At 39.2% G+C, this 57,510-nt stretch carries 68 protein-coding genes and 1 tRNA gene (2 of these 69 only partly in view); 5 read left to right on the plus strand and 64 right to left on the minus strand.

Going from position 1 to position 57,510, the window contains the following annotated elements:
• The 8 genes from rpoD to ybeY all read right to left on the minus strand — a co-directional run.
• Positions 1-84, minus strand: partial view of an RNA polymerase sigma factor RpoD gene (rpoD, locus tag ACG3M1_RS12545; protein ID WP_002609085.1) — the 5' portion only. It extends 1,113 nt beyond the left edge of the window; the window shows 84 of its 1,197 coding nt (coding positions 1-84); its start codon is at positions 82-84; its stop codon lies off the left edge, out of view.
• A gap of 4 nt (positions 85-88) precedes the next feature.
• Positions 89-1,861, minus strand: a complete 1,773-nt coding sequence (gene dnaG / locus ACG3M1_RS12550) for a DNA primase (RefSeq protein ID WP_224727200.1) — start codon at positions 1,859-1,861, stop codon at positions 89-91.
• Positions 1,862-1,875: 14 nt separating this feature from the next.
• Complete coding sequence (locus ACG3M1_RS12555; RefSeq protein WP_002609087.1) at positions 1,876-3,258, minus strand: glycine--tRNA ligase; 1,383 nt, start codon at positions 3,256-3,258, stop codon at positions 1,876-1,878.
• 442 nt (positions 3,259-3,700) lie between these two features.
• A complete protein-coding gene (recO, locus tag ACG3M1_RS12560) occupies positions 3,701-4,441 on the minus strand; it encodes a DNA repair protein RecO (RefSeq protein WP_008817202.1) in 741 nt (246 codons plus the stop codon).
• Complete coding sequence (era, locus tag ACG3M1_RS12565) at positions 4,441-5,340, minus strand: GTPase Era (protein ID WP_002609089.1); 900 nt, start codon at positions 5,338-5,340, stop codon at positions 4,441-4,443. Before era ends, recO begins: the two co-directional genes overlap by 1 nt.
• On the minus strand, positions 5,337-5,747 hold the full coding sequence (gene cdd / locus ACG3M1_RS12570) for a cytidine deaminase (protein ID WP_002609090.1): 411 nt from the start codon (positions 5,745-5,747) through the stop codon (positions 5,337-5,339). Before cdd ends, era begins: the two co-directional genes overlap by 4 nt.
• Entirely contained in the window at positions 5,744-6,106 is a 363-nt protein-coding gene (locus ACG3M1_RS12575) for a diacylglycerol kinase (protein ID WP_008817201.1), read from the minus strand. Before ACG3M1_RS12575 ends, cdd begins: the two co-directional genes overlap by 4 nt.
• Positions 6,075-6,542: an rRNA maturation RNase YbeY gene (gene ybeY, locus ACG3M1_RS12580; RefSeq protein ID WP_008817200.1), complete on the minus strand. Its 468-nt coding sequence runs from the start codon at positions 6,540-6,542 to the stop codon at positions 6,075-6,077. The genes ACG3M1_RS12575 and ybeY overlap by 32 nt, the downstream gene beginning before the upstream one ends.
• A gap of 288 nt (positions 6,543-6,830) precedes the next feature.
• Between ybeY and ACG3M1_RS12585 the strand changes: the two genes are divergently transcribed.
• On the plus strand, positions 6,831-8,519 hold the full coding sequence (locus tag ACG3M1_RS12585) for a Na/Pi cotransporter family protein (protein ID WP_009269118.1): 1,689 nt from the start codon (positions 6,831-6,833) through the stop codon (positions 8,517-8,519).
• 243 nt (positions 8,520-8,762) lie between these two features.
• On the opposite strand, the gene phoU is transcribed toward ACG3M1_RS12585, so the two are convergent.
• The 5 genes from phoU to ACG3M1_RS12610 form a co-directional block, all read right to left on the minus strand.
• Positions 8,763-9,401 (minus strand): phosphate signaling complex protein PhoU, encoded by a 639-nt coding sequence (phoU, locus tag ACG3M1_RS12590; RefSeq protein WP_002609094.1) that lies wholly within the window; start codon positions 9,399-9,401, stop codon positions 8,763-8,765.
• Between the two features lie 12 nt (positions 9,402-9,413).
• Positions 9,414-10,175, minus strand: a complete 762-nt coding sequence (gene pstB / locus ACG3M1_RS12595; protein WP_002609095.1) for a phosphate ABC transporter ATP-binding protein PstB — start codon at positions 10,173-10,175, stop codon at positions 9,414-9,416.
• A gap of 15 nt (positions 10,176-10,190) precedes the next feature.
• Complete coding sequence (gene pstA, locus ACG3M1_RS12600; RefSeq protein WP_008817198.1) at positions 10,191-11,438, minus strand: phosphate ABC transporter permease PstA; 1,248 nt, start codon at positions 11,436-11,438, stop codon at positions 10,191-10,193.
• The gene (pstC, locus tag ACG3M1_RS12605) at positions 11,435-12,376 is read right to left on the minus strand and encodes a phosphate ABC transporter permease subunit PstC (RefSeq protein ID WP_002609097.1); all 942 of its coding nucleotides are present in this window, start codon (positions 12,374-12,376) and stop codon (positions 11,435-11,437) included. Before pstC ends, pstA begins: the two co-directional genes overlap by 4 nt.
• 78 nt (positions 12,377-12,454) lie before the next feature.
• A complete protein-coding gene (locus ACG3M1_RS12610) occupies positions 12,455-13,405 on the minus strand; it encodes a substrate-binding domain-containing protein (protein ID WP_002609098.1) in 951 nt (316 codons plus the stop codon).
• A 171-nt stretch (positions 13,406-13,576) separates the two neighbouring features.
• On the opposite strand from ACG3M1_RS12610, the gene ACG3M1_RS12615 reads away from it, so the two are divergent.
• Both ACG3M1_RS12615 and ACG3M1_RS12620 read left to right on the plus strand, forming a co-directional pair.
• Positions 13,577-14,164 (plus strand): hypothetical protein, encoded by a 588-nt coding sequence (locus ACG3M1_RS12615; protein WP_008817197.1) that lies wholly within the window; start codon positions 13,577-13,579, stop codon positions 14,162-14,164.
• A 387-nt stretch (positions 14,165-14,551) separates the two neighbouring features.
• Positions 14,552-14,842, plus strand: a complete 291-nt coding sequence (locus ACG3M1_RS12620) for a hypothetical protein (protein ID WP_002609100.1) — start codon at positions 14,552-14,554, stop codon at positions 14,840-14,842.
• A gap of 59 nt (positions 14,843-14,901) precedes the next feature.
• Here ACG3M1_RS12620 and ACG3M1_RS12625 read toward each other — a convergent pair whose 3' ends face one another.
• From ACG3M1_RS12625 to ACG3M1_RS12845, 45 genes are all read right to left on the minus strand, one after another.
• Complete coding sequence (locus tag ACG3M1_RS12625) at positions 14,902-15,390, minus strand: hypothetical protein (protein WP_002609101.1); 489 nt, start codon at positions 15,388-15,390, stop codon at positions 14,902-14,904.
• Between the two features lie 602 nt (positions 15,391-15,992).
• Complete coding sequence (locus ACG3M1_RS12630; RefSeq protein WP_395814223.1) at positions 15,993-17,657, minus strand: recombinase family protein; 1,665 nt, start codon at positions 17,655-17,657, stop codon at positions 15,993-15,995.
• Positions 17,658-17,915: 258 nt separating this feature from the next.
• On the minus strand, positions 17,916-18,245 hold the full coding sequence (locus ACG3M1_RS12635) for a hypothetical protein (protein ID WP_022300194.1): 330 nt from the start codon (positions 18,243-18,245) through the stop codon (positions 17,916-17,918).
• A gap of 97 nt (positions 18,246-18,342) precedes the next feature.
• Positions 18,343-18,648, minus strand: a complete 306-nt coding sequence (locus ACG3M1_RS12640; protein WP_022300195.1) for a hypothetical protein — start codon at positions 18,646-18,648, stop codon at positions 18,343-18,345.
• Between the two features lie 56 nt (positions 18,649-18,704).
• Positions 18,705-20,378: a relaxase/mobilization nuclease domain-containing protein gene (locus ACG3M1_RS12645; protein WP_022300196.1), complete on the minus strand. Its 1,674-nt coding sequence runs from the start codon at positions 20,376-20,378 to the stop codon at positions 18,705-18,707.
• Positions 20,379-20,385: 7 nt separating this feature from the next.
• The gene (locus tag ACG3M1_RS12650; RefSeq protein WP_257358858.1) at positions 20,386-20,769 is read right to left on the minus strand and encodes a hypothetical protein; all 384 of its coding nucleotides are present in this window, start codon (positions 20,767-20,769) and stop codon (positions 20,386-20,388) included.
• Between the two features lie 41 nt (positions 20,770-20,810).
• Complete coding sequence (locus ACG3M1_RS12655; protein WP_022300198.1) at positions 20,811-21,356, minus strand: hypothetical protein; 546 nt, start codon at positions 21,354-21,356, stop codon at positions 20,811-20,813.
• Entirely contained in the window at positions 21,346-21,543 is a 198-nt protein-coding gene (locus ACG3M1_RS12660) for a hypothetical protein (protein WP_257358859.1), read from the minus strand. Before ACG3M1_RS12660 ends, ACG3M1_RS12655 begins: the two co-directional genes overlap by 11 nt.
• 79 nt (positions 21,544-21,622) lie before the next feature.
• Positions 21,623-21,964, minus strand: coding sequence for a hypothetical protein (locus tag ACG3M1_RS12665; RefSeq protein WP_257358860.1), 342 nt, complete (start codon positions 21,962-21,964; stop codon positions 21,623-21,625).
• Between the two features lie 9 nt (positions 21,965-21,973).
• The gene (locus ACG3M1_RS12670; protein WP_022300200.1) at positions 21,974-23,767 is read right to left on the minus strand and encodes an LPD1 domain-containing protein; all 1,794 of its coding nucleotides are present in this window, start codon (positions 23,765-23,767) and stop codon (positions 21,974-21,976) included.
• Positions 23,768-23,818: 51 nt separating this feature from the next.
• On the minus strand, positions 23,819-24,202 hold the full coding sequence (locus ACG3M1_RS12675) for a hypothetical protein (RefSeq protein WP_257358861.1): 384 nt from the start codon (positions 24,200-24,202) through the stop codon (positions 23,819-23,821).
• A 33-nt stretch (positions 24,203-24,235) separates the two neighbouring features.
• Positions 24,236-24,658 (minus strand): hypothetical protein, encoded by a 423-nt coding sequence (locus ACG3M1_RS12680; protein WP_022300201.1) that lies wholly within the window; start codon positions 24,656-24,658, stop codon positions 24,236-24,238.
• Entirely contained in the window at positions 24,648-26,555 is a 1,908-nt protein-coding gene (locus ACG3M1_RS12685) for a CHAP domain-containing protein (RefSeq protein ID WP_022300202.1), read from the minus strand. The genes ACG3M1_RS12680 and ACG3M1_RS12685 overlap by 11 nt, the downstream gene beginning before the upstream one ends.
• A gap of 14 nt (positions 26,556-26,569) precedes the next feature.
• A complete protein-coding gene (locus ACG3M1_RS12690; RefSeq protein ID WP_022300203.1) occupies positions 26,570-29,053 on the minus strand; it encodes a VirB4-like conjugal transfer ATPase, CD1110 family in 2,484 nt (827 codons plus the stop codon).
• Entirely contained in the window at positions 29,034-29,474 is a 441-nt protein-coding gene (locus ACG3M1_RS12695) for a PrgI family protein (protein ID WP_257358862.1), read from the minus strand. The genes ACG3M1_RS12690 and ACG3M1_RS12695 overlap by 20 nt, the downstream gene beginning before the upstream one ends.
• Position 29,475: 1 nt before the next feature.
• Positions 29,476-30,297, minus strand: a complete 822-nt coding sequence (locus tag ACG3M1_RS12700; protein ID WP_257358863.1) for a hypothetical protein — start codon at positions 30,295-30,297, stop codon at positions 29,476-29,478.
• A 9-nt stretch (positions 30,298-30,306) separates the two neighbouring features.
• On the minus strand, positions 30,307-30,645 hold the full coding sequence (locus ACG3M1_RS12705; RefSeq protein ID WP_022300623.1) for a TrbC/VirB2 family protein: 339 nt from the start codon (positions 30,643-30,645) through the stop codon (positions 30,307-30,309).
• A gap of 14 nt (positions 30,646-30,659) precedes the next feature.
• Positions 30,660-32,687: a VirD4-like conjugal transfer protein, CD1115 family gene (locus ACG3M1_RS12710; RefSeq protein ID WP_257358864.1), complete on the minus strand. Its 2,028-nt coding sequence runs from the start codon at positions 32,685-32,687 to the stop codon at positions 30,660-30,662.
• Positions 32,677-33,894, minus strand: a complete 1,218-nt coding sequence (locus ACG3M1_RS12715; protein ID WP_257375800.1) for a hypothetical protein — start codon at positions 33,892-33,894, stop codon at positions 32,677-32,679. Before ACG3M1_RS12715 ends, ACG3M1_RS12710 begins: the two co-directional genes overlap by 11 nt.
• Complete coding sequence (locus tag ACG3M1_RS12720) at positions 33,891-37,085, minus strand: CHC2 zinc finger domain-containing protein (RefSeq protein WP_395814226.1); 3,195 nt, start codon at positions 37,083-37,085, stop codon at positions 33,891-33,893. The genes ACG3M1_RS12715 and ACG3M1_RS12720 overlap by 4 nt, the downstream gene beginning before the upstream one ends.
• Positions 37,086-37,110: 25 nt before the next feature.
• Entirely contained in the window at positions 37,111-37,515 is a 405-nt protein-coding gene (locus ACG3M1_RS12725) for a single-stranded DNA-binding protein (protein WP_022300627.1), read from the minus strand.
• 13 nt (positions 37,516-37,528) lie between these two features.
• The gene (locus tag ACG3M1_RS12730) at positions 37,529-37,723 is read right to left on the minus strand and encodes a hypothetical protein (RefSeq protein WP_022300628.1); all 195 of its coding nucleotides are present in this window, start codon (positions 37,721-37,723) and stop codon (positions 37,529-37,531) included.
• A gap of 187 nt (positions 37,724-37,910) precedes the next feature.
• Positions 37,911-38,069, minus strand: coding sequence for a hypothetical protein (locus ACG3M1_RS12735; protein ID WP_022300629.1), 159 nt, complete (start codon positions 38,067-38,069; stop codon positions 37,911-37,913).
• Between the two features lie 54 nt (positions 38,070-38,123).
• A complete protein-coding gene (locus tag ACG3M1_RS12740) occupies positions 38,124-38,456 on the minus strand; it encodes a hypothetical protein (RefSeq protein WP_022300630.1) in 333 nt (110 codons plus the stop codon).
• A 6-nt stretch (positions 38,457-38,462) separates the two neighbouring features.
• Positions 38,463-38,864, minus strand: coding sequence for a hypothetical protein (locus ACG3M1_RS12745; protein ID WP_257358865.1), 402 nt, complete (start codon positions 38,862-38,864; stop codon positions 38,463-38,465).
• Position 38,865: 1 nt separating this feature from the next.
• Complete coding sequence (locus ACG3M1_RS12750; protein ID WP_022300632.1) at positions 38,866-39,012, minus strand: hypothetical protein; 147 nt, start codon at positions 39,010-39,012, stop codon at positions 38,866-38,868.
• Between the two features lie 106 nt (positions 39,013-39,118).
• Positions 39,119-40,387, minus strand: coding sequence for a hypothetical protein (locus ACG3M1_RS12755; protein ID WP_257358866.1), 1,269 nt, complete (start codon positions 40,385-40,387; stop codon positions 39,119-39,121).
• A gap of 229 nt (positions 40,388-40,616) precedes the next feature.
• On the minus strand, positions 40,617-41,663 hold the full coding sequence (locus ACG3M1_RS12760) for an ATPase, T2SS/T4P/T4SS family (protein ID WP_022300634.1): 1,047 nt from the start codon (positions 41,661-41,663) through the stop codon (positions 40,617-40,619).
• Between the two features lie 14 nt (positions 41,664-41,677).
• On the minus strand, positions 41,678-42,094 hold the full coding sequence (locus tag ACG3M1_RS12765) for a hypothetical protein (protein ID WP_022300635.1): 417 nt from the start codon (positions 42,092-42,094) through the stop codon (positions 41,678-41,680).
• Between the two features lie 17 nt (positions 42,095-42,111).
• On the minus strand, positions 42,112-44,295 hold the full coding sequence (locus tag ACG3M1_RS12770) for an InlB B-repeat-containing protein (protein ID WP_257375797.1): 2,184 nt from the start codon (positions 44,293-44,295) through the stop codon (positions 42,112-42,114).
• Positions 44,296-44,339: 44 nt separating this feature from the next.
• Positions 44,340-45,155, minus strand: coding sequence for a hypothetical protein (locus tag ACG3M1_RS12775; RefSeq protein ID WP_022300637.1), 816 nt, complete (start codon positions 45,153-45,155; stop codon positions 44,340-44,342).
• 331 nt (positions 45,156-45,486) lie between these two features.
• A complete protein-coding gene (gene vapD / locus ACG3M1_RS12780) occupies positions 45,487-45,867 on the minus strand; it encodes a VapD family protein (RefSeq protein ID WP_022300638.1) in 381 nt (126 codons plus the stop codon).
• A 2-nt stretch (positions 45,868-45,869) separates the two neighbouring features.
• Positions 45,870-46,172 carry a hypothetical protein gene (locus ACG3M1_RS12785; protein WP_022300639.1) on the minus strand — a complete coding sequence of 101 codons (303 nt, stop codon included), beginning with the start codon at positions 46,170-46,172 and terminating at the stop codon, positions 45,870-45,872.
• An 89-nt stretch (positions 46,173-46,261) separates the two neighbouring features.
• Positions 46,262-46,663, minus strand: coding sequence for a hypothetical protein (locus ACG3M1_RS12790; protein WP_022300640.1), 402 nt, complete (start codon positions 46,661-46,663; stop codon positions 46,262-46,264).
• 1 nt (position 46,664) lies between these two features.
• Positions 46,665-47,129, minus strand: coding sequence for a hypothetical protein (locus ACG3M1_RS12795; RefSeq protein WP_395814229.1), 465 nt, complete (start codon positions 47,127-47,129; stop codon positions 46,665-46,667).
• A 58-nt stretch (positions 47,130-47,187) separates the two neighbouring features.
• Positions 47,188-47,670, minus strand: a complete 483-nt coding sequence (locus ACG3M1_RS12800; RefSeq protein ID WP_022300642.1) for a hypothetical protein — start codon at positions 47,668-47,670, stop codon at positions 47,188-47,190.
• Between the two features lie 238 nt (positions 47,671-47,908).
• Positions 47,909-48,118 (minus strand): hypothetical protein, encoded by a 210-nt coding sequence (locus tag ACG3M1_RS12805; protein WP_022300644.1) that lies wholly within the window; start codon positions 48,116-48,118, stop codon positions 47,909-47,911.
• Positions 48,119-48,296: 178 nt separating this feature from the next.
• Positions 48,297-48,764, minus strand: a complete 468-nt coding sequence (locus ACG3M1_RS12810) for a class I SAM-dependent methyltransferase (RefSeq protein ID WP_022300646.1) — start codon at positions 48,762-48,764, stop codon at positions 48,297-48,299.
• 5 nt (positions 48,765-48,769) lie between these two features.
• On the minus strand, positions 48,770-49,156 hold the full coding sequence (locus tag ACG3M1_RS12815; RefSeq protein WP_257375794.1) for a hypothetical protein: 387 nt from the start codon (positions 49,154-49,156) through the stop codon (positions 48,770-48,772).
• Positions 49,157-49,821: 665 nt separating this feature from the next.
• The gene (locus tag ACG3M1_RS12820; RefSeq protein WP_022300648.1) at positions 49,822-50,838 is read right to left on the minus strand and encodes a ParB/RepB/Spo0J family partition protein; all 1,017 of its coding nucleotides are present in this window, start codon (positions 50,836-50,838) and stop codon (positions 49,822-49,824) included.
• Between the two features lies 1 nt (position 50,839).
• Entirely contained in the window at positions 50,840-51,565 is a 726-nt protein-coding gene (locus tag ACG3M1_RS12825) for a ParA family protein (protein ID WP_022300649.1), read from the minus strand.
• A 72-nt stretch (positions 51,566-51,637) separates the two neighbouring features.
• A complete protein-coding gene (locus ACG3M1_RS12830) occupies positions 51,638-51,802 on the minus strand; it encodes a hypothetical protein (RefSeq protein ID WP_022300650.1) in 165 nt (54 codons plus the stop codon).
• Entirely contained in the window at positions 51,783-51,965 is a 183-nt protein-coding gene (locus tag ACG3M1_RS12835; protein WP_257358867.1) for a hypothetical protein, read from the minus strand. The genes ACG3M1_RS12830 and ACG3M1_RS12835 overlap by 20 nt, the downstream gene beginning before the upstream one ends.
• 57 nt (positions 51,966-52,022) lie before the next feature.
• Positions 52,023-52,274 (minus strand): hypothetical protein, encoded by a 252-nt coding sequence (locus ACG3M1_RS12840; RefSeq protein ID WP_395814232.1) that lies wholly within the window; start codon positions 52,272-52,274, stop codon positions 52,023-52,025.
• Between the two features lie 104 nt (positions 52,275-52,378).
• A complete protein-coding gene (locus tag ACG3M1_RS12845; RefSeq protein WP_022300653.1) occupies positions 52,379-52,636 on the minus strand; it encodes a hypothetical protein in 258 nt (85 codons plus the stop codon).
• A 311-nt stretch (positions 52,637-52,947) separates the two neighbouring features.
• Here ACG3M1_RS12845 and ACG3M1_RS12850 point away from each other — a divergent pair, with 311 nt between their 5' ends.
• Positions 52,948-53,175: a hypothetical protein gene (locus ACG3M1_RS12850; RefSeq protein WP_022300655.1), complete on the plus strand. Its 228-nt coding sequence runs from the start codon at positions 52,948-52,950 to the stop codon at positions 53,173-53,175.
• A 334-nt stretch (positions 53,176-53,509) separates the two neighbouring features.
• On the opposite strand, the gene ACG3M1_RS12855 is transcribed toward ACG3M1_RS12850, so the two are convergent.
• From ACG3M1_RS12855 to ACG3M1_RS12875, 5 genes are all read right to left on the minus strand, one after another.
• Positions 53,510-55,060, minus strand: coding sequence for a hypothetical protein (locus ACG3M1_RS12855; protein ID WP_257375793.1), 1,551 nt, complete (start codon positions 55,058-55,060; stop codon positions 53,510-53,512).
• A 2-nt stretch (positions 55,061-55,062) separates the two neighbouring features.
• Complete coding sequence (locus tag ACG3M1_RS12860) at positions 55,063-55,281, minus strand: hypothetical protein (RefSeq protein ID WP_022300657.1); 219 nt, start codon at positions 55,279-55,281, stop codon at positions 55,063-55,065.
• 85 nt (positions 55,282-55,366) lie between these two features.
• A complete protein-coding gene (locus tag ACG3M1_RS12865; RefSeq protein ID WP_395814235.1) occupies positions 55,367-55,645 on the minus strand; it encodes a hypothetical protein in 279 nt (92 codons plus the stop codon).
• 18 nt (positions 55,646-55,663) lie between these two features.
• Positions 55,664-56,116, minus strand: a complete 453-nt coding sequence (locus tag ACG3M1_RS12870) for a hypothetical protein (RefSeq protein WP_022300659.1) — start codon at positions 56,114-56,116, stop codon at positions 55,664-55,666.
• 136 nt (positions 56,117-56,252) lie between these two features.
• A tRNA-Glu gene (locus tag ACG3M1_RS12875) sits at positions 56,253-56,327 on the minus strand.
• A 249-nt stretch (positions 56,328-56,576) separates the two neighbouring features.
• Between ACG3M1_RS12875 and ACG3M1_RS12880 the strand changes: the two genes are divergently transcribed.
• Positions 56,577-56,957 (plus strand): helix-turn-helix domain-containing protein, encoded by a 381-nt coding sequence (locus ACG3M1_RS12880; RefSeq protein ID WP_009270389.1) that lies wholly within the window; start codon positions 56,577-56,579, stop codon positions 56,955-56,957.
• 51 nt (positions 56,958-57,008) lie between these two features.
• On the opposite strand, the gene ACG3M1_RS12885 is transcribed toward ACG3M1_RS12880, so the two are convergent.
• Positions 57,009-57,510 carry the end of a sensor histidine kinase gene (locus ACG3M1_RS12885; protein ID WP_009270388.1) on the minus strand. Its footprint extends 719 nt past the window's final position, so 502 of the gene's 1,221 nt are visible here — the last part of the coding sequence; its start codon lies off the right edge, out of view; the stop codon is at positions 57,009-57,011.

The raw sequence follows: 57,510 nt of genomic DNA on the forward strand, positions 1-57,510 counted from the left end.
TTTGTATTCGTCCAGGAATTCCTGCTTGATATCTTCCAGTGTCTTGTATTCCTGCAAAACAGCTTTTTTCTTGGTGTTCTTCATATCCTTACTTCCTTCCCGCGCTGCGCCATTCCTCACGCTCTTTGATCAGCTGATTTTTCTCCACGGCGAGCTTAGCCTTTTCCATGGGATCATTCACAGATCGTATTTTTTTATTCAACAGCTGTATCTTATCATCCAGAAAGCAGGATTTTTCCTTGGCGATTGCTTCCTGCAGTACAGCCATATCCACATCCTCTCGGGCAAGCTCCCAGTTTGCGATTTCCAGAAGAAGTGCCTTCACGTCCTCCTCCCGAATCACATCCAGCAGCTCAGCGACAGCGAGGGTGGTGTGTGTTCGATAATAATCAATGATGTACATCGCAAGCTTGTTGCCGGTATCATCCTTTAAAAATCCCAGCTCCTCCTTGAACAGATTGCTTGCAGCAATTCCATTCAGCATCTGAGAGAGGATTTCATGCTCGGCATGACTTCTTCCACTTTTCGGAAAGGTCAAAAAGCTCTGCCGCGGGGGCTGCGGCTGATGAATCGCCCTGCGTTCCTCTTTGGGCTGCTCCACCTGCATATCAAATTCAGTCAGCTCCCGCAAACGAATGAAATAGCTCTGTTTCTCAAAATCATCCTGCAGTGCCTGAATTTCCAATGACATTTCCTGCGCGAATTCCTTTTTCTGAGAGTAGTTGTCCAGATTATACCGCCCAAGCAGGTATTCAAAGAGGAAATCAATCCAGGATATCGTCTTATCAAGCAGTGCGCGAAGCTCATCCTTCCCGTATACATCAATGACTTCATCCGGATCCAGACCGTACTTATTGTCTACGATTTCAAAGGGCAGCTGTGCCTCTCTGGCCATTTTGCCGAATTTGTAGGTGGCGTTGCGACCGGCCTTATCTCCGTCATAGCAGACGACGATCGGTACATGCAGGAGCTGCAAAAGGCGCAGCTGTTCCTTGGTCATTGCCGTTCCCAGCGTAGCCACTGCATTGTGCAGCTCCACCTTTTCCAGAGCAAGCACATCCATGGCGCCTTCCACCAGATAGGCTTTTTTTGCTTTTCTGGCCTCCTGCTTGGCTCTATGATAGTTGAAAATCAGATTTCCTTTTTTGTAGATATCCGTTTCCGTAGTGTTGATATACTTTGCTTCTTCATTTTCCGCAACCCGCCGGGCTGTAAAGCCGACCGGTTCTCCGAATTCATCATGAATCGGAATCATGATACGATGCGAAAACACATCCTTCATTCCGAGGGAGGTAACACGTACAAGACCTGCGGACACAAGATCATCATCCGCATGCTTTTTGGCATGCAGGAAGCGATACAGGGCGTCATCCATCGGATTGTAGCCGATTTCAAAGCGCTTGATAATTTCTTCCGTAATATTGCGTCTCATCAGATATTCCTTGACGTTTTTCGCATCCAGCGTATCCAGCTGATAATGGGTGAATTCAATAGCCTCCCGGCATGCCTTATGCAGTGCCTGCAGGTGCGGATCCTTTATCCGGGGGGTGACATCAAGAGTATGCTCCAAAGTCACACCGGCATACTCGGCAACCTTGTAAACCGCCTCGATAAAGGATATTTTTTCATAATTCTGTACAAACATGAATACATTGCCGCCTGCTCCGCACACAAAGCATTTGTAAATCTGTTTATCGGCAGCTATGGACATTGACGGATCATGATCGTCATGAAACGGGCAGACGCATTTATAGCTCTTTCCCTTTCTTGTCAGCGGCACATAGCGCCCAATCACATCTACGATATCAGCTTTTGCACGAATCTGGCTGATTTCCTGTTCACTCAAGCGTGCCAAGAACATCACTCCCCGCTATTTTACAGCTTAATTCGCTCTTCGATATACGCGCTTAAATCCTTCAGACTCACGCGCTCCTGTTCCATGCTGTCACGGTGGCGTACGGTGACGCAGTTGTCGTTCTCTGTTTCAAAATCCACAGTGATACAAAACGGTGTTCCTACGGCATCCTGACGACGGTATCGTTTACCAATGCTTCCCGCCTCATCATAATCGCAGTTTCCCACTGGTGCAATCAGCTGGAATACCTCCATCGCCTTGTCGCTCAGCTTTTTGGAAAGCGGCATGACACAGGCCTTGATCGGCGCCAGGAACGGATGCAGGTGCATGACGATACGAGTATCGTTCTCCAGCTCCTCCTCATCATAGGCGTCGCACATAAACGCCAGCATCAGTCGTTCAACACCGACTGCCGGCTCTACGCAATAGGCCAGATATTTTTCATTCGTTGCAGGATCCAGATATTCCAGCGATTTCTTACTTGCTTCCTGATGCTGCTTCAAATCATAATCGGTTCGGTCCGCAATTCCCCACAGCTCACCCCAACCAATCTGGGAATGGAAATTATACTCGATATCGCAGGTACCCTTTGAATAGAAAGCCAGCTCCTCTGCTGTATGATCACGAAAGCGCAGATGATCGCTGTTAATACCCAGATTCGTCAAAAAGCTCATACAGTAATCCTTATAATACTGGTACCATTCCATATCCGTTCCCGGCTGACAGAAGAACTCCAGCTCCATCTGTTCAAATTCTCTGGTACGGAAAATAAAGTTTCCCGGTGTAATTTCATTACGGAAGCTCTTACCGATCTGTCCGATACCAAATGGCAGCTTCTTGCGCATGGAGCGCTGTACGTTTTTAAAATTGACAAACATCCCCTGTGCCGTTTCCGGGCGCAGATAGATAGCACTCTTCGCATCCTCTACGACACCCTGAAAGGTTTTAAACATCAGATTAAACTGACGGATATCCGTAAAATTATGCGCTCCGCATTTTGGACATTTCAGCTGATGCTCTTCAATATAATCCATCATTGCTTCATTGCTCCAGCCCTCAACGCTAACCTCACCGTTTGTAGCGTCCTCAATCAGCTGATCGGCACGAAATCTGGATTTACACTCCTTGCAGTCCATCAATGGATCGGAGAATCCGCCGACATGACCGCTGGCAACCCATACTGCCGGATTCATCAGGATCGCAGACTGTATACCTGTATTATATGGAGATTCCTGAATGAATTTACGCCACCAGGCTTTTTTTATATTTTCCTTCAGTTCGACTCCCAAAGGACCGAAATCCCACGTATTGGACAAACCGCCGTAGATTTCAGATCCCTGAAACACAAAACCACTGTTTTTCGCATGGGCTACTACAGTATCAAATAATTTCTCGTTGTTCATGTTTATGCCCCTTTCAAAAAAAATTCACCCGCCGGTGATGCTCATGAAACTATGAAAATAGTTACAAGAATACACTATAATATAACACTTTTTTAAAGGAAATGTCAACGTGTTTTCCCCAATTAGAATAACAAAGTAAAAAAATAAAAAGAAGAATCCCTTTCCAATTGAAATTCTTCCCTATACAGTAAAGGTAGCGTCATAAAAGCACCGGCGTTTATCTTCTTTTCGTTTGATGCAGGCCGCTTTGCCCGTTGTCCATCTACAGACAGTATGTGCGTAAAAATACCGGTACAATAATCAAAAAAAGCAGCCCTATAGAGAATTTCCTTATAGGATTGCTTTTCATTTACATTCAGCAGGCATTTCGCATCCCATACAACTGACAGTGGTTTTTCACAGCCTATACGCTGGTACAGCAGCTGCAGGCAACGCATGCAGCTTACATGTGCCCCTCCATAGCGAACAGGGTTCGAAGAAAACGCACACTTTTCAGCGCAATGCCGCCATAATCTTCAAAAAAGCCATACAGCTCTTCAAAGTTTTCACTGCTAAACGGTTCCAGTCTCTCAATCAGCTCATAATGCTCCAGCTCTGCCTTGCAGAGAAGACGAAAGGTTTTCAAATCCCTGCGCGGTATGACATGATCGCCATATCGCAGACAGCTTTTGCAAATAAAGCCGCCATCTCTTCGCGACACTGCCTGAATATGCTGCGTGCTCTGACAGCGGACACAGCCATCCACAAACGGTTCAATTCCATGCATGCGATTCATAACAGCCTGAAACAGACAAAGTATCTGCAGCGGATGCTTTGCGTCCTGTAAAATATCCAGACTTTGCTTCAGCAGGATGTATACATTTTCCTCAAAGCCACTGCGGTATATGCATTCACAGAAGTAGGAGGCAATGCTCTGCTTTACAAGATCCTCCCGAATTTTGCGATAACTGTTTATAATTTCTGCCCGGCGTAGAGACTGTATCGAAGCAGTCTGCTGATAATTCAGCTGCAGACGTGCCAGTGTAAACAGCTGTACGGCAGGAGCATTCTTACTTGTGACCTTACGAACTCCACGGGCGCTCAGACTGAGCAGGGAGCCATCCTCACACAATACCTTCAACAGGGCATCATGTTCCCGATACTCCTTCACATCCACCAGGATTCCGCACACTTCCTCCTGCATTATTTCCCTTCTTCCAGCTCCAGATAACCCAGCTGATGCAGCTTGCTGCTGCGATTGCGCCAGTTCTTCTCGACACGCACATACAGCTCCAGCTCCACCTTTTTACCGAATTTTTCCTTCAGCTCCTTCTGGGCCGCAAGACGGATGCCGCGAATCATCGCTCCCTGCTTTCCAATCAGTATACTCTTTTGCGAGGAGCGCTCCACGACGATGAGAGCCGACAGCTCCATGCGGGTATCGCTTTCTTCCTTTTTTTCCACGATGACCGCAACAGAATGCGGGACCTCTTCATTTGTTTTATACAATACCTTTTCCCGGATGATTTCCGCAATCTGGAAATTTTCTCCATGGTCACTGATCATATCATCCGGAAAATACTTCACGCCCTCCTGCAGATACGACTTTGTCACCTCCAAAAGATGCTCCACATTTTCACGTTTCAGCGCGGATACCGGAAAGATTTCCGCAAACTGCATACGGCTCTGCCACTTACTCAGGGTCGTAAGCACCGCCTCCTTATCCAGCAGATCGATTTTATTAAGAATCAGAAATACCGGAATCTGTGCGCTTTTCATCTTTTCCAGAATGAATTCGTCTCCACTGCCAAAGGGCTGTGTGGCATCCACCATCCAGTAGTTCACATCCGCCTCAGCAATCGCCGTATATGCATTGCGGTTCAGGGTACGCCCCAGCTCATGCTTCGGCTTATGAATCCCCGGTGTGTCCACAAAGACAAACTGCGCATCCTCCCGCGTCAATATCCCTGATATATTATTCCGTGTTGTCTGCGGCTTTGGCGTTGTAATGGCTACCTTTTCCTGCAGGATAGCATTTAGCAGGGTGCTTTTACCTGCATTCGGACGGCCGATAATGGAAATAAATCCTGACTTATAGCTCATAAAACATCCTCACTCGTGAAGGACATCGGTAAAAGCTCGGCGATGCTCGTTATTTTCTGCTCCTGCTTGTTGCTTAACACGATGGGAGTATCCTGCTGCAGCAGCTCCACCAGTACCTGCCGACAGGCACCACAGGGCGCCGCAAGCTTTGTTCCGTCACTCACAATGGCAATCGCTACGATATCCTCCCTGCGATAGCCCATAGAATAAGCGGCAAATATCGCACTTCGCTCGGCACAATTCGTCAGACCGAAGGAAGCATTCTCTATATTAGCCCCCGGAATCAGCGTTCCATCCTTAGTTTTCACACAAGCTCCCACATGATAGCGGGAGTATGGTGCATATGCATGCTGCATGGCAGCAAACGCCGCATCCAGCAGCTCCTGATATTGTTCATTCACATTCATAAAAACAGCTTTCCTCCTATGATTACGATTCCAACAGCTGCCGCCGCCAGCGACATCACCAGCACAGCTGCAGCTGCGTAATCCTTTGCTTTTTTCGCTCCCTCACTGTATTGCGGCGACACCATGTCCACAATCGTTTCCAGAGCGGAATTGATATATTCCAGTGCAATCACAGCACCAATGACGATCAGAATGACGCACCATTCCATCGCCTCCAGCCCCAGACAAGCACAGACCGCAAGCACAACCATTCCCAGAACTGCCTGCAGCACAATGCTACGGTCATGCAGCAGCCCATGCATAAGACCGGCAAATGCATACCGGAATTTATTTCCGTATTTTTTTAGGAACGATATCATCCAGTATCACATCCTGCAGCTGAAACATCACAGCCTCATCCTCCGGTGTCATGTGGTCGTATCCCAGCAGGTGCAAAAGCCCATGCGTAAACAGAAAGCAGACCTCTCTTCGCAAGCTGTGACCGTAATCCGCCGCCTGCGCTGAAATCGCTTCTATGTTGATAAATATATCACCGAGCTCTTCCTCCCCCTCCATGACCTCATATGCATCCTCGCTGTCCTTCATGGCAAAGCTGATGACATCAGTCGGCCGGTCGATACCGCGATAATCCCTGTTCATTTCATGAATCATCTGGGGTGTCACGAAGATTACGGAGGCACTCCTGAGCCCTTCCAGCTTTAAAACCTGCTGTGTCTTTTCACTGATCGTTCTGAAATCGGAGGCATAGCGCGACCAGCGCCGTTCTCCGCTCTGATTAAATACACTGATTTCCATAAGCCACCTCGATTCTTAACCGTATATCCCATATGCAACCTTACATAGCGTCGTCGCTTTCTAGGTTTTGTATCCTATACAGGCATATACTCTATTATAACACGAGCGGCGTGCAAATGAATAGCAGAAAAAGATTGTCACCGCACGAGCTGTACGCCATATCCGATCAAAAGGGCTTTTCTGACGTGAAATTGTAAAAACGCCTTTCAATTTATATACAGAATGTAAAAATTCTGTTAAAATTACCTTGCTACCATGTAATTTTAGAGTTTTTTTGGGAGGAATCTTATGTTACATATTGCAGCTTCCGCCATGACACCGGCAGATATCAGCTGGGACTTCATCATTGGAGGTCTGGCGCTCTTTTTGTTCGGAATACAGTTCATGGGAGATGGTCTGAAAAGCATCGCGGGAGAAAAATTAAGAGAGTATATCGACCGTTACACCAACAAGCCCTGGAAGGGAATCCTTGTGGGTAGTATCATTACCGTATTTATTCAGTCAAGCAGTGCCACCAGTGCCATTGCCATCGGCTTTGTACGTGCCGGATTGATGAGTCTGGAGCAATCCATCGGCATCATCATCGGAGCGAACATCGGTACGACCGTAACCGCATTTCTAATCGGATTAAAGGTAGAGGCACTGGCCTTGTATTTCGTATTCCTGGGGGTTTTGATCACCCTGTTTGCCAAGCGGAAGAAACAGACCTATATGGGACAGATCGTTCTGGGCTTCGGTCTGCTGTTCTTCGGTCTGCGGCTGATGGGAGACGAGCTGAGCAAGCTGGGACAGATGGATTTCTTTACGACACTGGCAACGACTATGCAGAATCAGCCGATTCTCGGCTTTATCAGCGGTACCCTGATGACCGCCATCGTGCAGTCCAGCTCTGCGGTTGTCGGCATCATACAGAAAATCTATGATTCCGGAGCCATGACACTGACAGCTGCCCTGCCGTTTGTCTTTGGATCCAATATCGGCACAACGGTAACCGCCGTGTTTGCATCCATCGGCGGCAGTACCTCGGCCAAACGAGCCGCGGCCGTCAACGTTCTGTTCAATACCATCGGTTCTGTGATTTTCATGTTCCTGTTGACACCGTATGTTGATTTTATCGCTTTTTTATCAGACAAGTACAGCATCTCACCAATGATGCAGATTGCAATTGCTCACATTTTGCGAACCATTGTCATATCCATCCTCGCTTATCCTTGTATCAATCTGATGGTCAGTGTCATCAAGAAAATCATACCGGGTGAGGAGGAACGCATCGAAGTCGATCTGGAGGGGCTGGATCCAAAGCTGGCTGCATCTCTGCCTGCCGGAGCCCTCGGCGTATCCAAGCAGGTAACGGTAAAAATGGGAGAGCTTGCTTCCGATTGTATCCGTGCGAGTCAGGAGTATTTCAATAAGAAAAGCGGTAAATACCGGGGTATGTCCAGTCAGTACGAGGATGCTATCAATTCTCTGGATTCCAAGATTACCGAATACCTGATGACGATTGCCCACAACAGTCTGAGCGAGCACGATACAGATGAATTCATCAACAATCTGCAGATTATCAAGAATATCGAACGGGTTGGCGATTTAACGATGAATCTGAATGAATTTTATGAGCTGACCTATGAAGACAAGGGAGCCTTCACAGACGAGGCTGTTGGGGATGTCAATGAAATGTATGAAACCGTTCTGGAAATGAATGAGATTGCATTGAATTATTTCTCTACCCGCGAAGAACATTATATTCAGATGATCAATGATAAAGAGAATTATCTGGACCTGGTGGAAGAAAAAGCCAGACAGCGTCACTTCAAGCGTATGGCCGGAGAGGTCTGCGGAAGCGGTGTTGCTGCCAGTATCTTCGTGGATATTCTCGGTACGCTGGAACGTATTGGTGACCATATCTGGAATATCGTGAAGGAAGGAAATGAGGAAGCTATGACACTGGACCTTCGTCCAAACGAAACGGATGATTAACATGCAAAAGCCCTGCCGGTGTGCAGAGCTTTTTTTGTGCAGCTGTCGAATCATGGAAACATGGTGAAGATGCTTTTTTGTGAACACAGCACATTGGGTGATGGGACACTTTTTTACCAAAGCGTTTGATCCCTCACCACCCACATTATCCTTTCCAGAAATCACAAAGGGCCGCACCAAAGAACGCAAATGCCTAACTTGCCCTAAGCTGTTTGAACAGCTTTTTTACGCAAATCGGAGCATCTATCCGAAGTCGTAATGCTGTCCCTTTATCATATAAATGATATGCTCGCAGATATTCTTTGTATGATCCCCTGCCCGCTCAATGTTACGCAGCATGGAGGAAATTTCAAAGATGTGCTCCACCAGATAGCTGGAATCATCATGACGGATTTTCTCCTTCAGCTCTTTATACAGAACATTGATTTCCTTATCCTTTTCCGGGATTTCAAAGGCTGTATCGATATCCCTGCTCTCATAACAGGTCATCGTTTCCTGCAGCATGGCGATAAAGCCCTTTTCCATGGCCTGTGCATAATCGAGAATAGAGGCATCCATATCATCATGCTTGATTAGAAAAATGGAAATGTTTTTTGCATAATCGCCGATACGCTCCAGCTCGGAAGCGATTTTGATGTCAGCCACCACCTTGCGAAGATCACTGGCAACCGGGGACAGCAACGCCAAAGAGCGTACTGCCTGATCGTTGATTTCCTCCTCCAGATGATTGATAATATCATCCGACTGTACGATTTCCAGCTCGATTTCCTTATTGGGGGAATTTAAGGCCTGTACAACCTTTTCATGCATACGGACAACCTTCTGTCCCATTTTCAGCACGTTTTCCTCCATGGTATCCAGCTCTTTATCAATTTTGATCATAGGTTCCTCCTTCTATCCAAATCTTCCTGTAATATAATCCTCGGTACGCTTGTCACATGGCTGCTGGAATATCCTGCTCGTCTTATTGAATTCCACAACCTCACCAAGCAGAAAGAAGGCGGTGTAGTCACTTACACGAGATGCCTGCTGCATGGAATGCGTAACGATAACAATCGTATAATCCTTTTTTAATTCCTCCATCAGATCCTCTATCTTATTCGTCGCGATTGGATCCAAGGCACTGGTCGGCTCATCCATCAGGATTACCTCCGGCTCCATGGCGATTGCACGCGCGATACACAAGCGCTGCTGCTGCCCGCCGGATAAACCGAATGCAGAATCATTCAGCCGATCCTTGACCTCCTCCCACAGGGCCGCTTTCCTTAAGGACTGCTCAACGATGGCATCCAGTGTCTTGCGGTTCTTGATTCCCTGACACTTCGGTCCGTAGGTGATATTGTCATAGATTGACATCGGAAACGGATTCGGCTTTTGAAACACCATCCCCACCTGCGTGCGCAAATCCACAACATTCATTTCGGAGCCATAGGCATCCACCCCATTCAGCTCGATCGTTCCATCGATACGGCAGCCCTCAATCAGATCATTCATGCGGTTCAGGCAGCGCAGAAAGGTAGACTTCCCGCAGCCGCTCGGTCCAATGAGTGCGGTTATTTTATTCTGTTCGATATCCATGCCGATATCCTTTAGGGCATGCTTCTCTCCATAAAACAGATTCAGGTGCTCCACATGGAACACAGGTTCCTTCTTCATATACGAATTCCTCCTCTAATACCAGGATTTATTGAGCTTTTTACTCAGCAGCTTCACACAGATATTTAAAATCAGTACGAACACCAGAATCACAATGGAGATTGCACTGGCCAGTTCAAAATTGGGCTGCTCACTGCTCATGATGTTATAAATATGCACGGCAAGGCTGGTTCCCTGCGACATAAGGGTCGGCGTGTCATTGACATAGGTACCCATGGTATAGATCAATGCCGCGCTTTCTCCAATCACACGTCCGATGCTCAGCAATACGCCGGTTAAAATTCCCGGGACCGCACAGGGCAGCACAACCTTGAAAATCGTCTGTGACTGATTGGCGCCTACAGATAATGATGCATCCCGCAAAGACTGCGGTACAACGATCAGCGCTTCCTCGGTGGAACGGATGATGGTGGGAAGCAGAATGATGGACATGGTGAAGCTGCCCAGCAGGATATTGGTCGTCGTTGCCCCAAACAGCTGCGTAATCGGAAACAGTACAGCAACCCCCATCAAACCGAAGATGATGCTTGGTACGCCCGTCAGCATTTCAATGGCGCTGCGAATCAATGATGTCAGCCTGTTCGGCTTTGCATATTCATGCAGATAAATGGCAGATGCAATTCCCAGTGGAAGTGAAATCAGCAGCGAAATCAATATCAGATACAGGGTGGATATAATCGAGCCGCGAATACCGCCGCCCGGTGTTTTGTAATACACCTTGGTAATGCTTTGTGCGGAGCTGTCCAGTGCCTGTGCCACCTCAGCTGCATTCTGCGACATGATGTTGCCCGCAATCATCGTCGCTCCGCTTTTGGTCCGATAGCCAAGGTTTTCCACCTGAAAGCCAACCTCCGTAGATAGGGAAACATCCTTATCCTTAATGCTTTCATCCTTCAGATAATGGAAGGGAGATGCCTCATCAATGTATTCGACCAGAACGATAGCATCGCCGTTTTGATCCTTGGTATCCACAAAGCCGATTCCCCATTTCGAGGAGAAGGACGCTTCCTCACACAAGGATGACGGCCGTTCAAAGCTGCCAGGATGATTTTTCGTTGTTTCCACACTGGTCAGATAATTCTTAGACCAGTAATTCCCCTTCAGAAGATCAATGCCCAGAGATGAAAAGCCCTTGGAAAAGATGAAGACAAAAATTGCAATCAGCACGAATACACTTAGTCCGCTGGAAAGGTAGGTTACCCCGTTGCACAAGCCATCAAACAACCGGCGCTTCCTTTTCTGATGGGAGGGTGTCTGTATCATTTCATATTCCCCACTTTCTTCTTCATCAGATTCAAGAGCAGATTGGACAGCAGAATGACTGCCATCAGCACCAGACCTGCCGAGAATCGTATGTCATAATCCAGTCCGGTCGTTTCCTTTAAGCCGGCCAGCATGGTTGTTGTCAGTGTCCTTGTCGTATCAAACACATTAACGGTTGGTCCAAACATTTTGTTTCCCGCTACCATGGCAACAGCTGTAGCTTCTCCGAAGGCTCTGCCGATGCCCAATATCGCTCCGGCAAAGATTCCGGATTTGGCACTTGTCAGAATAACCTTGAAATTCGTCTGTGTCCGCGTGGCGCCAAGTGCAAGACTGCCAAGCTCCACTTCTCTGTCTACAGAGCGGATTGCCGTGATTGACAGGGATGTAATCGTTGGAAATATCATAATCGCCAGCAACAGAATCACTGCCAGCAAAGAGCTTCCTCCAGCCGTCACAAAGCCAAGGGAGGATGCAAGCGAGCTGACCAGCACGGTAATCGTACCGGATGCAAATACACCATATACAACAGAAGGTATACTGGCAAGCAGCTCCACTACCGTCGTCATGACCTCTGCGACATGCTTGGGTGCTATTTTTGCAATAAACAATGCCGTCAGTACAGACAGAGGAAAGGAAATCACCAGTGCGCCGAATGCCGAAACCAGCGTATTGATAACAATAAAGCCAACACCATAGATTCCCTGATCCTTACGCCACATCATTCCGGTCAGAAAGGAGACAATATCCTGCTGCCCATAGGAATAGCCGCTCAAAAAGGGAGAAATCCCCTTGACACTGATGAAGATAATGATGATGGCAATCGCACTGGACGACAGCAATGCCGCCAGAAGAAAGATTGCCTTCATCCTTTGATCCTTTTTCAGTTTTTTTCGATTTTTCTCTGTACTGATGCTATCTCGTACATAACTTTTCATTCTTCACCAATCCTTATCATCATAAGACAGCCTGGAAATCCAGGCTGTCTTGCAAGTCACGTTTTTAGCTTCTTTTCTTTATTTGATGTCTTCCCATTTCAGCGTTTCACCTGTGAAGATGCTCTTCAGCTGTGCCTGCGTCAAGGATGTAACATCTGTATTTTCCTTATTTACAACTGCGACTACCGCATCGATGCAGTACTGTCCGCTTTCCATAGCTTTGGAAATATCCTCGGAGCCATCCTCCTTGAAAGCACGGGAAGCAAAGCCGATATCCCCCTTGTTCGGACCGTCTTTTTCTTTTCCAAGCACTCTTGGTACTGCATCTCCGCTTCCGGACTGATTCATAGTGAATTTGAAGTTTCCTGCCATTGGAGAGAACGCCTCCAGAGAAGCCTTCACCGTTTTTTCTACGGATGTTGACCCGCAGGTCGTAATGGTGATTGCAGAATTATCCTTACCTAATACAGCTTCATATTTTTTGGAAAGCTCATCCCAAGGCTTTGCCTTGCTTTCATCAACTTCCCCGCCGTTTTTCTTAACGATCGCCATACCTTCTGTAGAGTTCTGCATGAAGTCCAGGAATGCCTGCACCAGCTGTTCCTTGTCATCACTTCCATAATCACCTGCTGCCCTTGTTACATACATAAACGGACGCTGCAGCTTGTAGCTTCCATCCAGTACGCTTTCACTGCTCGCTGTGACCCCTTCATACTGCAGAGCGCTGACACCGTTTTTCTCGAAATCGGTGGACAGGGATGTATACCCGATACCGTTTTTATCGGCTCCTACCTTGGCTGCCATATCGTCATTGCTGGATACCTCGATAGCATTCTTTGTCAGACTTCCTTCAAAGTCCACTCCCTTTTCGAATGCCTCTCTGGTTCCGCTTGATGAATCTCGCGTATATACTTTGATATCACCGCTGACACCTGCTGTTTTTCCTTCATCGCTGGATCCGCAGGCTGCCAGTGAGAATGTCATCAGGCAGGCTACGGTAGCCGTCATAGTTTTTTTCCACATGTTCATTTTTCATATTCCTCCTTGAATACGGTTCTATCATACGACACCTATGTTAACGGATAATGAAGAGATTGTTAAGCAATCGTTAAAATGTAAAAATGTTTTATATCCGGTGCCATCCAAACCGGTAGTATAATGTGCTATACTTATGACGAGAGATAAAAAGGGATGGCGATTATGAATAAATTGTTACGAGGCTTTTTCACAGCTTCGGCAGCCGTTTTTCTTTGCAGCGGCTGCAAGGGGATACCTCCGGAAAATGAGGCCATGAGTAAGGCGTTGCAGAACAGGGATGTAACATACAGTATTGTTGCACTGGATGACAAATGCTTCTATCTAAGCCTGGAGAATCAGGATCTGATATTCGATTATCTTATGGAAACCGACAAAAACAAAGAAGGCGGAAGCTATTATACAATGGAAATCACCACAAAGAAAACGGATGCCATGAGCTTTCAGTGGGTACAGGCAGTTGCCTATCAAAATAACACGCTGAAGAAAATTAAAAACGGAGATTGTGATGTTATGATGGATGATGCCATCCATGCTTTTGATTCTAAGAAAATATGCACAGGAGCTGCCCTGCAGGAGGCAAGGACCTATGAGGCAGAAATACGAAAGCGGCTGGCTGCATATGGCATTACACCGCAGGATGCCTTCTCCTACGGGCGCAGCTACCTGAAAAACAATCAGGACACAGCACTTGTCAATCTGGATATTATGACCCGCTTCAAAAATATCATGCCCACGAATAGCAGCCGCTAAACAAATACGTAAAAACAGATACTGCCGGAATTACACCTACAGTATCTGTTTTCATTTCATTTCTATGATATCGACTTACCCGCCTGCCTTTTCAGATCTTCCGCAATACAGCCTTGAACTTCTGCAGCGGCTGTTCACCTCTTCTTTTCCAAGCGGTGATATCCGAAATTTCAATCTCCATCTAACAGCTTCCTATTAAAACGAACATCGAACATCAAAGCCCGAGAATACAACCGCCTGCTTCAGGAGCGCAGCCCTTTTCTGTCATGCAGTATAGTGACTCGTAAAAAAGCGTCAGAATACACTATTCTCCATTTGCATTTTACAGTATATCGCGCTATGATATTAAACAGTTGGCTGTAAGCACAGCAAGATTGGAGTAGAGCTATGACAGTAAAGGAAATTTTTAAGAAAGCAGTGATTGCCGGCGCCGATCCGTTATCCATAACAGAGCTTGGCTTTGCCTATCTTAATGATATCGGCACCTGGAATATCAATATCAATTCACAGAACACCGGTTGCAAGAATAAAACGATCACCGTAGAGCAGCTGCTGGATATCTTCGAGCATCACTGTACCTGCTTTCGCACGCAGAATGAATGCTTTGAGGATAAACGTAAGGAAATGATCCAGCTTTTAAAGGAACACGATCCACAGGCAACCATAGATTTCAATTAAGAGAAGCATTGTTTCATTCACCGCAACCCACCGGTTTGAAACAATGCTTTTTATGTATGTTATCCCCGCAATAGCTCAATCAGCAGTGCTTCACTTTCATAGATATCGCTGCGACTGTCACGCAGAAAGGCATTCATCCCCTCCGGTTCGCACATCTCCCACATGACCACTTCAACAAAATGGTTATGCGCCTTTAACAGTCCATCATATGCATCCCACACACTCTTTCTTATGAACGGCTTGTTCAATCTCAATAACGACTGACAATCCGTTAGACGTTCTTTAAGCGTATCGATCATCTGCGAGGTCATCATCATGTCATTATCCAGATAATCATCACAGATTTGATATACCGACCGATACATATCGTAGCGATTCCACAGGTCTTTGAGAAGCTCCCGCTCCTGTATTTGTACATACTCCATCTCTTCAACTGCCTGCCCCTTCCGGCTTACCATCCACTGGTAAAAGGCAAAAAGCATCCCGGCACTACCAATCACCGGAGCAGCTGTTTTGAGAAATCGCCTTGTACTGTGTGTCAATTCCATACTACTACCTCCTTACGATTTCCCCATTTTTTCTTCCCACCTGTATCTTACTATGTATAGAATGCAAATTTTGTGATATTTTGTCGAACACGCCTTGATATATGAGAAATTTAACAAAATTTGTCATATAGTGTTATCATTTTAGCAATACATATCGCTCAGCTTTATAGTTTACATTTCAACAATTAACAAAGGTATCGCCTTTTTTTATGTCACCCGCAAAGAAATCATAGCATATATTTCAGCAATTGCGGGAGAAACTTAACAAATTGCGGATAGTAAGCCTTAAACTTTTAACATGCGGTGTTTTCTTCTCACAGTATCCTTATTGCACAGATACAGTATGTTGCTTCCAAATATAAAAAAGACACTGATCACAGTGTCCACGATTTTCATATGGTACCTCTTTAAGGAATACAACGAACATATATGTCTTTTTGTCTTTTTATTTTTTTACAATTGCTATTTGCTTGATATTTAAAACCTTATCTATTCTTATGACCACCTATAATATACCATATTTCGTAATAAACTTCAATGATTTTTCCAAAAATAGTAACTATTTTTTTGAAAAAAGTTACTATTTTCTATCCTAGAATATCCTATTCATATTCTATATCGATAATCCGCTTCTTATCAAGATCAACTGTCATAGTCAGGATCACACTTTCAATAAGTTTTCGCTTTTCTTCATCAGAAAGATCTGACCAAGCTGCACCTTTTACGATTTTCATGCTACCAAGATATCCTTTTTCTTTCTTAATTTTGATATCTAACTCTTGAGTTAATAGTAAATAAGCATCATCGTTAATAAGATCCTCTGCATATTTCCTAGTAATACGTTTAAGTTTAGCTTCAAGACGTTCTATTTTCTTCATAGACTCCATGATGACGCTCTCAACTGCCGTCTCATCAATTCTACGGATCACTTCGTATAAGGTTTCATTTATGATGATATCTTGATTTATTCGCTTATTACATACTTTACAATAATAATAGTAATAACGTTTATTATTTTTATATGTTGGTATACCAATTGTAATATCACCGCAGCAACCACATTTAACTTTATTCCGGTAATAGAATTTATTTTGTTCTTTACCGTACATAACTGCTCTTTTCCCTAGCATTTTTCTTGCTTCTAATGCCTCATCTTTGGCTATAAGAGCGGGTACTATATCAGGGAAGACAAATCCTTTATATAAAAACTCACCATAATAACCATCCTCAAAAATGATCCTTCGTATCCGATCAACACGAATTTCCATGCTATATACCTTTTTTATACGATTCTTAATTTCGACAAATGTATAACTTCTAGCCCATTTAAAAATATCTTTTATTATTTTTGCAGTTGATTCATCAACAGATAAATAATTTTCTTTATCCTTTGTATAACCTAAAGGACATCCTGGCTTTGGATATTTACCCTCAGCTGCCATTTGCAATTGGCCATCATTTGTTCTTTCAATAATTGTTTCTCTTTCCCACTGAGCAAAAATTGCCAATAAACCCAATATCATACGTCCATTGGCAGAATGGATGTCTAGGTTATCCATAACAGATATTAGATTTACTTCAAGATTTAAAAACAGCTGTACTAGCTCATATGTATCAACAACGTTTCTAGTCAGCCTATCTAATTTATAAATAATTATTTCATCCAATTTACCATCCTTTACATCTTCTAACATTCGCTTCATGTCTCTTCGTTCCAAATTCGCTGCAGATTGTCCATCATCAATATACAGTTCAATATGTTTAGGAGAATAATCGAATAATTCCAAATACATCAGATTTTTGACTTTTTGATTTTCAATCGAATAGCCTAGGGTCTGTTCTCTTGTCGATACCCTGCAATAGATTCCAATATATTCTTTTTTATGTCTGGTATTCTGTATTGGATACACTGATTTCCTTTGCGTTATTTTTTGCGTTATTTTTTTGTCTCTAGTAATAGCAGCACCTACAAAAAGCATTTTTTCGAATTTACTTAAATAAGGTAAATTAGGATGTATTATAATTCGATCAAGGACAGATATCACCCTTATTTTCTTTATTATCAAAAGCTCTAATAATGTATTTAGATGTTTTCTGTCAGTATATAGATCAGCTGCCGTTAATGCGATAAAATCATGAGCTCCAAAAGATTCAATTTGTGATAACAAAGATCCTGTGGTGTTATCCCAATTTAAGAAGCATACATTGTCAATCCGAAAATCACAAATTTTTAAGAAAAGATCCAATTTTTTTTTGACTGCCACCATTTCTTAACAAAACGACTGCTCTTCTGTTATTATTCTCTGGTGCCAGTATGTTTGTGTGTACCGTTGTTGTCTTTGTATATAATTTTCCTTCCACTTTAATATCCTCCACTTTGATATACATTTACAAAACAGGTAATAAAAGGAGGAATACCAAGTCGGCATTCCTCCAAATTTTATTCTCAATGGTCATTTTGAGAATAAGATTTTATCAAGCAGTTACATTATACACAAAAACTTCATAAAATTCAACATGTCTATTTATGTTATTGTTTCGAAATGCTTAATGATATGTTCACTCAAATCCCATAATCTCTGCGAAATTATTATAATTACTGCAATCAATATCAAGATAAGTATAGCATAAAGCGAAAAGTTTACTGTCTTATGAAATACCTCGTCATGATAATATGAATCCTCCATCGAAGAAAAACTACGTAGTGATACCACAAAAATCAATCCTGCTATTATACTACTTACAATCAATCCTTGATATGAGCCATCAAATAATAAGCAGAATACTATTGAGCTAACACCAAAAATCAAGCAATAAAATATTTTACTAAAAATTGACCACTTGTCATTTTCCATATTGACCCTCCCAAATTATGGTAACGGATGATATACTATATCATAATTTACTCCTGTAATAATCTTGAATCACCTACAGTGTATTATTTTCTTTAATTCAATATTTTGAATCAATGAAATTGATAGCATCCTCAATTTTATTCATAGATCTCTGAATTACTATTATAGCTATAATAGTAATTATTAAGTAAAATGAAAATTTCACAATTTTATGAAACTTTTCATTACTATAATATAGATTTTCCACTAAAGGAGCATAATGCCGAAATACCATAAAGACCACCCCTGCTACAAGAATACCTAGAATTAAACCTAGATATGAACCATCATATAAGCAAATAAACACTGAAGTGCTTAAAAACGGAATCATTAAATAGAATACTGTAGATTTATTTTCACGCATGTTAATTTCCTCCATATTTTTTAATCAAAATATACAACGTATATATTCAATCATAATCATCTAATGCTCCTGTAATAATCTTGGATTTCTTCTTTCTCTGCTTTTGATAATGTTTCTAAATCGTCACCACTTATCTTATCCACTTCATTATCTTTACTATCATATAATGTGTACTCTTCATCGTCAAGCAAATACATATAAGCACGTTCTCCATGTGTCTTCCAGGCTACTGATACTTTAGGTAGATAAACATAATAATCCGTGTATGGGAGACGTACACAGTAATTCTGATCATCACTACGCTGCTGATCAATCATGGAAGAACTGAAGAGCATACCCTTGATATAACCGTTTTGCTCCAAATGCTTCATGCGTATACCTTCTAGATCATCAAGACGTTTATTCAGGAACGAGATATAGGCATATTGTTTATTTGCCTCTATCTTTATTTTCGTACATTCTGCAGCAAATTCTTTAACCTCATCAATATCAGCATCATTCATTTGTGCTTTCGCATCCAGGAACATCTTTACCTCATCTGGTTCCTTCAAACCGGCTTCACCAACAAGCATGGCCTGTTCTTCATATACACGGTATGCAGTATAATACTTTATGTACATGTTTGCAATTGGCAGCTGTGCCTGCATGGTATTGTTCAGCGATTTGGTTTTGTGATATTCTATTTCCTTGATTTCTAACTGTTGTTCAACATCTTTGATTTTGTCTACCAAATCTTCATATGTATATATTTTTTCATCATTCATGATTCCGATTGATTTCACCAATGCATTATATCGCTTTAATTCCATATAGCGACTATTGAAGTATTTTGGATACTCTTTATTTTTCTTTAACCCATTAGTTGATAATTGTATGGCTTCAGCAGATTGCTTCGCGATTCGATCGGTTTCAGATAATAATTCGCTGTTCAGATCGAGAACCTCATAATCTTTAAAAATTATTTTGTCACTGCGCTGCTTTTCTAAAAAGAATTTCTTTAATGCACTTTCACTGTAATCACTACCTAATGTTTTTAATCTGGTGAACCTGTCTTTACCATATGGCTTAACCGATACATATTTACCGTTCTTAATTATATATCCTTCAAGTGACAAGCGTTCCAACAATTCATCAAAGGACTGGCAGTTTTCCTTCAGCTCTTCGATCTTTTCTGTTATGATAGACTTCCATGCTATATGTGCAGTTTCAAAAAGATAATTCTTTTTTGTCTTATATTTGCCGATCGGTTTAAAATCTTCCATCACACGGCAGCCATATGCTTTGCTTATACGGTCACTACACGCTCGTAAGCCGTATAAGCCTTCTATGCTGTTAGATAATCTATCATCAAGTTTTCTTCCCGTTAAACTTGTCGCATTGATGATAATGTGATTATGCAGATGACCTTTATCCACATGTGTACAGACAAGACACTGATATTCCGGATACAGCTCTTTGCATAACTTCACACCAATTTCATTGACTTTTTCCGGAGTGACATTATCTCTATAGTCGAATGACTGTATAGTGTGATATGCGACCCGCTCCGTATTCTCAGTATGATACTTCTCTATATTAGCCATAAATTCACGGACTGCATAATTGACACTGCAATTAACACCTTTAGCAAGCAAACCTCCGTCTGTCTTGTTTTCATCCATACAGTAATTGATGCAGCTGCTTAATCCTTTTTTTCCGTCATGTATAGCGAACCTCTTTGTATATGGCATGTCAGCATCACTCCTTATCCAGATCCAGACAAGCTTGTACGTTTTGATTTCTATGCTGCATATAAGTTACCTTTGTTCTTAGACATTCGATTGTAGTTTTCTGCAGTAATGTCAACCCCTTCATTAGACTTTCATTATGCTGCTTCAGTAATCTGATATCCTCTGGAGTAAGCATAGATCTCAGCAGGATATTCTTCTGATCATTCCTGTATTCACGAACAAGGTCAATCAATTCGCTGCTTTTCTGCAGGACTTCTTTTTTCCCTTCTAATTCTTCTACATAGATATTTTCATGTATACCGGCATCACGCAGATAGGCAGCTACACTCTTATACCCATACCTCGCTGCTTTTTCTTCAACGATTTGTTTTTCCTGGTCATTAAGCCGCATATATGATCGCTTCCGTTTTATTTCCGGTTTTACCTTTGGCCTTACCATTTTTGCACCTCTCTTTTCTTCTGCTGCAGCCTGCGTTTCTTTTTTTGCAGCTCCTGCAGATATTTCTCTTTGTAACGATTAAGCCCCATCCACGCAACCCCTTTACCACTTACAAACGTTTTACTGGCTTTGATGTATTTATACTCAGGATGTATCTTACACATGAGTGCGATCGCCTGTTGTACGCTCCGGCGCTGTTTATCAAAATGACTGCATAAAGTTTCTACGTCCATATCTGGCCAACTGATTACCGGCTCTATATCCTGCAGCTCCTCCTGCAATCTTTTAATATGAAATAATGTAAACGAGATTTCTGCATCAAGATAATAACCATCTGTCCGCCGATATACTTGCTTGATCCAGTCAACCCCCTCTAAATATATGTAACGGATTTTTTCACCGGTAGCTGTTTCCCGTGTTATGATCCACTCATCTTCCTTGTGCCGGCGATTCATTGTGACTACAGCTTTTTTCATGCTTCGCTCAGACATGTGATATAATGATTTCACATGATCCAATGGCATCATCTTACTTTCCATTTCTCCACCATTTTCTAGCAAAAAAAGCAGGGGTGCATAGGGTGGGGACATTGTATATCGCAAGCATGGCGTATGTACGCCCTTTTTGCTTGTTAGGGGACACCCCTAAAACCCGTTGCGAAGCCTCCGGCCAATAGAGCTTTTCAAGCTGAATATCTTTCGCTGCAGCATTATTCTTTTGTTGCATAATTGATTCCCTTTCTAGAGTTTTTCATGGAGAAACCGTGCATATCCTGCACGGTTTTATAAAGCCCAAAATGTAACTTCTAATGTGTTTCTATGATGCTTTTCTCATCATCATCTTCCAGAACAGCGATCAATGCCGAGAATAAAGGCTTCAGATCATCACTCTGTATATTCCAGATATCAGCTAGTTTCTGTAACTGTTGTAACTGATCCAATGTGATAAATCCATCATCGTCGATCGTGTTTTCCACCTCTGTCAGTACATCATATCTGGATATCTCTTTATCTTCTGCATCAACGAATCGAATGTTTTCCACTGTATGATCTGTATTTATCTGGTAAAGGATTTTGATAGGCAGATCACAAGCAGCTATGACAGATTCGAGTATATTTAAAACATCATCAATAAATTTTTCATTCATATTCATCATTTACCTTTCATATTCTTGCTCAAAATCAAATAAACTTTGTCCATTATTATCCACACGTATTGGCTGTGGAGTAGGCTGTGAAGTGTTTGAATCATCTTTTTCTTTTGATTTTTCTTCCTCTTCCAGATCGAATTCATGCAATAATTCTAGTTTCTTCAGGTCAAGGAAGAATGCATCGAAGCATAGACTTATTGATTTTCTTTCTTCTCCTTTTGGAAAAGCTGTTATTATTTCTTTATCATCTGGCTTCCCATTTTCATTCTTCTGTACGGTATAAGCGCCTGCAAGTCCACACAGATAATCACTTCTTTGTCCATTTTTATCAAGCTTATCTGCTATATAACATTCAAACGCCCTAGCAAACATTTCCGGTTTACTCTGCCAATATCCATTATCTGTTTTAGCGAATTTCGTATCGAAGAGGATAGAATTTTTATAAAATTCAGTACGTTCTTCATAAAAATCATCCGGCTTTTCTTTCTTAAAACACATAGTATGAACCAATTTTTTCAACGATTCTGGTATCCCAGGAATATTCATATGTTCAGTAGCCATTTCACATCCGTTCCTTTTACCAATCGCATTATCCAGTGCGTGCGCCCATTCATGTGCAAGACTACCGGCGCCACGCATCTTCGTTAGATTGATAACTTCACGCAGTGGTTCATAATGGGCAAGAGGACTTTTTTTACTGCCTCTTGCTCCGAAAGCAATCGACAAATGATGATCCAGAGAGAGATCTGCAGGATTGATCTGTAACGTTCGGCTTAGATCCATGAGTGCATCATAACCATAATTCAAAGATTGTTGCCGTTCTGATGATGACAGCCAATTACCAAATTCTCCACCCCGAAAACCAAATTTTGTAAGGTAATTATCACCAATTATATTCTTTCCTTTTCTATAATCTGTCCCAATTCTTTCGATATCCTTCAACTGTGGCGGTATGTATGCACCCTTACGCTGCTGCTTCTTTTGTATTCCTTCTGTCTTTTCAAGCAGTCTTGCTTGCTTCAACGCATACTGCTTTGCCTCTTCATAAGATTCTATATTGTTTTCTATTATATTTCTGTTTTGTAGTACAAAGAATTTTTCATTTTCCCAGTTGACAGGGTCTGAGTATTTTTCTTCTGGATAAATATAGGATTCACCGTTCGATGTTTTTATGGCAATCATAGTCTTGGATGAATAATCTTTACGAAATTCCATTTTATTTACATCGTACTGTAGTATTTTGAAATTACTTAAAAGTTTCTCCTCATCACTGTAACAAAATTTCTTCTTGGTTATATCTCTATCATATTTAAAAAAATTGTTGACCTGAACAGCCTTTAGCAGTTTGTTATCTACAATATTTTGGTATTCGTCAGGCACATCAACAAATCTATGACTCCCATTTGATACGACATATTTACCGAGAAAGTGTTTCTTATAGAAATCTAAAACATCCGATTCTGTTTTTAGATTCATGACCAGATCACGCATTTCCTGTATCGTATGTATATATCTTTTTCTCAAATCGTCTTTCATATCAGCATCCAAGGATGCTGGAACAGATAATCTGATTGGACACGCATCACGTACCATTTTCATAAAATAAACTACTCTGACAGGTAATCCATCTGCATGAAGCTTCTCATAGTCTGGTTTACTCCAAATATTATCTTTTCTTATCAATTGTTGTTTTTCTGCTTCGTTCATATAGAGAAGATCTTCTATCTGCATTCCATATAGCTTCCATAGATCCTTTCTTGCGCCCCCTATTTTCTCTCCAAAATCTTTTATTTTAGGCATATCAACCCTCCTCATTATTGCCTCTTGACAATGATTGCTTCTGCTTATTCTTTAAAACGAAAATTGCAGACTTGACGTGATACCTTCCTCCTGCACGTCCAGTATTTTCTGGATTGCTTCTTCAATATCTGGATTGATCCTGCAATTATTGCAATCTATACAATCCTCTTCAATTGGACAAATCACCTCGATGCGCATACCCTTATATGGTGTATGTACTAATTGATGAATGATGTGACTTTTATCTAGTCTATCATAATCGTGGCTATTGATGCCGTATGACAATCCGAAATAGCTTAATATCTGCTCACTATCTCCATATAAAATCTGTGCATCTGCAGCTCTGCAGAAAAAGATATTCCATACTTTGGAGTAGTGTATATCATTTGCTTTTTCTTTTCGATATTCTTGTTGATAAATATTTTCCTGTTCCATTTATTTCTCCTTGCTTTAATCTAGTACAAAATTCTATCGTTTTCTGATCGTGACTTTAAGTTCAGCATCCGCTGTATTTCCGGCTCGATCATGAACACTATATTTGATTATTTTGATTCCTGCCTGTGCTGTATCAATACTTGTTGAGGTCACATTATTACGGACATCGCCTTGTACGTCATCCCATGCTCTTTTCACGAATGCTTCATAATTGATCTCATCTCCTTCATAGACAATAATCTTATCTGTAGTGAGTGTTAATACAGGAGGCTCTTTGTCTGTTTCTTTTTCAAGTTTCTGCTCCTGCAGTGCTTCTTCACGTACTGCAGCTGCAGCACTTTGTATTTGATGTTCTTCCTTACGAGTGAGCCAGCTGCTTACGAATGATGTAGCTGCTATCACCGCTATCAACACAAATCCCATACTGATTTTTGCTATATGATTACTATTTCTCATAAATAAACCCCACGACCACTAATCCAATGTCGGCCTGCCTTTTCTTATATTCTTCATAACTATTATATGTTTCTTCATGTACTAATTCTTCCGCATGTGTTCTTGCATATGCAACCATCATATTAGTATCATTGTAATATGGATTCCTATAATTTCCTTCGGATACGCGGATTTTCTTGCCATCCCAGGCTTCGACAAATGCAACATGTCCAAAGTTACCACCAGATAATACGACAACAGCATTGACAGACGGACGGCTCCCTGTTGGATATCCCATGGCCGATGCTGAAGAAAGCCAGGTCTGTGCATCTCCTGAAGGCATTTTCTTTTTGGTGACCTGTAAAGCGCGACCGTAAGCATACCAGGTACATTGCCCTTTGAAACCGGATTGGGTAAAAATGTTTTTTTCATTATATTCAGGCGCCGCAAAGTTTTTATCTACTTTATTACTTCCAGTTGAGGTATTATGATTTTTTAGATCCTCACCAAATGCATCGAAAAAGGAATCTGAATCATTCAGGCTATTGATCACGTCTAGTTGCTCCTTTGTAAAGTACGTTTGTCCTTTTTTTAATATTTCTTTATCTCTCAAAAAGGTTTTTATATGTTTGAAATTATCTTTAGACCAGGACATATAATCATCATAGCCCGGATTTGTAATCGTCAATATGTGAATGGTCTTTATGACCTCTTTCCCCTTATCATCCTTTTCAATTATTTTTTGTGTTGTGATCGTATGTTTTTCGAGCAGATTTGCATTTTTAAACTGATCTAAGAGCTCACCTTCAGCATTATCAAAATCAATGGAAGCTCCACTCCCTTGTATAATAGATAATGGTACTTTCCAGTCAATCTTTCCATAACCGCCATTTACACCAACAACAATACCATCCGGATACTTTTTCATAAAATCATCGACTTCCTGGTTAAAATCATTTTGTACTGCAGTCATAATCGCTGAATATTTTTTTATAACGTTATTAGATGCTCCACTGCCGAAAATAGACGTCACAGCGACTGTAGCAGCTACTACGACAGCAAATAAGGGTAATACTTCTAATCCCAGAACTGAAGCCACGATTGCCTTAGAAGCAATCGATGTCACTATTTTACTAGCGCTGTTAATGATTCCTTGTAAGACCTTTAAAAATGCTTTGCCGCTATATTTACTTGCTTTTCTTTTAGTTACACTGGAAGCTTTTTCATTAAAATATGCGGAACCGGCCCCATCCTGATTATCCATTGCCTTGCTTAATGAAGCAGAAGTTTTAATGATACGCTTTCCAGCTTTCGAAGCTGCCTTACCCGATTTTCCTGCAACTGTAGCAACTCTTGAGATTGCTCCCTGATCTTCATGAAAATCAAATGTAGCTTTATTCGCAATATGTAGTGCCTTTTTTGTGAAAGTTTTTAATTTTTGTCCACCCGCTTCATCAGCTACCTCATATTCAGTATACTCTGTGGTCGATTCATAACCTGAAAACTTATCCTCAAATTCATCAGCAAGATCATCTTTAACTGTATTATTTTCATTAAATATATTTGTGCGAATTTTGGAAACATACTCCCCTTCAGTATTAGAAAACTCATGATTCAGCCTTATTGTGTATTCATCACTATTTTGCTCGTTTCCTATATCATTTGAATAGCTTTCATTTTCATAAACTTCATCAGAGACTGCATCTTCCGTGACTTCAGTTCCCTGTCTAACAGGATCATTTGATTCAATATTCGATTCCTCGGAATCTTCCTGATCCTGTTCTTTTTTTGATATATTCGTAGAGATCCTTTTCGCTGATTCATCTAGCTGATCGAACCCTTTTTCAGAAACAACAAAACCGCCATAGCTTACCGTGCGAAGCCTCTGATTGACATCCTTTTTTGCTTCTTCACTCATTCCTCTTCACCTTTTCACCTTGTTTGAACAACGCTATCAGTATTGTTTATCTTATACAAATAATTGTCTACCGGCACATTATTTTTAAATGTGATATTCTCGTTACCAAAAACTAAAATACCATGTCCAGCTGAAGCATCATCATCAATATAGCGGCTTTCCTCTTTTGAGATATTGAATATTTCACATATATCTGCCTTATCTAAGGGCTTCTGCTTAAGGATAAGAGCAAATTCACTGTTAGACAATATCTTTCTGCCTTGCTTATTATCCAACATATCTGAGATATTTTGAGTAATAATCGTGTTCATCGCATTCAATTTTCTTCCGACTTTATATATCTTCGCAACATATTTTGCTGCATAGACGTTCTCCAATAAAACATGAAATTCCTCGAAAAAGATCCAGGTGAATTTATTTTTCTGTTTATTGGCTGCAAGTCTATTGATGATATGATCCATAATGACTAAGTATCCAGCCATATCCATAGATTCAGGCATTTCATGCGTATCAAAACGAGCAAGTCTGCTTTTGATATCAATATTTGTCTCATACGCAAACATATCAAGAGAGCCTGTTATAAAGCGCTCTAGTATCAAAGCAAGATCCTTTGCCTGCGGTTCTTCTTGTGCTAGTAAGACCTTTTGAAAGTCAGCAAATAACGGTTTTTTTGTCTTATCTTTATATCCACTTTTCGCAAAGTCCTGGTATACGATATTCGTGCAGCGGTCAATAATCGTTTTATCTTTTGCGCTCAACGGTTCTTCTTTCAAACAGGCGCATAATGCCAACAGGTATTCCGTCTTCGATTTAATCGGAGATCCTTTCCCCTTCTCCTTTAGATCGTAATTGATGTCAAGATCAAATGGATTTATATGCGTATCTGATGTATCTGATATAGTTATAGTCTGTCCATTAAAGATATTCATGATATCAGAATATTCCCTCTGATAATCAATAAGAATCACATCATCATCCGGATAGCAAAGCATAATCTGTTCAATCATCATTTTTATAGCAAATGATTTACCAGATCCGGAAGTGGCCAATACACAGCCGTTTCCGTTCAGCAGCTGTTTACGATCGTAAAATATAGCTTTATTGGATACAATGTTCGTGCCGCCGAAAAGGGCATGTTTGTGCGTGAAATTTCGTGAATTGAAAGGTACATGTACAGCAGTAGCTTCACTGGTCATAGTACGTTGGAACTGGATTGTATTGTGTCCTAATGGTAGGACATGCTGAACACCTTCCAGCTGCTGCCAATGCATAGGGTTAAGGTGGATCAGCATTTCCGCAGCCTTCTCAATCACTTTTTTTGTGTGAATATCTAACTCCTTTTGACTTGCTGCAGTAATACAGAATAACATATTATTTCTGAAGATTCGTTGATCATTGAATTGTATATCTTTCATAAGTGTATTTGCATTCTTGATTCCTGTCTCTAATCTTTTATCCGGTACTAATGCATAATTTATATTATTTTTCGCTAATTTTCTTACTTTGGTCAACCTCTCAGTTTCCATCGCTGATAGCTGTTTGCTAACTCTTTTTATGGCTTTGGCAGGCTTTGTTGGTTGTATGTTCTGTGTAACAATCAAATTGACATCATCTATCAAAGTCATAGTGTTATAAAACTTCGGAGACAGACTGTTAGGCATTTTGGGATCCATATACAAAATTCTTACAAATTTTTTGTTTCCAATGTTGATGATATCAGATTTTCTCATAGAGATTTCAGCATGCGGTGCCATTACATCATATACCGTCAGATCATTCTTTCTGGCATATTCCTGAATATCGCTAATATGTTTCTCTTCTGCGGTTTCTGTGTTCCAAAAATCATGCAAAAAAATAAGACGTTCTTTCATTGGTACGATACGTACATTTGAATGTATACCTTTAAACTTCTCTACAGTTTTCATATACAGTTCAAAGAAAATATCTTGCACGTTTTCTATATCATCTATTTTCATAGAAATCGTGATATAACGCTTTGTCTTTAATATGTACTTCTTATTACCAATAGCGTTACCTATCAAGGTATTGAATTCCTGTTGTATCTGCTTTTGTTCCTTTGTTTTTGCAGCAGCAGAATCTATCATATACTCTGCTTTGTATGCGTCTGATAATATTGGTGAACCGGCATTCGTTACTGTTATATGTGTATCGGTTGAAAAACTATGAAGGAAATCGATCCATTTTAGATAGATCGTCTCAGCATGTTCCTGGGAAGCTTTGCTGAACGATATATCTTCATATTCCATACAAAGAGAATACTCATCATCATTTATCTGAAAGATGTCCTTATGAATATCCTTAAACATATAAGAGATGCACTGCTGATTTGTTTTGGGAATATAGATTCCTTTGTGTTTAATATATTTTATTAAGCTAAATGTTGATTTGGCACTTCCTGATCTGTTTCTTTTTATGAAAGATTTGACATGCGTTACTTCTGCATTGATCTTTTGTAAATTATCCTTTAATATCTTCATGCTGTTGGCCTTTTTCTTCCTTCCTTTTTTTTCTTGTTGCTAGAGCAGAAACATGTTTGAGTTTCCCAAGACGTTCTTTGCGTTCCTGTTTCTTTTTCTCCATTTCTTCCTGCAATTCTTTCTCTGTTTTATAGATCAAGGGTTTTGCAAACTTAAAATAATTTCTATACCAGAACGGTATTATTTTCTCTGCCTTCAACCCCTGAATTGGAATCCATCCAATAATTGCGAATGGTATAACTTCCAGTATGATGATATAGCTTGTTGTTTCTTCACCGATTATATTTTTCAGGAAAAAATATGATGGTATTGTAATAATGGCAATGAGAATCAAACAGATCCATTGACGAAAGGTAAAGGAATAGATCCTTTCTTCATAATCATTTATTTCTTCGTGTATCCTTGGTTGTATATGATCCATGTTAATTACCCCCTGTCAATTTTTCTGCCATCTGATTCATATAACTGATGATTGCAAGCAGAAAGCCATTTAGCGTCATGATTCCAATCATAGTAGAAAGGGCATTGGCATGTTTTAATGAACCTATCCCCTTACTGTATATGTACACACAGATCACGATTAGGATTGCTTCTAATCCTAATGCAACCACTGACATGATGAATTTCTTCCCTACACCGCTGCCATCCTCCCAGACACCAATCCCCAGAGGGATAGGAGCTGTACAAAAGCTTAAAAGCAGTTTCCCGAGTCGCTGTAGGATTTGTACGATTACACCAATCAAAGTACCCATCATCGGTAGATATAGCATTACAACTAATACTGCCATCATGACCTCGGCCAGAAATCCATCCATGCTATCTATCACATCAGCTATCTGCTTTGTTAATGATGGTAAGGCTGTTGTACCACCTAATTTGTTTAGAACTGTTAGCAGAGAATCATTTGCGATAGACATGATACTGTTTAGCAGTTGATAAGAGTGTAGGATCAGCGTTTTAAAAATCAACATCCGTACAATTGACATTGCTACACGTTCCCATGATATTCTATCTACTTCCATCATTTTCTTTATCAGGTCTATCATAAAAAATATAGTCAAAAGACTTATACCGATTGGGACGAAAATTTCATTTAATGTTTTGGCCATGCTCCAAAGTTCTGTTGATGTGATCTTATTCCATTTACATAGGTCAACCACTGTCTTTGCTATATTACCGATGTCAAATTTGATACCGAAAATAGTGAAACAGATATCAAAAAGCTGTGCTATAAAGCCACTCATCTTGTGCCTCTACAATCCAAACACGCCTGGTGCTGCTCCTATACCCATGACCATAAAACCGGCCATAACAGCAAGAAGTGCCCTTGCTTTAGAATCCGCATCATCTCTTGACCAACCGATAGCAAATGTCACACCTCCGATGAGTGCAACGACACCACCAATTTTAATCAACCAATCACAAATGAATGTAATAAAACTGTCCAAAGAGCTCGTATTACTGTCAGCTGCGGATATTGGCTCCATCAACATTAGTAAAGATGCTGCAGTCATATTTGTATAAGCAACTTTTTTTACAATTTCATTTTTGATTTTCTTTTTTATTTCCTTTGTCATCTTTGTTTTTTTCATATTGTCTCCTCACTTTAACTTAATAGTTCGTCTGTAAATGTACTCTTCGATGTATAGATATCACCTTTCGTTGAAAGGATTTTCTTGTCGATATCACATATTTTTTTCATTTCCAATGATGTATTTACCTTAGCTTTGATTCCAAGCTGATCCATCAGCTTCTGATGCTTCATTTCAATGGAAGAACTATGCCTAGGTGATACCTGCACATATAATTTAGCGTGATTCTCGATCCACTCCTTTGTTTCTCTGAATTGTAGATCCTTTTCCCCTTTTTTTTCTATCCATGGTTCAAACAATTCATCATATCTAGGATGTTGTGATAGATCATATAGATCAGAATAAAAGGGCTGCATGCCGGCAATACTTAATATTCCTTTGCCCTTTTCCATTCTTGATATCTCATCAATGGTCGCTAATTCTCTTCCTACGACATCCCAGTTCCAGGATGTTGAATCCTGTCGGGAATATGTCCTACCGCTTGATTTTTTATAAAGTGTCTGTTTACCCAAGATCGTACTCATATATTCAAGAGTATCTTTTGAACGTGACCCTAAAAACAGTACAAAGTCACAGCAATCTAAAGCAGTTTCCCAGCTCTCTTTATACATTTTCTTTAACTGTGATAGTGATTGCAAGAAGATGGTGATACCGACATCCAAGCTACGGACATATGCCCACATTTCAATAAAACGGGGAATCTCTCCTAGCTGTGCCCATTCATCCATATAGATGTTACAAGGTGTAGCTAAAGTTCCACCATTCTGTTTAGCGTTATAGTCGATCATATTAAAAATCTGTGTATACGCCATATTCGCTATGAAGTTAAATGTATTATCCCCAGGCTCTGTAATGATGAAATAAGCAACCTTTCCTTTTGAACCAGGAAGACCGATGCGATCAATTTCTATAGTATCTACAGATGTCAGACGTTCCACTTCACCGATATTGAACGGTGCAAGTCGGCCAACTGCAGTAAGTATGATCGTGGCCATCATTTTAGGGGAGCTTGCGGATAGGATAAAATGCTTCCATTGCTTAACACCTACATTGTTAGGATCTTTTGCTTCCCAGGCGTCAAACATGAGTTTCAAATCAGAATTTCCGTCTTTATCCGGATTCCCTAATCTGATCAGTTCCAATACTGTTTTGAAATTACGGTCTTTCAGATCATAATTGAAAATTACATAATAGAATATCGCCTGAAGAAATACCATCTCCGCTTTTTCCCAGAACGGATCTCCCGTCTGACTTTCAATCGTATCGCTTTTCGTACTGGTCATTAGCTTATGGATAAATGACATCACATCATCCTCAGCGAAATGTTCCTTCTTCTCATCATCCTTCAATTCATCCGAAAATGATTTATCATTATTGATATCAAGGAGCCATGCTTCTTTAGGAAGTTTCTTTATATATTTGAAAGGATTATATCCGTCACTTTTCCACTTTTCAACGAGATTCAGAACCTTGATTTCAAAACCGGCATTTTGTAGAGCTGTCCCACAGTCTCTTAACAGCTCACCTTTTGGATCTGTTAAAATCAAGGTTTCATTATTGCTGCTTAGGATATTAGGTTTCAACATGTATCTCGTTTTCCCAGTACCTGGCCGCCCAATAACTACGATATTTCTATTCAGTTTACTTATCGACATATCCTTTGATATAGACTCTGTCTTTGTGAATATCTGATTTTCCCAATATTCTTTGCTTTGCAAAGCTTTAATAGCTTCATTACTATTCCAGTCTGCAGAACCATATGTATTTTCCTGCATATTCTTTTTGTTTTTTGATCGTACAGTTTCATAGCACATCCACGAAAATGCTGCCATAAAAAATCCAGTAAATATAGATTTTCTATTTAAGATAAAAGGAATTTTTATATTGGTGATATCAGCAGCTTCTGAAATGATATCTAAAGACCATTTGCCCTGATTTTTATAAGCAGCCAGAGAAGTAATCCTGACGCCGATCAGAAACGTTAGAAGAGCAATCATAATTGGTATAACATAGTTTTTCTTAGGTGTCCGTTTAATAATCAAGTTCTAATTCCTCCTGATCCAAGTCAAGCTCTATTTCTTCCATTGGTAATACCGCTTCCTCAGTTTGTTCTTTAACGAAATTTTTTGCTTCTTCCAGTAAGGAAGCGGTGGCTGACTTTTTTGCGGATAATTCTACCATTCTTTCTGTTTCATCCTCTTTTACCATGATAGAGCATGATCCATCTGAATTGTGCTCTGCTATATAATCATGTCCTTCATACTTTTCTCGGAATTTATCTAATGATTCCGGATCAGTGATCTCCATGGAGATCAAATTCTTATTATTTTTCTCACTATTGATAGCATTACCGCCCTGTGTTCCATATTCTTTGATAGGGTAAGCAGCACAATAACGCTGATATTCTTTTAGCTCATCTTTTGGAAAAGCCAAAAGCACTCTATTATCATCAAGTACAAATGCCCCATGACTTTTCATGTTAAACATTTCACTGCGGATACTGCAGTATTCATCTTTTGGTACTGTCTGTGTACAAAAGTTAGACTGATAATCCCTGACCATGCAGCTTCCATAATCTCTTCCAGGCTCTAATTCCTCAGGTTCCAATTCCATATCTAAAGAATGCAGGTTTAATATGTCTCTTTCATCAATGACACCATCTTTATTGATATCTTCAAGTTCGTTATTCATTTTCTTTTGGATACGTAGCTTCTCAATATCTTCAAGGCGATCATTCATAAATGATATCCTGGATTCATTGCAAATAATAATAAACCGTTCATCTTTTGCTGCTTTGCTGTCTGCAGCAGATAATTTCATATGATGATCAGCACGTTTATCACTAAATTTTGAAATAGGTGCAATGAGCTTGAATGCCTTACTTCTTTCTTTCCATTTAGCTGCCTTTATATCATGCTTTGCAATACGTCCCTGGCTGAATAGTGATTTTCCACGCCCCTGATCTCCATCAGGCTGCATTTCCTTTAGACAGACTAATACACCCTCTTCCCGTGCCTTGGCTATAACCATTTTGGCTTCATCCTTAGTAATGGGTGGAGAGACTGCAAGACGTTTCGTACTACCATCTTTCTCGATTGCTCTCATCGGGTTGGTAAAATACTTACGAAACACTTTATAAATACGTGCTGTTATCGCCAAAGAGATCCTTGTTAAAAATCTTCCGATTTTCCAACTTCTGCGTGTTGAATTTTCACCTATTTTTTCTATATCGTGCTTTGTATCATTCATATCATGATCTCCTGTTCATCCTGGGCATCACTGATATCACGATATTCATCATAAGATCTCTTAGCATTTTCTTGACCGCTCTCATATGCTGCAGATAAATCTGAAGCTTCAACTCTCCCCGCATATTTACCATCTTTATAAAAGGAGAAGGCAGCAGAATCAGGCACATTCAGCACGATTTGGCCATTATTTCTAGTGAAATAATAACTATTGATACTGATGTCACCTTTCATATTTTGATAGTTAGCGGGAAGCTTCAGGAAAACACCATCTCCTGACCGCTTAAAAGTATTGAAAGTAGCAGGATCAAAAGAATGAATATATTTCATATTTTTCGCTTTCGTTGAGGAAACAAGATAGTTGTCTATATCTTTGCTTTTAATATGCTTTTGAAATTGAAATTGACCATCTGATTTTAATTCATATAGTGATACTCCACTGTTTTTTAATATTGACCGCTTTGGGTCTATTAGTAAATGTGTACCATATTTATTGAATTCAGCTATCTTTTTTGATATGAACAATACTTTATCTTTTTCAGATAGATTTATGTAAAAGCCGTTCACAGATTCTCGAATGATTTTAGATTTCGAAATGATATAGTCTCCTTTCGCAGTAGATCTACTTGTTTGTTTTCTGCTCTGCGGTAATTCATTCGCATTAGCTTTATCATTCTTTACGATTTTTTCAACTTCAGGCGAAGCTGCATCTTGATGATGAACCTTATTTCTGTAGGATTTGATTTTATCAGTAGGTTTCTGTTCTTCTTTGGGATTTATCTTTTGGTCAGGAACTTTGCGGCTTTTTGTTTTATCCTCCCATTTTCTTTTCATATCAGCATATGTCCATTCCTCTTTTTTGTCACCATTTGCATCGTAGATCATATAACTACGATCATCCTTTAACGATGTATACATCATTTCGCCGGATGATGCCCATTTGCACTCATTCTTAGAAAAGTATGTATAGCATTTCATTTTTGTTCCAGGTATTCTAACAAAATATTTGTCATCATCTTCTCTTTTTATGATAGATTTATGAATAGAAAAGCGGAATATGCCTGACTCTATCTCAGCGCCTTTCTCCGATTCATTAACTTTCTGTTCTCTTCCTTGCAGCTGCTCCATCATCATTGCATCCTTTGCGTTATCTTTTAAAAGCACTACATCTTTCACAGGATGTTTGATTACCTGGTTTTTATTGATATCCAATTTATTATCCAGATTATTATATAGCAGCAATGTCTTGTACTCTCCAGAAGCATCTTTATAATCATCACTTATTGCATATTTATCTTCTTCACGAAATATATTACCATATTTAAAATACATCATCTTTTCCGGATAGATACTCATCTGAAACTTGATCCTATCTTTCAGCATTTGCAATTCTTTTTTATCCCCCAGATCGAGGATGCCGTCAAGGTCGTTCACATGATTTACGATATACAGATCTTCTACGGATTCTAATGCCATCTTATCCTGGTCATCCATATCATGGTATTGATTAATGATCTTAGCCTGCTGTTCCTGATTCAGCTGCAGACGTGCCTCCCCGTTTATATTTTTAATAAATGCTTTTTGAAATACCTGCTCATGCGGAAATCTGTGAATAAAATCAAATTTCTCAAATTCTTTATCATCACGCAGCTGCTCATATAACAGCAAAGCAGCATTGACATTATCCTTATAAAGAAAAACTTGAGGTGTTTGTCTATAAGATGCGATGATCTGCTCACTGATCTGTTCCTTATGAATTTCATAATAATCTCGCATGATGCTATCATCTCTTCCGGATAAATATTCATCCACAGATCTAAGTACATATTCTGTTTCAATTTGATCACGCAATCTAGTACGTGAATCTTCTTTTGCTTCAACAGGCCGGGGGTGTATGATATCCTGTAATTCATCACGCTGAAATTCTGATGTTGATTTGATATAGTCAAAGAACATATTTTCATGTAAGGTCGTTTTGATGATGCCATCTTCTTTTGCTTTCTGATATACCTCGAAGATGGTTTCAGTTATGACCTCTTTATTAGCAAAATATTTATGATCCATCAAGTAGGTAAATCCACTTACCTTATGCTTTTCTAATTCTACAAGTTTTTCATTGCTATTCGCTATATCCCACAGATCCTTACAATTAGCAGGATACGAGGAAAGGTCAATAACATTAACATTTACTCCTTGCTTTATGAGCATTGGGATCTCTTTTAACATAGCAGCTTTACCGGCTTTGTCATTGTCCCGCATCAGATTGATGGTACTTTTACTTTTTCTTATCAGATCAAGCTGCTTGTGGGAAATGTCCACTCCCATAGTTGCAACGATATTTTTAAGTCCCATACGCTTTCCGCCAGCAACATCCATAAAGCCTTCAACGATATAAAGTTCCTCTCCATATGCATAATTCTTAGCTTCGTGATAGTTATAAAGGATATTTTCTTTCCTAAACACACTAGTGTTGATACCATGCAGGTACTTCGGTTCCTCGTTATGCACAGCCCGGCCACTGAATGTTACGGTATTTCCTTTATCATCACGCACAGGGATCAATACTCGGTCTTTAAATACCTCATAGGGCTTACCATCTTCGCCATACCGAATCAGACCGGCAGCCTCTAATCTATCAGCAGATAATTCTTTCCGTTTGTTCATAGAAGCTAAAAGCTGCCCTGGCAGAAGATAACCATAACCTTCTGATTGAATGAGTTCTTCATCAAAGCCCCTGTTCTGCAGATATGTTTTTGCATCTGCCTCATTCGTCTTCAGCGTGTATGCAGCAAGGCGCTGCACAAAATCTAAGGTAGCCAATAGATCCTTTTCTTTTTCGTCATATTTATGACCGTTGCTTGTATATTGATATTCTTTACTGCGCTTATCTAAAGATGAAAGATCGATATCATTGATATTACAGATCTCTGCTACTTTTTTCACCGCATCATTATAGGTGATATCTTTATGATTGATTTCCTTTTCATACTTATATACAAATGTGATTGCATTAGCCCCGGTACCGCACGCAAAGCATTTAACAAACTGCTTTTTATCATTGATAAGCATTGATGGATTCTTGTCCGCGTGAAAGGGACATATGCATTTGTTTCCAACTATTTTAACATCATACGCATTTAATACATCTCTTATATTTGCCCTTTTTAAAACCGCATCATAGATTTTGGCCATTTTCTTTTTCTCCTCTTATGCATTACTAAAACGGCAAATCTTCGTCATTTATATTTATTTCATCAGAGGAAGGAAAGGACATGGTGCTTTCCTCAGCTTGTGCTGCAGCTTTCTTTTTACTTTCAAGCAAAGATATATTATCCGTTATGACTTCCGTTACAAATACTTTTTTTCCATCTTTATCCTCATAATTGCGTGTCTGTATTCTACCTTCTACACCGACCAACGATCCCTTTTGTGTGTATTGAGCAACGACATCTGCTGTTTTCTTCCAGGCAATGCAGCTGATGAAATCAGCTTCCGGCTGCCCATCCTGTTTAAAACGTCGATTGCACGCTATTGTATAGCTAACTACACTAGCTCCGTTTTGAGTTTTTCGTAATACAGGATCTTTTGTGAGCCGTCCCTCTACTATTACTCTGTTTATCATCGTCTATCCTCCTTCATAGATCTTCAGCTATCTTCTTTTCAAGCTCGATCCTCATTTGATCTAATTTCATTTGCTGCTTTTTATAATCCTCATATTTCTTTATCCCAATATCAAGGATATGAATCTTTTCTTCAATTTCTGATTTCTTAGCAAGCTCTTTTTCTCTTTGTTTACAAAGCTGCAGTAATTTTTTATCTATTGATATCATAATCCTCCTAATGTACCACTCACTGGTACATTACATACTAGAAACCCGTGATGTGTCATTTATCAAGATTTTGCAAAACTAATCTATTTCTATATCACGAAATGTCTGTATGCTCTTATCCGTATAATCTGCGACTAGATCAATTTATTAGGGATGTACCACTCAATGGTACATCCCTACAGGATAATTAAAGTGTTGGGATATCAACAGAATTCACAAACTTCTCAATCATACCACTGACACCATTCTGAACAATTGGTCCCAGGACATACATGATACCTAACACAAGGCAAATAGCCAAAATAATCAAACAAACCTTTCCGAAATCTTCCATTGTAAAATGCATAATATATACCTCCATATGTGTTTAGTGTGCTTTTTAGGGAAGCATAACCACTGTTTATCTTGCGTAGCCGTCAATCTGGCCGTCTTTTTCGATTCCTAACAATGGAATATAGACTTTATAATGTAATGTTACAAGCCTATCCTGACGATCTGCTACGCTGTTTACTGTTTTTGTTTCTACGTACCATCCCGGCATTTTTGCCTGGATAGCTTGATTTAATTCTGCGTCGTTAACTGCATAGTAGGAGCTTTGGATCTGATTGATTACAGATGTATGTAAATGCCTTGCGGACATTATTTGTATCTCTCCTAAAGTCAAAACGCTTCCTACCATGATTTCAATCATCATTATGATGAAACCATTCATGATCTTAAATAATGTATCCATAAGGCTTCACTCCTCTACATAAAATATTGTTTTCTTTACGATAGACTTACCGTTCCAGTTCAATACGAATACCACTTCATAGCTACCGATTTTCGTCGTATCCACTTTACCCTGCATTACGATATAACGTTTAAGATCGGTACCATTATCTGCAAAGCATTCCACATGTTCTTTCCAGTCAAAAGTGGAATCCTTTTTTACAATGGCATTCTTCACTACCATTTGTCCTTCTTCAACTTTTGGTATCTCATAATCTACATGAGTTCCAACCTCGATTACATCGAATTTCACGACCTCATTCTGCAGTAATATTTGATTGTCAAAGATAACGGATAGCATTCCGAAACCAAGCATTGCTCCAACGCCTGCAATCAGCAACATCAAAAATGCACTCACTAAATTTCGCATATCACATCAACCCCGTTAATAAATTACTGATCAGTAATGCAAGAAGGGATGAGGATCCTACAAATATCCCGCAGAACATGGCAACACCGATTCCGGCTCCAATGATATCCAGCATAAGAACAAAGAACTGCTCCATATTTTCATTCATAAGGCTATCTCCGATATCAAGGCTAACACTCCGAAGAAGACAGAAACACCAATTGCATATACTATCAACTCACACAAGCTTGAAACCATCTCTTCTACTAATATTTTCATCCTGGCAGCACCATCATTTGGCCGATCAGCTGAAACATATAGATAAATAACGAAAATTGATTCGCTGTGATCAGCACCATAACTGCAATAACTGGTACAACACCAAGGTTATCCACACTTCTTAACAAGCTTTCATTACGTAGTTTTTCAGACTTAGCAAGCATATCTTGATTCCTAGTAACAAGCGAGTTGATCTGTTTATCCAAATCCTCATGGTCTATCTTCTGCAGGGAATATAAAACTTTCATTGCGGACTGTCCTTCCGGATAATCAAAGCCTTCGAAGAAGCATATGTAAGGAGCGATAGTTACAGGATCCGCATCATTCGCCTTTATAAAATCATCAATGAATACATTCATCAGATTAGAACAGTTATCCTGACTGTTCTTAATTGCGTTTACTACAGTGTAATTTTTCAGATTGAGGGCTATTTCTCGCAGCCAGATTGGAAATTCTATTTTTATTGCTTTCGTTACGATTTTTTTACAAGACCGATAATTGTTCTTCGCTAGGAGCAAACAGACTAATGCCGCTGCTGCCAATAAGATTGCAAAGGGAGTAAGACCGGTAAACCATAAAACAACAGCAGCTAGAAGCATCAAGATGCAAACACCTAGCATTGGCTTAGGAATCCTCTTATCACCCTTTTTAATAAATTCATATGCCTGCATGACTTTCTTATCCATCTTCACCGTTTTATCATCGACCAGCCATTTTGCGTGTAAGCGCATTTGCAGTATGCATATGATAATCATCATTGTTGTTAAAAACACCGCTGTAATGAGCTGATATAAAGCGACACCGGTAAATCCTGACATCATTTCATTTGAACTGTACATAAAAGTGAAAAATACATCGATCGTCACCGCAAGCATGCAAATGAATAGAAGTGCAAGTTTTTTCGATTTTATATCCTTATGGTAGCTATATGTACGGGATATCCATTGCTGCACATCGTAATACAGATTATCAATCGTATCATAATAATTTTTTGATGATTCTGTTTCAATGTCTTTCATGAGTTTATGAATAGACATGATACGGGAATTAGGGAACTCATTCGTAATGATTGAAAATGCATGATCATAAAGATCAACATCATCCAGATTGGTTTCTATATACTCTATAGCTTTTGTCACACAATCCTTTATTTCACCATAAAGCAGCTCATTTACTTCTTTTAATGCGTATAAAATCTTAGGTGTCTGCTTAAAAATAGGCAAGATATTATTTACATATGATTCCACCTGTAAAAATCTATCCATATTGTGTATCATACGAAACTGTGATACTACGATAAACGGAAAACAGAATATGGCGATCATACACAAAATGATAATATACGGTATTTCCAACTTTGTTATGAATGATACTAAGATAACAAAGGCAAGTACTAACAGCAGCTGCCATAAAAATGTTTTAAAGGAATAGACATAACCATACTCCTCCACTTCCTTCTGCAGAAGATTAAATGTTATGATCCTTTTTTTCTTATTACTCTTTTCCTTTTTCAAATACACCAACCCTTTCTAGTTCCTCTAATGCTTCATATTCTTTATGCTTTCTTAGTTTCTTCAATATCCTTTCAGGGATGCAAGGCTCATCGATTCCTTCATCGTAAAGAGAATAGATCTTGTTAGTTTCATTCGTTCGATCAAAAAAACACAGCTGATCAATCTTCCGGAAGATCCCGGAAGACGTTTCTTCCATGGACACTCGGATTCCTACATCAAAAAATGTATAAACATCATTACGGAAGGATAACGGGTCTGCCTTGCTTCCCACCATCTGTACGATTCTATCAGGAATATCTTTTGATTCTTCACAGTGAATACTGGTCATAGTTTTGCAACCCGTGGAAGCTCCCTGCATAGCTGTAATGATGTCAAGTCCTCTGGCCTCAGACATGATCATATATTCAATAAGGCTTCTTAACCCATCTTCAATCGCCATTTGTGACGTATAATGTGAATCTACACGAATGGGAATAACATCCTTTTCCGGATATAAGACGTCCAATTTCAGTTCCAAGGTATCTTCTACTGTCTGCACACCGATATTCTCACCAATATATTGAGCGAGCCATTTGATAACTTCTGTCTTACCGGCACCGACCTGTCCGATAATAACAAAGGATGTGTGACAACGTACCAGTGCTGGAAGCAGCTTGTAAAGTAGTGGATGCATATAACCACTATCTATCACGCTATCATTCTTTATACGACACTCAGAGGATACTTTTCTTATGATCAATTCTGTTTTTCCAGAGCAGCTTGCATGTCTGCACTGGATACGCAGACCATCTGCCTGCGCAGTAAAAGAAGGGGAGGAGTAATTAAAATTGACATTGATTGAATTTGCCATCCTCGTAGTTAATACATTTAAAAATTCTTCAGTAAGCATAATATCCGGAACAAGATACGTACCTTTTTTCAAATCTCTGATTCTAAGCGCTCTACCATTCCATTTGATATCGGTCACATCATCATTTTCAATATATGGGTAAAGCTCTTTAAACAGGCTTTCATTAACTTCTAACATCACATGTTCCTTTCTTAACTATCTTTTGACAGCTGCTCGATCACACCTGTCTTCTTGGCACTTATGGTCTTCATCGATCCATTCCATATCCGGAAAGAGGAATCTACTTCAACCGAAAGAATACCTTTTTTACAATCAACATACAGGACACGTATATTCAGCTGACTGTTTGTTGACTGCAGCATATATAAGTTTTTAGAAAACTCTGCTACATATTCTTCATTGCTGTTAAACGCATATCGCTTGTTATCTGTATCATTCTCGCTATCCATTTGCTGCTCCTGCATGACTGTTTGGGTATTGGTCATAGCAGTCGTCACGATACTTGTCAGCTCATCTGAGCGAACGTTGTATTGTGACAGCTGAGAGATGATCAGAACGATCAGCAAGAGAATTGTGCATGCACCGAAATACTTTATAAGTATTTTCATTCAATTCCTCCATGCTCTCATCGTTTAAATCTTCTTATGAATTCTTTGTTCGTTTCCTCTCCGGGATTCGTGCTTTTAGCAAAATCTCTCATAGCCTCCGGATCGCTATTGATCCAATCATATTCAGCTAGAGGAGTATCGTTAGTCAGCGCTTCCTGCAGAGCAGCTGCATACTCTTCTGTACGCCAGATACTATTAGGTGGCAACATTTCCACTGGGGTTTTTCCATTTACCAGGACATCATTCGATATAAATCGTGCATATATGGTTGGTTCATCACTAACTTCCTGGGTATGTGATCCCTGGAAGACGATGTGGATCTCTGCAGTAGCATAAACTTTGACACCTCTTGAATTCGTTACAGAATATGTGATCGTGATATCCTGTTCTTTAGAGGTGTCGAGTTTACTCGGTTTTTCCTCAGTTCGATCCGAATATTTGATTTTTTCGATAATGATCTTTTCAGCTATATCTTTATCCTTGACATCTGTTGCATCAGCTCTCTCTATGAGATCCTTTGCACTTACTGGTGTGTCAATAAAGTAATAAGTATCCTTAGCCTTTAATTCTGGCTTGGTTGCTTTATATCTGATGATGATTTGATCGAATGATCCATCTGTCTTCTGTGTGATAGGAAGAGAATAGGTATTACCAATCTGTTTCCCTGATAGATACAGGTCATATGCATTCTCTTTTTCATATCCAATCGGAATCTTATCTGCAGCTAAGGATTTTACATCCATAACAGAATTTACAGCAACATTCCTTGTTTCAGATGTTATTTCTTTCCAACCATTTATGACATCATACGTTTTATGGTTTATCTGAATATCATAATGCGTACGCTCCCATTTTGCATACAGGGTAGTGTTTCCTGTGATCTGTGTATTGAAATCATATCTTTGTGTAAGATTCTTGTCGGCATACCATCCTAGAAACTTGAAATTCTTCTTTGTTATAGTAGGTGAAGTAGCCTTATTACGGTACTTGACGATCTGCGTTGCAGCTGCTGAACCACCGTTACTGTCAAAACTTACATTATAAGTTTTCTTCTTGTAATAAAATTCGGCAGTAGAAGCCTGGTATATATTAAAGCCGGTACCATTCGCCTTGGAAGACCATCCTCCAAGAGCGTTATAGCCATAGCTGTTTGAAGATAATTCATAACCTGTAATAGAAATACTATGAGGATAATAAATGCTGCCATATGATAACGATTGCTGCCCGGTCTGACTACTCAGAATCATGGATCCGCTGCTATTGAGTGATCCACTTGGATTCCATGCACCTGATGTGGTGTCTTTTTCAACCCAATGGCTTGTTACTACATTGTAATAATTTATGCTGTATGTTGCTGTGATCGTACGGTTACTCGTTATATTTGTGTATCCGCTGTCCCATCCGGTAAAGGTATAGCCCGGCCTGGATGGACTGCCTGGAGGTGATGCATTACCACCATGATTTACGGTCTCTGTTTTTAATACTGTGCCGTTATAGTCTTTCCATGTTACTGTATATTTGTTTATTTCGTACACTGCAGTGATATCCCTATCACTTGTAATGTTTTTATAAGATTTATCCCATTTTACAAAATGATATCCAGGGCGATCAGGTGGAGAAGGCGGAGTGGCATTATCACCTTTTGCAACCATTTGAGTTTTTAAGAGTGTACCATTCCAACTATAAAATTTCACGGTAAAATCAGGTTCTGGAATATTAAATGGCTTTTTTACATTTACGACAGTGATAGCGCCATCTTTATCGTCATATAAAGCTATTTCATGCTTACCTGGTTTCAATGTTATTGTTTTCTCTCCACACAATTGTGTCTTATTTTTGATTTTATGATTGTCTCCAACATAGTCTTTAAAAACTGCTTTCTTTTTGCCATCAACAGCGATGGCAACAGGTACCTTTTGATAAATGTATGAACCAGAGCTACCACGGTGAGTTATATAGTATCTTACCCGTACCCTTTGTTCACCTGAATTTTCATCATAACCGATTACTTGCCATGTTACAGTTTCAAAGAATTCTCCATTATTCCATGATCCTATCTTCGTATCTGCTCGATTCCTATCTAATTTTTCCGCATTGGTTTTAGGATTAAAATCACTTAAGCTGATTCCAGAAGCTAGAACACTTAGCATAGAGAAATTCAAAAAGAACAAACAAATAATAATATTCTTAATTTTTTTCATTCATTCTATTACCTCCAATAAAAAAAAGATTGCATTCGCAATCTTTAACAATAATTTGTACCCTTCGGACAGAATACTACAACAGCACCCAATATCTCATTTCCATAAGTTATTCCCGCAGCGCTGTACATTCTTCCATAATAAGGACTATTTTCATCGTGTCTTTGTTGCTCAGCCCAAGCAACAGCAGTGTCTAAAGCACCATCAGATCCTTCAACAAAATAATCATTTTGAGAACGTGCTCTTGCAATCATGGCTTGTTTTTCAGCTTCATTCTTTGCAGCTAGCTCGGCTTGTTTCTCAGCCTCTGTTGGTTGAGGGGTAGGTTCAGGTTTTGGCTGCGGTGCAGGAGTAGGCTTTGGTTTTGTAGCTTGCTGCGTATTGCTACTTGATGAAGATGAGCTAGAAGAACTACTTCCGGATCCGTTTGAAGAAATAGCCTTGTTTGATGTAGATCCATTTGTATCTGACTTATTTGAGGTCTTAGAGTTAGAAGAACTTGTCTTATCTGTTGATGTAGAGGTTTTATTCTCCTTTGTTGAAGACGCCTTATCACTCTTCCCTTTTTTATCAGTTTTTGAAGATTCTTTCTTTTTGCCTTCTTCCTTGCCTTTCTGATCTACGTTCTTATCATCTTTCTTTTTAGTATCGGAAGTTTCCTTCTTATCTTTTTTGCTCACAGTTTCTGTTTGCTTGACTTTATCATCCACTGATTTACCTATAGTCGTAAGAGAATATCCGGCAAACGTCATTGCGCCAATAACTGCAATCGTCACTACACCTAGTATAGCCTTGTTTTTCCTATCCATAGAATTTACTGTTGATTTCAAGTTACTAAACATCTGTGTAATTTTATTCATAATTTCTTCCTCCATCTTATCCTTACGGATATCTTTTCATTTATCAGCACCCACAGGGTGCTAGAAGTGCCCTACCTTATAATAATTCATTTGCGTCTTCCTCCATCAAAAAAAGACACCGGCAAAGGTGTCCTGGATATACTAAAATGTTTATCACAGTCTTCTTCCCCTTGCATCCCTCTGATGTTTACTGGAACAGCGCTGTGATGTTCGTGTGACAATAGGTTTGTAATTCTACCTATTTATTGCATGATAACATTTTAGCACGTTTTTTTGTTTCAGTAAATACGCAAATCAATTTTTTTGCTAATTTTTACTAATTATGGAATTATCACATTTCCATCTCATATTCTTCAATCCCATTATCTTTTTCAGTCTCTTGATCTTCAAATTTCTGTTCTTCTTTAACTGCAGACTTCAAATAAGACATCATGCTGAATGTTTTGCCAATCGAAGTAGCATCGACAACTTTAGTACATCTGTTCAGCCAAGGAAATTTCTCAGACATATCATTGATTAACAAGCTGACCTTATAAACACTAATTGGATCTTTTGAAACATACCCTGAACCTTGCCTATGCTGGAACCCGGAATTTTCCAAATATTGCCGTATATCATAGTATGCCTGATGATAAGATTCACCAGGATAAAATCTTTCCAGGGCTTTTGTATCAAGATCAAAATTCAAAGCTTTTCGTGTGATTTTCGCCATGATCAATGCTTCATACTGACAAACTCATTCCAAGTCTTCAGGCAATCCTCTCTATCTTCAATATCATCACCCTCTGCTCTCCAGTACCATTTATCGATAACTTTTAAAAACCAAGTGGTTTTTGGCAGTCGAACAGCTGCAATACTAAATGCAGCGAAATCATCATCATTACCTGCGTAAATTCCTTCATTCAATTTTTTGATACCTTTACCTACAAAGTAATCGTCAAGGATCTTGTAACAATTTGATACAGAGATCTGATTTTCTTCTGCCTTTTTTCTGTTTAAGAATATTTCCATCATCATATACATTTCCTCCTTTATTTCACTCAATTAGAGTGTTATTTATCGTCATATGATCCTTTCCATGTCAAACCTTGATTCTTTTACCTTTATTAGGCGCTTTTAGCATATACCACCCCTGCAAAAAACAAAGTCAAGGCAGCCTTTAATATCGGGTTGTTTATAAACGTAATTAAGACAACAACTAATATAACCATCGTTATTATGGCGATTATATCAATAATTACTTCAGCCCCTATCAAATTCCTTTGGCGTATCTGTGTCCACCTATCAGAGATACGTAAAGCAGAAAGGATTATCAGCAGAGCTGTGATTATTAGAAACGACCACGCTTTATTATTGTCATAACTTAATATACTCAAATAATCATTCTCTGTAAACTTTGATAAGAGTTCTTTATTGAAATCATTCAGAAACAACAGAAATATCATACTTGCAGTAATAAGTAAAAGTTCTTTCCACAAATATAGACAAATATTTTTTACAACATCCATCTCATGTATTCCTTTCTCTTACTTTATATACTTTTTCTAACAATATTCTGCTCTTGTTTAACTTATATAGGCTATTACTTAAACTATACACAATTATAGCTGCAACAACAAAAGTTAAGATAATGATAAACCAAGATAAATATTCTGCTGCCTGTATAAAATATTGATTTTCTGTTTGTCCAGATATCAGTAATTTTGTTAGTAATTCGAAGAAGAAGCTCCAGATATTCGTTACAGCTGAAATTACTAATACAATAAATACAACCGAGGTCATCAATATTTTGTGTTCATATGTTGCAACAGTCTCTATATATTCTGTATCAAACTCGTCATCTGCCATTGCCATATATCTATTGTATTCTTTATGATAAGATGCAAGAGCTCTTTTCCGTTTCCCACTATAAGATATTAAATCCATAAATTTTTCAAGGATGATATTTATTTTTTCTACTTTTTTACTGTTCATGATTCGTAAATATTCCTTTCTATCCAAGACATTTCTTATATCACAACGATTTAGCATCTTAATCTAGTTGGTTATATAAATTCTGATCAGCAAACACGAAATTCAATTTAACTTTCCATGATTTAAAAACAACCATATGCGCCCATGCTGCCATCAAGTAATAAGCCTTAGGCTTATGCCGTATCAATGTACTTCTGGATATGTTTAATCGCTTTGCAATATCCGTGTCCGGAAGATCATATATGTACTTGTATCTCAGATATCCACCTGCAATCATATCCCTTACTTCAATGTCTGATATTCTTTTTTCAAATCTTCCGATTTGATCATCTTCCCAAATACATCGATGTAAAAGCATAGAATCTCTTTTGCTGTAAACAGTGTCACTTGATGCATTGATCATACTACTTGAATGCATTGGTGTACTTAGTTTATCCTGCAGGCGTTGCTGCAGTGCAGGAGCATATTGTCTACAGACCATTAAGCCATTTTCAATCGTCTTTTCCTCGTCTATCAGATCAATACATTTTATACCCTTCATCCCCTCACCTCTCTCTTTTATTTTATCAAATTTTACGATCAATAGCTATTATTTTTTGGCTGAAATTCAATGAATAGAAATCATATCATAAACAAAATCACTGTGAATATTAAAGTAGTAAATTGTAGAGTATCCATCATAAATAAAGTAGACCTTGTCCCCTTCAACTTTAACAATTGTAAGGAACTTACCATTATTTACTGAGTGTTGATTATTTATCTGGTATCTCTGCTTCACTTTAAACATGCTTATCTCCAACTGAATCTTTACTATGTTCGTTAATTTTAGGTAAGTGTTCCACTACAGCATTCATACATTCCTCTAAAATCTTTACAGTGTTTTCAATATTCATCTGTGATACCAACTCTACTTCATTTTTTCCATTCTTATGTGAAATAACAGTGATACTGATCTTTGCCTTTTTTAGCTGCTCTTTTATGTCATTCATAAATGATTGCCTCTCGATATATGTTCTTCCTTCCGATATGTACCAGTCACTGGTACATTATCCGTTTATAGATTAGTCTTTTCATTACTGGTCAAATAATCAGCAACGATGTATGCATCATCAAGATCACCAGCTTCTAAAAATTTATTAAAAGCTTCTGCTGCTTGTTGCTTTGTCATTATTTCCTATCATCCTCTTTTGTAAATACTAGCCAATGCGTATCACCTCGCTTATTGCCAAATAGAGGTGATTCCTCGGCCAACTTCAAGATTTCATTTATTTTGATTTGACATTCATTCCATTTGAATATTAAGAAGCCTCCTGATTTCAACACCCTCATACATTCTTTAAATCCTTGAGCGATATCCTGCTGCCAAGTATCACTGAGCTGACCGTACTGAGCCTTCATAATAGAGTTCGGTCCGGCCCAGCGCAGATGTGGAGGATCGAATACGACCATATCGAATCGTCCATCATCATATGGGATGTTTCGAAAGTCTCCAATTACATCAGGATCGACATGGATATGCTTTCCATGGATTTCTCCATTTTCATGCCTAATATCCATATAAACGACATCAGGATGGTGTTTTTGAAACCAAAACATCTTGGAACCGCAGCATACGTCAAGTATCCGTTTAGTCATTTTATTCACTCCTTATCAAACTCAAACGGCACGATACTATCTGGTTTGAATATGATTTTGTATTTATACTTGTTTTCTTCTCGCCACTCTGTTTGCTCCACTATATAACTCGTGTTGTCTGAAAGCCCAAAGTAATGCACTTTGTACTTATCCTCACCGGTTTTACATGTGAGTTCAAGTCGTTGTGCAGTATTATTCGTCTCTACAGAACAATTGCCTTCTGCCTGAAACAGATATTCACCAGTAATGTTGTTTATGAATACGATTCGACGCAGCACTTTAAACTGTTCTGCCTCTTCCTTCACATTTCTTGTAACTACTTCCGAATCACTGCTACAACCACCTACTAAACACAATACTATAGTAAAATACATAATACGCAATTTTTTCATCTTTTCATTTCTCCTATCTTCCTTTCCCAGATTATTACATATTTCATTTCTAATCATTAGTAATTTTTTATAAATCTCAAAGGAACCACCTCTTTATTGTACCAGTGACTGGTACAATACTTTACATGAGGGTTTTCTATGGATTCTTAACAACCTCATATATCAATCACCAGACTATTTATCGATGATAGAAATCAATAAACCACTGCTACACGTAACTACCAGTAAGACGATATCAATCAAACCAGACATGGAATCCACTCCTCTCTATAATTCTTTCGTAACGTAACTTAAGGAAAGAGGGAAATAAAACACCCACTTTATCATTATTATTAAGCAAAACAGGGCAAATACTAATATTTGCATTTATGTAAGTACTAGTGAATGATACTTACTGTGTTTGTTTCCTAATATTCAATGGACACCATCGAGGAGCGGTTTTTATTGGTATAACGCTCCCCTTCGCTTGAGCTACTCGTCGATTCGGTTCACATTCCGTTCTAGCAATACTACAGTACCAGTTACTTCTAGAATTATTATATTTTGAAATAACTGGTATCAAATGGCTGCAATCACTGCATTTTATATTCTTTTGCATAATTTATCTCCTCACTTTTTCATCGATTATAGTACATGTACCATTCACTGGCACATGTACTAACAACTCACATTTCATCGCAAATCAGACCTAATTGATCCATCAATATATAGACTTCATCCCGCACCCTTCGATATTGTGCAAACTCGCCCCGGAATTCCACACCGTTCAGCTTTGCTACTAATTTATCCATATTAACGATAATGGCTCTCATGATTTCTTCTATCGTTTCATGTGCATTATTGTTATCATAGAGTTCTATATCATTTGCCTTATCCACACAAGTTTCTATTACAGCATTACTTCCAAAAGACGACTTAAGTTCATCGATTTTCTCTTCTTGAATTACACAGTGCGTATCATAGTATAATTGCTTTTCTACCGGCTGTTTCTTTAATTCTGCTTTATATGTATCAACTGCTTTTTTACTGTATGAATCATTCTCTGCTAAAAATTTCCTCTGATCTTTATCGGGTAGATCGACTAAAGCTACAGCAGCATCGATCGTCAATTCATCTTTCCGAATACTTTCCCTCACAGGTTCTGATGCATGATTTATTATTTTTTCGTAATTGGCTACCTGAGATTTTTTTATTCCCATTTCTTCTGCAATGATCGATTGGATACGCCCCGGCACTTTTTCACCTGCAGCTTTTTTCATTCTGTAAATTTCCTTTAATTCCTCAACAGCCTCTAGCTTCTCTGCATTTGTAAGTGGATCATTTTCCATATTGTTCAGAATTAACCGTTTTCTGGCATCTATATCACTCATTGTAACGACCTTGCAGGGGATGTACTCATAGGTCATATCGCCGCTCGCAATGTTTTTCATGATGGCGGAATATCGCCGTTCTCCTCCAATCAGTTCTACATCATACACATCATCCTCTACCTTACGTACCAATAGGTTGTTTTCAAGACCATCCTCACGTATATCTTCTGCTAGTTCATCAATCCTTCGCAGCTCCCGGTTTTTATTGGGGCGTTTGATCTTTGTGTAATGTATATTTTCAATCTGATTCTGAAAAGCCATTTGTTTCACACTGCCATTCATGAATTCACCCAATATACTTTTCTTCGCCATCTTAAAACATCTCCTTCAGTTCTTCCGTTAAATGCTCATAGTCTTTCGTCACTTTAGCATGCGGATAGCGACGAGAAAGAGGAATACGTCTTTCTCTTGCACGTCTGACGGGAGTAACATTCGTTCGAATATGGGTCTTGAAGCACAGTGATCCTAAGGCTTGCTGTAGTTGCTGTAGTAGTTTTGCCGCATATTTAGTATCGTCAACCATCGTAGGTAGAACACAACAACGTAGCTTACCGTTAAACAGTGCTGTCAGCTCCTGTATTGTTGTACTAGCGCCCTTAAGGGAATCCTCATCCAGCGGAGTGGGGATAAGGACAAGATCTCCAGCTTTTAGTATTTCTACCGTTAATTTGTTAAAGTAAGGAGATGTGTCGATCACAATATAGTCATATTCTGATCTTACGCTGTCCAATTGTATATCCAAGATGTTATCCTGTATATCCTCACTGGCCAGGTAATCACTCCCAGGGATTATATCAAGTCGTGAGAATCTTGTGTGAAAGATGCTGCGATGGACATCTGCACCTCGCAGCAATCCAAGTACGCTTTTTTTAAATTCCCGGCTGCTCAGTCCATCTGTGGCATTGCACTGCGGATCCATATCAATCAGTAATACTCGAGCCGCATCCTTTTTAAGATTATAAGCAAGATTCTTTGCGGTCGTTGTCTTACCACTGCCGCCCTTTCTGTTTGTAATAACTATGATGTTAGCTTTTTTCATTCCTGTGTTCTCCTTCGCTTACGCTTGCGTTTTCGCTTTCAAGATACTGCAAGTATCTTGATTTTGTTGATGCTATGCTGCAGGTATGATCTCCACATATTGCAGCTGCTTACGGCTGTTCGCCTTTCGTGATGGACGAATCTTGCCTTCCTCTATGATTTCATAGTGTTCTTTGAGGTGCTGAATCAAATTCTTTCTATCCCGTTCATTGATAAACTCAATCCTGATCGTGATCATATCGTGTCTCCTTTGCTTGTTTGCTCACACTGCTTTCTTCGTCTTGCCCGAAAAGTTCAATCATCGTGTTATACACATAAATAAGACCCTTTTTGCTGATCCAATCATACATTGCACGACGTTCTCGCAGTCCATCACATTGTGCATATAGATAACGCTTCATCTTTCTTTTACACCTAAACTTATATAGCATGATATCTCCTCTATCTTTTTGTATCTCTCATAAAATACAACGCACAATATACGTCTTTTCGCTCTTTCCTTCACCCTCATGATCAATTTCGATATACTCACATGTAACCCCCTCTTCTTGCAGAAGGGGAAGCAAGGAATTACCCAGACATTTTGCTATCCCTTTACCAATCGCACAGTTTCCATGCTCCTGCAGATGGAACAAAACCCATACTGGAAAACGTCCTGTCTTAGATTTAATCATAGTGTCACCTTCTTTCTTTATATCCTGCTCTTTCATCCGCAATACCGCTTATTTTGCATAAGGCATAAAAAGTGATCAGCATTCCGCATGTCAGTAAGAATGCTACTATCGCAAATATTACAAACATAGTTTCTTCACCTTTATACAGTTTTTTCGTATTTACTTCTGTTAAACACAATACCGTACTCGTCTGTCGTGAGTTTGTCTGCCAAAATTAAAGTATCTTCATTCTCTAAAGCTTGCATGAACACATCTGCAGACAAGTTGAATGTAAAGGCCATAATCTGACAGGTATATTCATAAGAGCTGAGGTCTGTTTTTTTTCGCTGCAGGAGTTCTGTCAAACTCTGATGCATGTTATCTCTGTGCCTGTTCCATTCTGATGTAGTTATAGACATTTTTTCATTCCTCCTTTAAGCGTATGCGATATTCACAGGAACGCTTTTTAATAGATAATTACTGAATCCTGTACGGACTGATTCACAATCTTTCGCATATATGCTTTAGCATCATCCACATTATCGTAAACTGCTAAAGTAATGTGTTCATCTACCAAACGTGCTATTACACAGAATTTTCCCGGTAAACTATAGGGATTTACAAAAATGTCATTGCACTCAATTAATCTCGTCTGTTCTTTATTTAGAAATATCATATTTTTTACACCTCTTTCTGTATGTGTTATAATTGAATGGAAAGGAGGGGGAGCATGGAAGCAAAATTATTTCTGATTGATGGAAGCGTCATTGATATTGATAATGAAACATTTTTTGAGTATGATGATGTCCCAGCTGGTGAAACTATTGAAGAACTCCGTGATTTCTATGAGTGTATAATGGATAAGGGAACTGATCCATCTATTGTTTTGATTAAAAAAAATAAAGAGTATCATTTCCCAAGAAAATCAATTTCTCATTTTGAAATCATAGCTAAGTAAAATCTACAATTGATAGGATTGCATCTGTAAATTTGAAGCAATCCTTTTTTATAATACTCCCCTTTGTAAGCAGCGTTGCTGAGTAATGATCAAAAACCGGCGATGCTCCCATGGGAAGGCGCAGAATTGGATAAATGGGAAGTATGGCTTGCTGCGAAAACGTCAAGGCCACATATATCAATGCTGCCTATTTTTTTGCAACTCCCTATCCTCCACATATGATGTCATATGGTGTAGGGCTTATTTTCAGCCCCTGTGGGAGTTGTTCCATTGTTCTCTTATATACGCCTATTTGCTTTTTTACCACCTGTTACGGATGCCTATATACGCTTATTCATGTGACCGCCACATCCAATTCTCTCACTAGATAATCTAATGCAGTCTGGGCATAGCCCATCCATTTCTGCAATTGTTGCTGCTTTTGATACGTTAGGCGTAACCGATAATCCTCTGTATCTTTTTTATCTCTCAGCATTTCCATATATGCTTTAAGTAAAATTTTAAATTTTGCTGGATTCTTTTTAATATACTGCATATCTCGTGTGATCATTGATTTATCAACATTCAAAATATCAGCAATATCCTTATTTCTCAGGTGATTCACGTTTTTCAGTTCACATACTCTTGTCCGACGTTCCAGCAGTTCCTGCTGCTTTTCAGTTAAGTTTGTCAGCTTACACTTGCGCTTACGTTTTGCATACGTTGACTTTTTTAACCATCTACGCTTTAATACTTTAAGTTTTTTCTGCTCCTGCAGCGTGATATTCAATTTATCGATAATTTTGTCAATTGAGCTTGTCATCCGCCCTGGAGATGGCCGACATCTATTTTCTATTTGTAAATCTGGTTTAGGATCATGCATTATTTGGTTTAGTTCCTTCGCTAATTTAACTGACTCATCGATTGTATATCCCGACCATATCGCTCGCTCTCGAACGAGGTAAAGCAACATTTCTCTGTAACCTTTGTAATAACCGTTTCTATTCCGCATAACGATTAAAGATTTCGCATCCTCATAAAAATCGTTGAAATAAGGTTTCCGTTTACTGATATCCTTTTTTTCTTTTGCTACCTGCTTATCACGCTTCTTATCTTTCTTGGTGGTACGGTAAGTTATCACTTCCGTTTGTGTCCAAGGGAGCATTACTGTAAAATCTTGTATACGATAATCAGTATCCTCGTACTGTAGAATCTTGACTTGTCTTCCGGATCGGCTGTTAATTGATCCTGGTAGACGTATTACCTGCGTCAGCAGCATAGCACCAGCATCCATCTCCAGATTCTTAAAGCGGCTGTAAAAAGCATCCAGTGTCGCTCGATATAGATGTTCCATGTGATAAGAACAATGGTGAAATGCATAGATAATGTAAAGTCCACGTCCGGAATCTAAGACAGCTGTTGGAGGAAATGGAAGTTTGTTCTTTATCTTCTTTCTATAAAATTTTTCAGCTTCCCACCCTGCGAACCGTTCATCTTTGTAATAATCAAAGTCTAAGACCAACGCATTGATATGTCTGACATTACTACCGGCTTTTTTGGGCTTATAAAAGCTATTGAGCGAGAAATAGACATCCTCGGCTTCTGCGTATATCATTTCTTCACATTGATCAAGAAAGACAGAGGTTTGCAGCATATGATCATACATACACCGTTTTTCTTTATTTATATGGATAGTCTCACAATTCCTTAATAAAACTTTTGCAGCTGCGGAAGTTATTTGAAGCTGCTCTGCAGCCGTTTGCATATCCACACCTTTACACAGGAGAGACATCAACTCTTCCAATCGGTCATACCTTGTTTTATCTTCCCAAGTCGTTAGAATAGCGGAATAACAAGTATCATCAGCACCTGCATGAATTTTTTTGACAAGATCTATAGCATCCATACCTATCTCCCACTATTTCTACCAACCTTATAAGCTGCAGTACAGGCTATAGTCAGCCCTATGCATAGCAATATAATTGATAATGTATTAAATTCCCCCTGCAGTAATACGAGAAAGAGTATCTCTAACACCGCTATTACATATAGTGGAAAGGTATTGTATAATGTTTCTTCATCTGTTTGCCCAGTTAACTGTGCCTTGAAAAATATATTTTTTTTCATAATATCTCCCTTGCGTTATTTCTTGTGTTTACCATAATAGTAAAAGTAAATGATCATTACATTGATCAATATAAATATGATGAATTCATTCATTTGGTGATATATTTTCTTCTTTCAGCATATCCACTAATGATTTTATCTTTTCATAAAGAACCAGTTGGTTTTTTTCACCTGCATCAATAGATGAATCAATATCAAATGCCAAAAAATCAAATTCTGGATGCAGAGCTATATTTAAAATTATGTTGCGAAAGAGCTTTCCATTCGTACTCGTATTTACTCTTTGCCGTAATTCTTCTACATGATTCATTTCTTCTTCAGAAAATCTTGTCATTACATTTAAACTACGTTTTGATTTAGTCACAATAACACCTCCATAATCTTAAGTATCTGGAAGAGCATCTATACTACCAACAAAGCTTATATCTATATCCTCAATGGACGTTTTATCAGATAACCACAGAGCTACACGCTTGCAAAGATCCAACTTGTTATCCGCAAGGAAAACATAAGGTTCTCTTGCCGAATTTAACGATATAGAAACTTCTACAGGTGAAGCACATTCAGCTATTACATTTTCTTCTTCAGGCTCAGAATCTGGCATAACGGAGAAATCACGAGCAGCGGAAACTTTACCATACAACGCAGCAATCTCAGGATGATCTTGTGCCCAGATTGCGAATGAATCAGTTAGCCATGGTATCCCAAACACGTTTTCCATTAAACTCATTAGTTGAGCAAGCCCATTATTTTTATAAACAATATCGTTAGAAGCAGTATACTTGTCGTAAATCAGACTGGCACGATCGTATTGCATTTTTTCATAGCTTGTCATATATAGCACTCTCCTTTTCAGCTATTTCTTTAACAAAAAAAAGCGATATTCGCCATAACTTAGATAAAGTTACGCAAATATCGCTTCTTGATATAAAATAAAACGAACTATCCATAATAGTTCGTGTACTCTTAAATGGTATCGCGTACGGGATTCGAACCCGTGATACAGCCTTGAGAGGGCTGTGGCTTGACCGCTTGCCGAACGCGACATCTTTGTTTGCTTGACTATTATAGCATTATTCTTTTTCAAACGCAAGAGCAAATTTACATTTCATACAATTTGCTGAAGTGAAAAGTTAAATTCCACTTTCAAAGTAGCTAAGTAGAAAAGACTCTTACACAACAATCTAGTTGAATTTACACTTACAATTGCATTTAGTCTTTCATATATCCTTTTTTATATCTATGATGAAGGTAACCGCTGGTTATTATCATACACATTACAAAGGGTGATGAATATGGCAACGAACAAAAACAAACATCTGATTCAGGACGATCGCAATGTCATCGCGATCGGCATCGTTAATGGTTCTTCTAAAAAAGCTATTGCTGATAATCTAGGCAAAGATAAATCTACGATAGGTAAGGAAATCCGTGCTCACCGTTATCTCTCTCATAAATCTACACTTTCTCTAGAATGTGAGAACTATGCTCACTGTAAGTTTAAGAGAAAGAATTGTACTGTCAACTGCCCTGATTATTCTAAGTTCCGCTGTAAACGCAGAGATCGTACTCCGGGATCTTGTAATGGCTGTGAGAAACTGAAAAGCTGCCGCTTTGATAAATACCTCTATAAACCTACGATCGCCTATGAGGAATACCGTAGCGAATTTATATAAAATATAAATTTTTTCAGTAAAGAAATGACATTCACGATCAGCATTGGAAAATCAGTTCTTCAATCTGACCGTAAATGTCGTTCCCTTATCAAATTCACTCTCTACCTTTATTTCCCCATGGTGAGCCTCGACAATGGATTTCACAATGGAAAGTCCCAGTCCTGAGCCGCCGCTGCTTCGGGAGCGATCATCATCCACCCGATAAAAGCGGTCAAAGATTTTCTCCAAATCCTCTGCAACAATACCATGGCCCTCATCCCTTACCTGCAAAACATACCAAGAGCCTTCTTCCCTCGTTTTTAGGGTAATCGTGCCACGATCGCTGTACTTGATGGCATTCGACAACAGATTCAACACAACCTGACTCATTTTCAAAGGATCGCAGAATACCAGATCATGATTCTGATACTCCTTCACGATGCGCAGTCCCTTTTTCTCCGCCTTTTTCTCCAGTGACTTCACCGCCTTGTCAATAACAAGGCAAAGATCGGTTTTCTCTCGTTCCAGCAAAACCGTGGACAGGCTGAGGCGGGACAGCTGCAGCAAATCCTTC

Source organism: Clostridium sp. 10cd* (genome assembly GCF_044336395.1).
GTDB lineage: Bacteria > Bacillota_I > Bacilli_A > Erysipelotrichales > Erysipelotrichaceae > Clostridium_AQ > Clostridium_AQ innocuum.

Bases quoted from the DNA above. Each gene is read 5' to 3' on its own strand.
- dnaG (WP_224727200.1), bottom strand. From the start codon at position 1,861: ATGTTCTTGGCACGCTTGAGTGAACAGGAAATCAGCCAGATTCGTGCA.
- ACG3M1_RS12555 (WP_002609087.1), bottom strand. From the start codon at position 3,258: ATGAACAACGAGAAATTATTTGATACTGTAGTAGCCCATGCGAAAAAC.
- recO (WP_008817202.1), bottom strand. From the start codon at position 4,441: ATGCAGGAGGAAGTGTGCGGAATCCTGGTGGATGTGAAGGAGTATCGG.
- era (WP_002609089.1), bottom strand. From the start codon at position 5,340: ATGAGCTATAAGTCAGGATTTATTTCCATTATCGGCCGTCCGAATGCA.
- cdd (WP_002609090.1), bottom strand. From the start codon at position 5,747: ATGAATGTGAATGAACAATATCAGGAGCTGCTGGATGCGGCGTTTGCT.
- ACG3M1_RS12575 (WP_008817201.1), bottom strand. From the start codon at position 6,106: ATGATATCGTTCCTAAAAAAATACGGAAATAAATTCCGGTATGCATTT.
- ybeY (WP_008817200.1), bottom strand. From the start codon at position 6,542: ATGGAAATCAGTGTATTTAATCAGAGCGGAGAACGGCGCTGGTCGCGC.
- ACG3M1_RS12585 (WP_009269118.1), top strand. From the start codon at position 6,831: ATGTTACATATTGCAGCTTCCGCCATGACACCGGCAGATATCAGCTGG.
- phoU (WP_002609094.1), bottom strand. From the start codon at position 9,401: ATGATCAAAATTGATAAAGAGCTGGATACCATGGAGGAAAACGTGCTG.
- pstB (WP_002609095.1), bottom strand. From the start codon at position 10,175: ATGAAGAAGGAACCTGTGTTCCATGTGGAGCACCTGAATCTGTTTTAT.
- pstA (WP_008817198.1), bottom strand. From the start codon at position 11,438: ATGATACAGACACCCTCCCATCAGAAAAGGAAGCGCCGGTTGTTTGAT.
- pstC (WP_002609097.1), bottom strand. From the start codon at position 12,376: ATGAAAAGTTATGTACGAGATAGCATCAGTACAGAGAAAAATCGAAAA.
- ACG3M1_RS12610 (WP_002609098.1), bottom strand. From the start codon at position 13,405: ATGAACATGTGGAAAAAAACTATGACGGCTACCGTAGCCTGCCTGATG.
- ACG3M1_RS12615 (WP_008817197.1), top strand. From the start codon at position 13,577: ATGAATAAATTGTTACGAGGCTTTTTCACAGCTTCGGCAGCCGTTTTT.
- ACG3M1_RS12620 (WP_002609100.1), top strand. From the start codon at position 14,552: ATGACAGTAAAGGAAATTTTTAAGAAAGCAGTGATTGCCGGCGCCGAT.
- ACG3M1_RS12625 (WP_002609101.1), bottom strand. From the start codon at position 15,390: ATGGAATTGACACACAGTACAAGGCGATTTCTCAAAACAGCTGCTCCG.
- ACG3M1_RS12630 (WP_395814223.1), bottom strand. From the start codon at position 17,657: ATGGTGGCAGTCAAAAAAAAATTGGATCTTTTCTTAAAAATTTGTGAT.
- ACG3M1_RS12635 (WP_022300194.1), bottom strand. From the start codon at position 18,245: ATGGAAAATGACAAGTGGTCAATTTTTAGTAAAATATTTTATTGCTTG.
- ACG3M1_RS12640 (WP_022300195.1), bottom strand. From the start codon at position 18,648: ATGCGTGAAAATAAATCTACAGTATTCTATTTAATGATTCCGTTTTTA.
- ACG3M1_RS12645 (WP_022300196.1), bottom strand. From the start codon at position 20,378: ATGCCATATACAAAGAGGTTCGCTATACATGACGGAAAAAAAGGATTA.
- ACG3M1_RS12650 (WP_257358858.1), bottom strand. From the start codon at position 20,769: ATGCGGCTTAATGACCAGGAAAAACAAATCGTTGAAGAAAAAGCAGCG.
- ACG3M1_RS12655 (WP_022300198.1), bottom strand. From the start codon at position 21,356: ATGGAAAGTAAGATGATGCCATTGGATCATGTGAAATCATTATATCAC.
- ACG3M1_RS12660 (WP_257358859.1), bottom strand. From the start codon at position 21,543: ATGCAACAAAAGAATAATGCTGCAGCGAAAGATATTCAGCTTGAAAAG.
- ACG3M1_RS12665 (WP_257358860.1), bottom strand. From the start codon at position 21,964: ATGAATGAAAAATTTATTGATGATGTTTTAAATATACTCGAATCTGTC.
- ACG3M1_RS12670 (WP_022300200.1), bottom strand. From the start codon at position 23,767: ATGCCTAAAATAAAAGATTTTGGAGAGAAAATAGGGGGCGCAAGAAAG.
- ACG3M1_RS12675 (WP_257358861.1), bottom strand. From the start codon at position 24,202: ATGGAACAGGAAAATATTTATCAACAAGAATATCGAAAAGAAAAAGCA.
- ACG3M1_RS12680 (WP_022300201.1), bottom strand. From the start codon at position 24,658: ATGAGAAATAGTAATCATATAGCAAAAATCAGTATGGGATTTGTGTTG.
- ACG3M1_RS12685 (WP_022300202.1), bottom strand. From the start codon at position 26,555: ATGAGTGAAGAAGCAAAAAAGGATGTCAATCAGAGGCTTCGCACGGTA.
- ACG3M1_RS12690 (WP_022300203.1), bottom strand. From the start codon at position 29,053: ATGAAGATATTAAAGGATAATTTACAAAAGATCAATGCAGAAGTAACG.
- ACG3M1_RS12695 (WP_257358862.1), bottom strand. From the start codon at position 29,474: ATGGATCATATACAACCAAGGATACACGAAGAAATAAATGATTATGAA.
- ACG3M1_RS12700 (WP_257358863.1), bottom strand. From the start codon at position 30,297: ATGAGTGGCTTTATAGCACAGCTTTTTGATATCTGTTTCACTATTTTC.
- ACG3M1_RS12705 (WP_022300623.1), bottom strand. From the start codon at position 30,645: ATGAAAAAAACAAAGATGACAAAGGAAATAAAAAAGAAAATCAAAAAT.
- ACG3M1_RS12715 (WP_257375800.1), bottom strand. From the start codon at position 33,894: ATGAATGATACAAAGCACGATATAGAAAAAATAGGTGAAAATTCAACA.
- ACG3M1_RS12720 (WP_395814226.1), bottom strand. From the start codon at position 37,085: ATGGCCAAAATCTATGATGCGGTTTTAAAAAGGGCAAATATAAGAGAT.
- ACG3M1_RS12725 (WP_022300627.1), bottom strand. From the start codon at position 37,515: ATGATAAACAGAGTAATAGTAGAGGGACGGCTCACAAAAGATCCTGTA.
- ACG3M1_RS12730 (WP_022300628.1), bottom strand. From the start codon at position 37,723: ATGATATCAATAGATAAAAAATTACTGCAGCTTTGTAAACAAAGAGAA.
- ACG3M1_RS12735 (WP_022300629.1), bottom strand. From the start codon at position 38,069: ATGCATTTTACAATGGAAGATTTCGGAAAGGTTTGTTTGATTATTTTG.
- ACG3M1_RS12740 (WP_022300630.1), bottom strand. From the start codon at position 38,456: ATGGATACATTATTTAAGATCATGAATGGTTTCATCATAATGATGATT.
- ACG3M1_RS12745 (WP_257358865.1), bottom strand. From the start codon at position 38,864: ATGCGAAATTTAGTGAGTGCATTTTTGATGTTGCTGATTGCAGGCGTT.
- ACG3M1_RS12750 (WP_022300632.1), bottom strand. From the start codon at position 39,012: ATGAATGAAAATATGGAGCAGTTCTTTGTTCTTATGCTGGATATCATT.
- ACG3M1_RS12755 (WP_257358866.1), bottom strand. From the start codon at position 40,387: ATGGATAGATTTTTACAGGTGGAATCATATGTAAATAATATCTTGCCT.
- ACG3M1_RS12760 (WP_022300634.1), bottom strand. From the start codon at position 41,663: ATGTTAGAAGTTAATGAAAGCCTGTTTAAAGAGCTTTACCCATATATT.
- ACG3M1_RS12765 (WP_022300635.1), bottom strand. From the start codon at position 42,094: ATGAAAATACTTATAAAGTATTTCGGTGCATGCACAATTCTCTTGCTG.
- ACG3M1_RS12770 (WP_257375797.1), bottom strand. From the start codon at position 44,295: ATGAAAAAAATTAAGAATATTATTATTTGTTTGTTCTTTTTGAATTTC.
- ACG3M1_RS12775 (WP_022300637.1), bottom strand. From the start codon at position 45,155: ATGAATAAAATTACACAGATGTTTAGTAACTTGAAATCAACAGTAAAT.
- vapD (WP_022300638.1), bottom strand. From the start codon at position 45,867: ATGGCGAAAATCACACGAAAAGCTTTGAATTTTGATCTTGATACAAAA.
- ACG3M1_RS12785 (WP_022300639.1), bottom strand. From the start codon at position 46,172: ATGATGATGGAAATATTCTTAAACAGAAAAAAGGCAGAAGAAAATCAG.
- ACG3M1_RS12790 (WP_022300640.1), bottom strand. From the start codon at position 46,663: ATGGATGTTGTAAAAAATATTTGTCTATATTTGTGGAAAGAACTTTTA.
- ACG3M1_RS12795 (WP_395814229.1), bottom strand. From the start codon at position 47,129: ATGAACAGTAAAAAAGTAGAAAAAATAAATATCATCCTTGAAAAATTT.
- ACG3M1_RS12800 (WP_022300642.1), bottom strand. From the start codon at position 47,670: ATGAAGGGTATAAAATGTATTGATCTGATAGACGAGGAAAAGACGATT.
- ACG3M1_RS12805 (WP_022300644.1), bottom strand. From the start codon at position 48,118: ATGAATGACATAAAAGAGCAGCTAAAAAAGGCAAAGATCAGTATCACT.
- ACG3M1_RS12810 (WP_022300646.1), bottom strand. From the start codon at position 48,764: ATGACTAAACGGATACTTGACGTATGCTGCGGTTCCAAGATGTTTTGG.
- ACG3M1_RS12815 (WP_257375794.1), bottom strand. From the start codon at position 49,156: ATGAAAAAATTGCGTATTATGTATTTTACTATAGTATTGTGTTTAGTA.
- ACG3M1_RS12820 (WP_022300648.1), bottom strand. From the start codon at position 50,838: ATGGCGAAGAAAAGTATATTGGGTGAATTCATGAATGGCAGTGTGAAA.
- ACG3M1_RS12825 (WP_022300649.1), bottom strand. From the start codon at position 51,565: ATGAAAAAAGCTAACATCATAGTTATTACAAACAGAAAGGGCGGCAGT.
- ACG3M1_RS12830 (WP_022300650.1), bottom strand. From the start codon at position 51,802: ATGATCACGATCAGGATTGAGTTTATCAATGAACGGGATAGAAAGAAT.
- ACG3M1_RS12835 (WP_257358867.1), bottom strand. From the start codon at position 51,965: ATGAAGCGTTATCTATATGCACAATGTGATGGACTGCGAGAACGTCGT.
- ACG3M1_RS12840 (WP_395814232.1), bottom strand. From the start codon at position 52,274: ATGAAAGAGCAGGATATAAAGAAAGAAGGTGACACTATGATTAAATCT.
- ACG3M1_RS12845 (WP_022300653.1), bottom strand. From the start codon at position 52,636: ATGTCTATAACTACATCAGAATGGAACAGGCACAGAGATAACATGCAT.
- ACG3M1_RS12850 (WP_022300655.1), top strand. From the start codon at position 52,948: ATGGAAGCAAAATTATTTCTGATTGATGGAAGCGTCATTGATATTGAT.
- ACG3M1_RS12855 (WP_257375793.1), bottom strand. From the start codon at position 55,060: ATGGATGCTATAGATCTTGTCAAAAAAATTCATGCAGGTGCTGATGAT.
- ACG3M1_RS12860 (WP_022300657.1), bottom strand. From the start codon at position 55,281: ATGAAAAAAAATATATTTTTCAAGGCACAGTTAACTGGGCAAACAGAT.
- ACG3M1_RS12870 (WP_022300659.1), bottom strand. From the start codon at position 56,116: ATGACAAGCTATGAAAAAATGCAATACGATCGTGCCAGTCTGATTTAC.
- ACG3M1_RS12880 (WP_009270389.1), top strand. From the start codon at position 56,577: ATGGCAACGAACAAAAACAAACATCTGATTCAGGACGATCGCAATGTC.